48 protein-coding genes (1 of these 48 running past the window's edge) are annotated in these 57,152 nt (G+C 67.7%); 16 read left to right on the forward strand and 32 right to left on the reverse strand.

Annotated features, from left to right (window positions below; all coding sequences use genetic code 11):
• Window positions 1-149: 149 nt before the first annotated feature.
• The 3 genes from ABIC44_RS14935 to ABIC44_RS14945 form a co-directional block, all read right to left on the reverse strand.
• Window positions 150-1,214 carry a choice-of-anchor A family protein gene (locus tag ABIC44_RS14935; RefSeq protein ID WP_354296334.1) on the reverse strand — a complete coding sequence of 355 codons (1,065 nt, stop codon included), beginning with the start codon at window positions 1,212-1,214 and terminating at the stop codon, window positions 150-152.
• Between the two features lie 65 nt (window positions 1,215-1,279).
• A complete protein-coding gene (locus ABIC44_RS14940) occupies window positions 1,280-2,953 on the reverse strand; it encodes an amidohydrolase (RefSeq protein WP_354296335.1) in 1,674 nt (557 codons plus the stop codon).
• A gap of 337 nt (window positions 2,954-3,290) precedes the next feature.
• Window positions 3,291-3,734 carry an Lrp/AsnC family transcriptional regulator gene (locus ABIC44_RS14945; protein WP_307103285.1) on the reverse strand — a complete coding sequence of 148 codons (444 nt, stop codon included), beginning with the start codon at window positions 3,732-3,734 and terminating at the stop codon, window positions 3,291-3,293.
• Window positions 3,735-3,863: 129 nt separating this feature from the next.
• Between ABIC44_RS14945 and ald the strand changes: the two genes are divergently transcribed.
• Both ald and ABIC44_RS14955 read left to right on the forward strand, forming a co-directional pair.
• A complete protein-coding gene (gene ald / locus ABIC44_RS14950; protein ID WP_309698908.1) occupies window positions 3,864-4,970 on the forward strand; it encodes an alanine dehydrogenase in 1,107 nt (368 codons plus the stop codon).
• 309 nt (window positions 4,971-5,279) lie between these two features.
• Window positions 5,280-5,492: a DUF3072 domain-containing protein gene (locus ABIC44_RS14955; protein ID WP_307103283.1), complete on the forward strand. Its 213-nt coding sequence runs from the start codon at window positions 5,280-5,282 to the stop codon at window positions 5,490-5,492.
• Window positions 5,493-5,507: 15 nt separating this feature from the next.
• Here the strand turns inward: ABIC44_RS14955 and ABIC44_RS14960 are convergent, their stop codons facing one another.
• From ABIC44_RS14960 to ccmC, 6 genes are all read right to left on the reverse strand, one after another.
• Window positions 5,508-6,170, reverse strand: coding sequence for a tetratricopeptide repeat protein (locus ABIC44_RS14960; protein WP_354296337.1), 663 nt, complete (start codon window positions 6,168-6,170; stop codon window positions 5,508-5,510).
• Window positions 6,134-6,508, reverse strand: a complete 375-nt coding sequence (locus tag ABIC44_RS14965; protein ID WP_354296339.1) for a cytochrome c-type biogenesis protein — start codon at window positions 6,506-6,508, stop codon at window positions 6,134-6,136. The genes ABIC44_RS14960 and ABIC44_RS14965 overlap by 37 nt, the downstream gene beginning before the upstream one ends.
• Entirely contained in the window at window positions 6,505-7,032 is a 528-nt protein-coding gene (locus ABIC44_RS14970; RefSeq protein ID WP_307103276.1) for a redoxin family protein, read from the reverse strand. The genes ABIC44_RS14965 and ABIC44_RS14970 overlap by 4 nt, the downstream gene beginning before the upstream one ends.
• Entirely contained in the window at window positions 7,029-8,963 is a 1,935-nt protein-coding gene (locus ABIC44_RS14975) for a heme lyase CcmF/NrfE family subunit (RefSeq protein WP_354296340.1), read from the reverse strand. Before ABIC44_RS14975 ends, ABIC44_RS14970 begins: the two co-directional genes overlap by 4 nt.
• The gene (ccmE, locus tag ABIC44_RS14980) at window positions 8,960-9,394 is read right to left on the reverse strand and encodes a cytochrome c maturation protein CcmE (protein ID WP_354296341.1); all 435 of its coding nucleotides are present in this window, start codon (window positions 9,392-9,394) and stop codon (window positions 8,960-8,962) included. Before ccmE ends, ABIC44_RS14975 begins: the two co-directional genes overlap by 4 nt.
• Window positions 9,395-9,491: 97 nt before the next feature.
• Window positions 9,492-10,217: a heme ABC transporter permease CcmC gene (ccmC, locus tag ABIC44_RS14985; RefSeq protein WP_354296343.1), complete on the reverse strand. Its 726-nt coding sequence runs from the start codon at window positions 10,215-10,217 to the stop codon at window positions 9,492-9,494.
• A 268-nt stretch (window positions 10,218-10,485) separates the two neighbouring features.
• Between ccmC and ABIC44_RS14990 the strand changes: the two genes are divergently transcribed.
• Window positions 10,486-12,534 carry a TonB-dependent receptor gene (locus ABIC44_RS14990; protein WP_354296345.1) on the forward strand — a complete coding sequence of 683 codons (2,049 nt, stop codon included), beginning with the start codon at window positions 10,486-10,488 and terminating at the stop codon, window positions 12,532-12,534.
• A 90-nt stretch (window positions 12,535-12,624) separates the two neighbouring features.
• Here the strand turns inward: ABIC44_RS14990 and ABIC44_RS14995 are convergent, their stop codons facing one another.
• Both ABIC44_RS14995 and ABIC44_RS15000 read right to left on the reverse strand, forming a co-directional pair.
• Window positions 12,625-13,074 (reverse strand): MaoC family dehydratase, encoded by a 450-nt coding sequence (locus tag ABIC44_RS14995; RefSeq protein WP_354296346.1) that lies wholly within the window; start codon window positions 13,072-13,074, stop codon window positions 12,625-12,627.
• Window positions 13,071-14,924 carry an acetyl/propionyl/methylcrotonyl-CoA carboxylase subunit alpha gene (locus tag ABIC44_RS15000; protein WP_354296347.1) on the reverse strand — a complete coding sequence of 618 codons (1,854 nt, stop codon included), beginning with the start codon at window positions 14,922-14,924 and terminating at the stop codon, window positions 13,071-13,073. Before ABIC44_RS15000 ends, ABIC44_RS14995 begins: the two co-directional genes overlap by 4 nt.
• Before the next feature lie 69 nt (window positions 14,925-14,993).
• Here ABIC44_RS15000 and ABIC44_RS15005 point away from each other — a divergent pair, with 69 nt between their 5' ends.
• On the forward strand, window positions 14,994-15,410 hold the full coding sequence (locus ABIC44_RS15005; RefSeq protein ID WP_354296349.1) for an endonuclease domain-containing protein: 417 nt from the start codon (window positions 14,994-14,996) through the stop codon (window positions 15,408-15,410).
• Window positions 15,411-15,490: 80 nt separating this feature from the next.
• Here the strand turns inward: ABIC44_RS15005 and ABIC44_RS15010 are convergent, their stop codons facing one another.
• Together ABIC44_RS15010 and ABIC44_RS15015 are read right to left on the reverse strand one after the other, a co-directional pair.
• Complete coding sequence (locus tag ABIC44_RS15010) at window positions 15,491-17,089, reverse strand: carboxyl transferase domain-containing protein (protein WP_502959855.1); 1,599 nt, start codon at window positions 17,087-17,089, stop codon at window positions 15,491-15,493.
• 136 nt (window positions 17,090-17,225) lie between these two features.
• Window positions 17,226-18,392, reverse strand: coding sequence for an acyl-CoA dehydrogenase family protein (locus tag ABIC44_RS15015; protein WP_354296351.1), 1,167 nt, complete (start codon window positions 18,390-18,392; stop codon window positions 17,226-17,228).
• A 180-nt stretch (window positions 18,393-18,572) separates the two neighbouring features.
• On the opposite strand from ABIC44_RS15015, the gene ABIC44_RS15020 reads away from it, so the two are divergent.
• Window positions 18,573-20,726, forward strand: coding sequence for a histidine kinase dimerization/phosphoacceptor domain -containing protein (locus tag ABIC44_RS15020; RefSeq protein WP_354296353.1), 2,154 nt, complete (start codon window positions 18,573-18,575; stop codon window positions 20,724-20,726).
• Between the two features lie 178 nt (window positions 20,727-20,904).
• On the opposite strand, the gene ABIC44_RS15025 is transcribed toward ABIC44_RS15020, so the two are convergent.
• From ABIC44_RS15025 to rpiA, 7 genes are all read right to left on the reverse strand, one after another.
• Entirely contained in the window at window positions 20,905-21,243 is a 339-nt protein-coding gene (locus ABIC44_RS15025) for a biliverdin-producing heme oxygenase (RefSeq protein WP_354296355.1), read from the reverse strand.
• 167 nt (window positions 21,244-21,410) lie between these two features.
• Entirely contained in the window at window positions 21,411-22,157 is a 747-nt protein-coding gene (locus tag ABIC44_RS15030; RefSeq protein WP_354296357.1) for an HAD-IIB family hydrolase, read from the reverse strand.
• Window positions 22,154-22,987, reverse strand: coding sequence for a Cof-type HAD-IIB family hydrolase (locus tag ABIC44_RS15035; protein WP_354296359.1), 834 nt, complete (start codon window positions 22,985-22,987; stop codon window positions 22,154-22,156). Before ABIC44_RS15035 ends, ABIC44_RS15030 begins: the two co-directional genes overlap by 4 nt.
• A complete protein-coding gene (gnd, locus tag ABIC44_RS15040) occupies window positions 22,984-23,967 on the reverse strand; it encodes a phosphogluconate dehydrogenase (NAD(+)-dependent, decarboxylating) (protein ID WP_354296360.1) in 984 nt (327 codons plus the stop codon). The genes ABIC44_RS15035 and gnd overlap by 4 nt, the downstream gene beginning before the upstream one ends.
• Window positions 23,968-24,044: 77 nt before the next feature.
• Window positions 24,045-25,169, reverse strand: a complete 1,125-nt coding sequence (gene tal, locus ABIC44_RS15045) for a transaldolase (protein ID WP_354296362.1) — start codon at window positions 25,167-25,169, stop codon at window positions 24,045-24,047.
• The gene (gene tkt / locus ABIC44_RS15050) at window positions 25,169-27,256 is read right to left on the reverse strand and encodes a transketolase (RefSeq protein ID WP_354296364.1); all 2,088 of its coding nucleotides are present in this window, start codon (window positions 27,254-27,256) and stop codon (window positions 25,169-25,171) included. The genes tal and tkt overlap by 1 nt, the downstream gene beginning before the upstream one ends.
• A 75-nt stretch (window positions 27,257-27,331) precedes the next feature.
• Window positions 27,332-28,003 (reverse strand): ribose-5-phosphate isomerase RpiA, encoded by a 672-nt coding sequence (gene rpiA, locus ABIC44_RS15055; RefSeq protein ID WP_354296365.1) that lies wholly within the window; start codon window positions 28,001-28,003, stop codon window positions 27,332-27,334.
• Window positions 28,004-28,253: 250 nt separating this feature from the next.
• On the opposite strand from rpiA, the gene ABIC44_RS15060 reads away from it, so the two are divergent.
• From ABIC44_RS15060 to ABIC44_RS15070, 3 genes are read left to right on the forward strand one after another with little or no spacing between them, the layout of a single operon-like run.
• Window positions 28,254-29,456, forward strand: coding sequence for an efflux RND transporter periplasmic adaptor subunit (locus tag ABIC44_RS15060; protein ID WP_354296367.1), 1,203 nt, complete (start codon window positions 28,254-28,256; stop codon window positions 29,454-29,456).
• A gap of 7 nt (window positions 29,457-29,463) precedes the next feature.
• Window positions 29,464-32,691 (forward strand): efflux RND transporter permease subunit, encoded by a 3,228-nt coding sequence (locus ABIC44_RS15065; protein WP_309698948.1) that lies wholly within the window; start codon window positions 29,464-29,466, stop codon window positions 32,689-32,691.
• Window positions 32,691-34,268, forward strand: a complete 1,578-nt coding sequence (locus tag ABIC44_RS15070; RefSeq protein WP_354296369.1) for an efflux transporter outer membrane subunit — start codon at window positions 32,691-32,693, stop codon at window positions 34,266-34,268. Before ABIC44_RS15065 ends, ABIC44_RS15070 begins: the two co-directional genes overlap by 1 nt.
• 49 nt (window positions 34,269-34,317) lie before the next feature.
• Here the strand turns inward: ABIC44_RS15070 and ABIC44_RS15075 are convergent, their stop codons facing one another.
• The 6 genes from ABIC44_RS15075 to ABIC44_RS15100 all read right to left on the reverse strand — a co-directional run bounded on the left by ABIC44_RS15075 (window position 34,318) and on the right by ABIC44_RS15100 (window position 37,019).
• Window positions 34,318-34,677, reverse strand: a complete 360-nt coding sequence (locus ABIC44_RS15075; protein ID WP_307103235.1) for a phasin family protein — start codon at window positions 34,675-34,677, stop codon at window positions 34,318-34,320.
• Window positions 34,678-34,754: 77 nt separating this feature from the next.
• The gene (locus tag ABIC44_RS15080) at window positions 34,755-35,213 is read right to left on the reverse strand and encodes a hypothetical protein (protein WP_354296371.1); all 459 of its coding nucleotides are present in this window, start codon (window positions 35,211-35,213) and stop codon (window positions 34,755-34,757) included.
• A complete protein-coding gene (locus ABIC44_RS15085) occupies window positions 35,203-35,673 on the reverse strand; it encodes a hypothetical protein (protein ID WP_354296373.1) in 471 nt (156 codons plus the stop codon). The genes ABIC44_RS15080 and ABIC44_RS15085 overlap by 11 nt, the downstream gene beginning before the upstream one ends.
• 50 nt (window positions 35,674-35,723) lie before the next feature.
• A complete protein-coding gene (locus ABIC44_RS15090) occupies window positions 35,724-36,071 on the reverse strand; it encodes a hypothetical protein (protein ID WP_307103229.1) in 348 nt (115 codons plus the stop codon).
• Between the two features lie 53 nt (window positions 36,072-36,124).
• A complete protein-coding gene (locus tag ABIC44_RS15095; RefSeq protein ID WP_309698954.1) occupies window positions 36,125-36,670 on the reverse strand; it encodes a helix-turn-helix domain-containing protein in 546 nt (181 codons plus the stop codon).
• Between the two features lie 151 nt (window positions 36,671-36,821).
• Window positions 36,822-37,019 carry a hypothetical protein gene (locus tag ABIC44_RS15100; protein WP_307103224.1) on the reverse strand — a complete coding sequence of 66 codons (198 nt, stop codon included), beginning with the start codon at window positions 37,017-37,019 and terminating at the stop codon, window positions 36,822-36,824.
• Window positions 37,020-37,412: 393 nt separating this feature from the next.
• On the opposite strand from ABIC44_RS15100, the gene acnA reads away from it, so the two are divergent.
• Window positions 37,413-40,100 (forward strand): aconitate hydratase AcnA, encoded by a 2,688-nt coding sequence (acnA, locus tag ABIC44_RS15105; RefSeq protein ID WP_354296375.1) that lies wholly within the window; start codon window positions 37,413-37,415, stop codon window positions 40,098-40,100.
• Between the two features lie 335 nt (window positions 40,101-40,435).
• Here acnA and ABIC44_RS15110 read toward each other — a convergent pair whose 3' ends face one another.
• Window positions 40,436-41,095, reverse strand: a complete 660-nt coding sequence (locus ABIC44_RS15110; RefSeq protein WP_354296377.1) for a hypothetical protein — start codon at window positions 41,093-41,095, stop codon at window positions 40,436-40,438.
• Window positions 41,092-42,306: a TIGR04063 family PEP-CTERM/XrtA system glycosyltransferase gene (locus ABIC44_RS15115; protein ID WP_354296378.1), complete on the reverse strand. Its 1,215-nt coding sequence runs from the start codon at window positions 42,304-42,306 to the stop codon at window positions 41,092-41,094. The genes ABIC44_RS15110 and ABIC44_RS15115 overlap by 4 nt, the downstream gene beginning before the upstream one ends.
• 95 nt (window positions 42,307-42,401) lie before the next feature.
• Between ABIC44_RS15115 and ABIC44_RS15120 the strand changes: the two genes are divergently transcribed.
• Together ABIC44_RS15120 and ABIC44_RS15125 are read left to right on the forward strand one after the other, a co-directional pair.
• Entirely contained in the window at window positions 42,402-42,554 is a 153-nt protein-coding gene (locus ABIC44_RS15120; RefSeq protein WP_307103216.1) for a hypothetical protein, read from the forward strand.
• Window positions 42,547-43,905, forward strand: a complete 1,359-nt coding sequence (locus ABIC44_RS15125; protein ID WP_354296380.1) for a putative O-glycosylation ligase, exosortase A system-associated — start codon at window positions 42,547-42,549, stop codon at window positions 43,903-43,905. Before ABIC44_RS15120 ends, ABIC44_RS15125 begins: the two co-directional genes overlap by 8 nt.
• Here the strand turns inward: ABIC44_RS15125 and ABIC44_RS15130 are convergent.
• Together ABIC44_RS15130 and ABIC44_RS15135 are read right to left on the reverse strand one after the other, a co-directional pair.
• Window positions 43,880-44,806, reverse strand: coding sequence for a right-handed parallel beta-helix repeat-containing protein (locus ABIC44_RS15130; RefSeq protein WP_354296382.1), 927 nt, complete (start codon window positions 44,804-44,806; stop codon window positions 43,880-43,882). The two genes, ABIC44_RS15125 and ABIC44_RS15130, sit on opposite strands and share 26 nt — an antisense overlap.
• Before the next feature lie 228 nt (window positions 44,807-45,034).
• A complete protein-coding gene (locus tag ABIC44_RS15135; protein ID WP_309693136.1) occupies window positions 45,035-45,607 on the reverse strand; it encodes a type 1 glutamine amidotransferase domain-containing protein in 573 nt (190 codons plus the stop codon).
• Window positions 45,608-45,728: 121 nt separating this feature from the next.
• On the opposite strand from ABIC44_RS15135, the gene ABIC44_RS15140 reads away from it, so the two are divergent.
• Together ABIC44_RS15140 and ABIC44_RS15145 are read left to right on the forward strand one after the other, a co-directional pair.
• Window positions 45,729-46,730: a DNA topoisomerase IB gene (locus ABIC44_RS15140; RefSeq protein ID WP_354296385.1), complete on the forward strand. Its 1,002-nt coding sequence runs from the start codon at window positions 45,729-45,731 to the stop codon at window positions 46,728-46,730.
• Window positions 46,731-46,755: 25 nt separating this feature from the next.
• Window positions 46,756-47,922 carry a mechanosensitive ion channel family protein gene (locus ABIC44_RS15145; protein WP_354296387.1) on the forward strand — a complete coding sequence of 389 codons (1,167 nt, stop codon included), beginning with the start codon at window positions 46,756-46,758 and terminating at the stop codon, window positions 47,920-47,922.
• Between the two features lie 124 nt (window positions 47,923-48,046).
• Here ABIC44_RS15145 and ABIC44_RS15150 read toward each other — a convergent pair whose 3' ends face one another.
• A complete protein-coding gene (locus ABIC44_RS15150; protein ID WP_354296388.1) occupies window positions 48,047-50,977 on the reverse strand; it encodes an L-glutamate gamma-semialdehyde dehydrogenase in 2,931 nt (976 codons plus the stop codon).
• A gap of 579 nt (window positions 50,978-51,556) precedes the next feature.
• On the opposite strand from ABIC44_RS15150, the gene ABIC44_RS15155 reads away from it, so the two are divergent.
• A complete protein-coding gene (locus tag ABIC44_RS15155; RefSeq protein WP_309704032.1) occupies window positions 51,557-52,036 on the forward strand; it encodes a pyridoxamine 5'-phosphate oxidase family protein in 480 nt (159 codons plus the stop codon).
• 216 nt (window positions 52,037-52,252) lie between these two features.
• Here ABIC44_RS15155 and ABIC44_RS15160 read toward each other — a convergent pair whose 3' ends face one another.
• Window positions 52,253-53,470 carry a polyhydroxyalkanoate depolymerase gene (locus ABIC44_RS15160; RefSeq protein ID WP_354296390.1) on the reverse strand — a complete coding sequence of 406 codons (1,218 nt, stop codon included), beginning with the start codon at window positions 53,468-53,470 and terminating at the stop codon, window positions 52,253-52,255.
• Window positions 53,471-53,698: 228 nt separating this feature from the next.
• On the opposite strand from ABIC44_RS15160, the gene ABIC44_RS15165 reads away from it, so the two are divergent.
• The gene (locus tag ABIC44_RS15165) at window positions 53,699-55,486 is read left to right on the forward strand and encodes an ABC transporter transmembrane domain-containing protein (RefSeq protein WP_354296392.1); all 1,788 of its coding nucleotides are present in this window, start codon (window positions 53,699-53,701) and stop codon (window positions 55,484-55,486) included.
• Window positions 55,487-55,732: 246 nt separating this feature from the next.
• Window positions 55,733-57,152: the 5' portion of a glycoside hydrolase family 84 protein gene (locus ABIC44_RS15170; RefSeq protein WP_354296394.1), read on the forward strand. The gene runs 530 nt beyond the window's last position; only the first 1,420 of its 1,950 coding nucleotides appear in the window; its start codon is at window positions 55,733-55,735; the stop codon falls past the right edge of the window.

The following is a 57,152-nucleotide window of genomic DNA, read 5'->3' on the forward strand; positions in this document are numbered from 1 at the left end:
GCGAGCGCCCACCCCTCACCCAGCTCCGACTAAGCCTTTGCTTTCGCAAAGGCCAAGTCTGCGCAACCCTCTCCCCTCTGCGAGGGGCGAGGGACAGAAAGGCATCGCTGAATGGCGATCGGCCCTAAGGCCACGCGACGCACCCGCCGTCAGGCCGATGCGCGCCGCCGCCGCATCACCATCGCCAACAGGCCCAGCCCTCCGGCCATCAGCAACAGACTGGCGGGCTCGGGCACCGGCGCGGGCGATCCGCCGCTGCTGCCCGTCCCGCCGCCCGAGCTGCTCGGCGGATTGGGTGCGGGCGGCGAATAGGTGCCGATATAGGTGCCCAGATGGAATTCGCCGTTCTGGATCAGGCTACCGAACACGGCCGAGCCCTCGATATAATTGCCCGTCACCGCCGCCGCCTTGGGCGCCAGGACCGAGCCCTTCCACGCGGTCGTCAGCTCCAGGCTGGTCGCCTCGGGGAAGTTCCAGATGACATGCTCGCCCAGCCCCGTCGCACCGCCCAGGAAATTGTCGTCGAGCCGGATCGACGACCCGCTGACATTGACGATCACCGTATCGGCGCCATTGGTGTTGAACGCGATCTCGCCAAAGCGCGACAGGTCGGCGGCGGTCAGGTTGAACACGCCCACGCCATTGGCGCCCACCACCGCGTTGAAGGTCGCGCGATTGCCGCTGATCGCCACCTGCCCGGTCGCCGCCAGCCCGGCATAGCTGTTCGACAAATCGGTCATGCTGCTCGCCAGCAGCGTCTTCTGCTGGTTCAACCCCGCGACGAAGCCGGGATCGCTGGTGCCCAGCCCCGCCTGGACGATATTCTGGTTGATGTTTGTGTTGGACAGGAGGCCGCCGACCTTCACCGTCTGGATGCCGCCGTTCAGGTTGAAGCCGCTCTGGACATTGCCGCCGACCAGCGCCCCCGACCCGTTGTTCAGATTCTTGGTGCCGCCCAGCACGTCGCCGACGACGGTCAGGCCGGGCAGCGCATAGTCGGACGCGGCCACCGTGCGGATCTGATAGTTGGACGAATTGCCGCTGAGATTGCCACCGACAAAGGTCCGCCCCTCCACCTCCGAACTGGAGGTCAGGTCGCCCAGCACGATCAGATTCCACTGCTTGAGCGCATCGATCCCCACGACCGGCGACGCGACCGCAAGCGATGGGAGGGCGGCCAGGGCCAGACCCGCGACGAGCAGACGATGTTTCATGCGCCCAGGATACGACCCGAAGCCCTGCCAAATCATTATCGATCCGCGTCCCGATCCGGGATGGATCAGCGCCGCTCCCACACCTTCTGCCCGCCGATCCACGTCTCCTCGACCTGGGTCGCGCGCAGTTCGCTGGGGTTGGCGTCCAGCGGGTTGCGGTCGACGATCACGAAATCCGCCTGCTGACCCACGCCCAGCCGCCCGAACAGGTCCTCGGCAAAGCCCGCATAGGCGCCGTCCATGGTGAAGGCGCGCCACGCCGCCTCGCGCCCGATGATCTCCTGCGGCTGCCACCCGCCATAGGGCTGGCCGTCCGCCCCCTGCCGGGTGATCGCCGCCGCCCAGCCCGCAAAGGGATCGGGGCTCTCGACCGGATAGTCGGACCCGAAGACCAGGGTCGCGCCGTTCTTCAGCATGGTGTTCCACGCATAGGCCCCCGACAGCCGCGCCGGGCCCAGCCGCGCCTCGGCCATCTGGCGGTCGCTGGTCTCGTGCACCGGCTGCATCGAGGCGATGATGCCGTGGCGGCCGAAGCGCGGCAGGTCGGCGGGATCGACCACCTGCGCATGCTCGATCCGCCAGCGCCGGTCGCCCTTATAGGTCTCGGCCAGCTCGTCGATCGCGTCGAGCACCTGCGCATTGGCCTTGTCGCCGATCGCGTGGACCGCGACCTGATATTTGTCCATCGCCGCGCGGCTCATCAGGTTGCGGATGACGTCGTCGGTCATGAAGCCGAGCCCGGTCTGGCCCGGTGCATCGGCATAGGGCTGTTTCAGCCAGGCGCCGCGCGATCCCAGCGCGCCGTCGCCGTACAGCTTGACCCCGACCAGCCGCAGCCGGTTGTTGTACAGCCACTGGGTCGGCCCGGTGCCGCCGATCCGCACCGTATCCTCGATCCCGCCGCCATAGCTCATGATGCGGACGCGCAGATTGCCCGCATCGCCCATCCGGCGATAGGTCATCCATTCGTCCAGCGTCGTGCCCATGTCGGCGGTGGCCGTGATGCCGTGCGACAGCAGGTCGTTCTGCGCCTTCAGGAAGGCGGCGTTGCGATCCTTGGCGAGCGGCTGCGGCACCACCTTCTGGATCAGCGCCATCGCCGCATCGACGAACACCCCCGATGGCTGCCCGCCGACCTTCTCGATCCGACCGCCGGGGGGGGAGACGGTCTTGGCGGTGATCCCCGCCGCCTTCATCGCCGCGCTGTTGGCCCAGAGCGCATGGCCGTCGGCGCGCTCCATGATGACCGCGCGGTCGGGCACCACCGCGTCGAGATCGGCGGCGGTGGGGAAGCGGCCCAGCCCCCAGGCTTCCTGGTTCCAGCCGCCGCCCATCACCCATTTGCGATCGGGATTGGCCGCCGCATAGGCCGCGATCCGCGCCTTGGCCTCGTCCAGCGACTTGGTGGGGGCGAGATCGAGTTCGAGCAGGCGAAAGCCCAGCCCCATCACATGCCCATGCGAATCGACGAAGCCGGGGATCAGCACCCGCCCCTTCATGTCGGCGCGCCAGTCCAGCTTTTCGGGGCGCTTGTCCTTGGCCGACAACAGCTTCGTCACCTTGCCGTCCGGGCTCATCAGCAGGCCGGTGAAGCGCACCACCTTGCCGTCCTTGCCCAGCGTCAGCCCCGTGACATTGTCGACCAGCCCATCGGCGAACGCGGCGGCGGGGGTCAGCGCGATCGCCACTGTCGCAAGCGCGGCGCGGAGAATGGAGGACGTGAAAGCAAACTGTGCCATGGGCCGATCCCTATCGGGAGATTCGAGGGGTGGGAAGCACGGTTCGATCCTGCCCGGCACGGGGAGGATTTTTAGGGCGGGTCGCCATTCACGATTGCGTCTTCTTCCCCTCTCCCCTGGACAGGGGAGAGGGTTAGCGAAGCTTGCCAGCCTGCTGGCTAGCGCAGCTTGGGTGAGGGGTTGAGCGAGCCTGTAGGCTCGCGCACTCGCGAAGCGAGTGCCCACCCCTCACCCAGCTCCGACTAAGCCTTTGCTCTCGCAAAGACCAAGTCTGCGCAACCCTCTCCCCTCTGCGAGGGGCGAGGGACGGAAAGGCATCGCTGAACGTCGATCGCCCCTAGGACCGCCGCACCACCTCGCGGATCACGAAGTGCGAGGCCAGCCGCGTCACCCCCGGCAATCGCGCCAGCGTCTCGCGATGGATACGCTCATAGCTGTCGTCGCGGCGGACCTCGACCTGGATCATGTAATCCGCCTCGCCGCTCATCAGGAAACATTCGACAATCTCGGGACAGCGCAGGATCTCGCGCTCGAACGCGGCCATGGTATCCTGGCGCTGGTCCTTGAGCGTGACGTTGACCATCACTGTGGAGGGCCGCCCCCGCGCCTCATGGCTCAGGATCGCGCGATAGCCGCAGATCACCCCGCTTTCCCGCAACTGCGCCACCCGGCGATGCGCCGCGCTGGCGGACAGTCCGACCTTCTCCCCCAGCGCAGCGCTGGTCAGGTCGGAATCGCGGGCCAGCTGGGCCAGGATGCGGCGGTCGATCGCGTCGGACATTCCATCCCGCTACACCCGCCCTTTACGCAAGGAAATCCCATTTTATACGATCCTCCGGGACGGCTTTGCACACCTCTCCCGCCTGATCGGCGCTATTATCGGGACAACGCCTTTTCAGGAGAGTTCGTCATGCGCGTCGGTGTCCCCAAGGAAATCAAGAACCACGAATATCGCGTCGGCTTGACCCCGCCCTCGGTCGCCGAGCTGGTCGCGGCCGGTCATGAGGTCATCGTCGAGACGAAGGCCGGCAGCGGCATCGACTTCGAGGACCAGGACTATGTCGACGCGGGCGCGCGCATCGTCGCCACCGCGGCCGAGGTGTTCGACCAGGCCGAGATGATCGTGAAGGTCAAGGAGCCGCAGGCGGTCGAGGTCGCGATGCTGCGCCCGCACCACGTCCTGTTCACCTATCTCCACCTCGCCGCCGACAAGCCGCAGGCCGAGGGGCTGATGAAGTCGGGCGCGACCTGCATCGCCTATGAGACGGTCACCTCCCCGCGCGGCGGCGTGCCGCTCCTGAAGCCGATGTCCGAGGTCGCGGGCCGCATGGCGGTGCAGGTCGGCGCGCATTATCTGGAAAAGCAGCAGGGCGGCCGCGGCATCCTGCTCGGCGGCGTGCCCGGCGTGGCACCCGCCAAGGTCGCGATCCTGGGCGGCGGCGTCTCGGGCGTGAACGCCGCGCAGATGGCGGTCGGCCTGCGCGCCGACGTCACCATCTATGACATCAACAACGACCGTCTGGCCGAACTGGACATGTTCTTCTCCAGCCAGATCAAGACCGCCTATGCCTCCAAGGCGGCGATCGCGGCGGCGGTGAAGAATGCGCACCTCGTCATCGGCGCGGTGCTGGTCCCCGGTGCGGCGGCGCCCAAGCTGGTCACCCGCGACATGCTGAAGACGATGAAGCGCGGATCGGTGATGGTCGACATCGCGATCGACCAGGGCGGCTGCTTCGAGACCAGCCATGCCACCACCCACCAGGACCCGGTGTTCGAGGTCGACGGCGTGATCCATTACTGCGTCGCCAACATGCCGGGTGCAGTCGCCCGCACCTCGACCTTCGCGCTGAACAACGCCACCCTGCCCTTCGCGGTCAAGCTGGCGAACATGGGCGCCGAGGCCGCGATGAAGGCGGACGCGCATCTGGCGGCGGGCCTGAACGTCTCGGGCGGCAAGATCCGCCACGCGGCTGTCGCCGAGGCGCTGGACCTGCCGTTCGAGGCCTGGGCGGGCTAAACCCGACCTCCGTTCGGCCTGAGCGAAGTCGAAGCGCACGCCCCGGACCTGGCCGCAAGGTCGGTCCGTGGCCTTCGACTTCGCTCGGGCTGAACGGAGCGGATGATTCCGGTTCGCGCGGAGACGCGGAGATGGGATATCCAGCCGTAAGGCTGGCCCCCCACCACGACGGCGCGGCGAAATCCTCGGCCGAACGAACACCAGGGGCAGCCCCCATCCTGACGCTCTCTGCGTCTCCGCGCCTCCGCGCGAACCGACAAAGAAACAAAGCCGGAACATGCGAGTTGATCCCGTCGAAAGGATCACGCCATGACCGACAATCCCAAATCCGAACCCTTCTCCAATGCCGAGAAGGACCCCGACGACTGGACCACCGGCGACGAGCCGATGACGGGCGCGCAGGCCAGCTACCTGAAGACCTTGTCCGAGGAAGCAGGCGAAGCGTTCGACGATACGTTGAGCAAGGCCGACGCCTCCAAGCGGATCGACGCGCTGCAGGACAAGACGGGCCGGGGCAAATAAGCCCCTATTGCCCCATCATTGCCCCATCATCGCCATCGCCTGGTCGAGCAGCATGACCCGCTGCGCGATGGCGTCGCGATAGGGTGCATCGGCGGGGGTCAGCGCCAAAGCGCGTCGCCACCGGACACGCGCCTTGGCAAAGTCCCCCGCCCGCATCCAGGCCAGCCCCTCAAAGAAGAAGGGGGCCGGGTCGCCAGGCCCCAGCGTACGCGCGCGGCGGAAGGCGAAGCGTGCGGCGGGCGACATTTGATAGCCGTCATGCGCGAACAGGACATTGCCCAGCTCGGTCCAATAGGGGACGCTGCGCGGGTTCCCCCCCACGGCGGCGAGCATGATCCGCACCGCGGTCCGCTTGTCCCCCGAGCGCGCCAGCGCGTCGGCAGCGGTGAACATCGCAGCCTCGCCGCCATAACGCCCCATCAGCTGGCCGCGCAGCTCAACCAGCGCATCATTGTCGAGCAGCGGGTCGGGCCGGGGCGCGGGTGCGCTCGCCGCCAGCATCGGCCGCCCCTGCCAAGCATAACCCACCCCGCCCAGCGCCAGCGCCGCGCCCAGCATCGTCCACAGCGGCCGGGGCAGCCCCAACCGCCACGCCAGCGCCAGTGCGCCGCCCATCAGCACCAAAAGCGCCAGCCAGCCCATCAGCGCCGCCTCCGAAAACTGCCGCGCGCGATCCACGCCCCGGCGACCAGCAACAGCAGGGGCGTCGCCCACAGAAGCGCGGTCGCCCCGGACAGCGGCGGGTCGTAGCTGACATAATCGCCATACCGCTCGATCAGCCACCGGCGGATCGCCGCCGGGTTTTCGCCCTTCGCGATACGCTGGCGGACCAGGGCGCGCATGTCCGCGGCCATGTCGGCATCACTGTCGGCGATCGACTGGCCCTGACAGACGACGCAGCGCAACTCGCCCATCAGGGCGCGCGCCTGCGCCTCGGCGCGGGGATCGGCCAGCTGCGTGTTGCCGTAATCGACCACAGCCGCGCCGCTCAGCGCCAAGGCGAGGAACAGGCTCATCGCGCCGCCGCCACGTCGCGGACGATCCGGTCGACCTGATCGGCGCGGATATCCCCGATATATTGGCGCACGATCCGGCCCCGCGCGTCGATCAGGAACGTCTCCGGCACGCCCGACGAGCCGAGCGACATCTGCACCCGGCTATGCGCATCGTCGCCGATCGCGGCATAGGGATCGCCGTTGCGCCGCAGGAAGTCGGCGATGGCCGGGCCCTTGTCATGGATCGCGATCGCGTCGATCGGCACGCCCTTCGCCTTCAGCGCCATCAGCTGCGGCGCCTCGGCGATGCAGGGGATGCACCAGCTGGCAAAGACATTGAGCAGGCGCGGCTGCCCCTTGCCGAAGTCGGCGCTCGCCACCCCCGGCTTGCCCGGCACCATCGGGTCGAGACGAAAGTCCGGCAGCGGCTTGTCGACCAGGGTCGAGCGGACGGTGGTGTCGGACGGCCGCATCAGCCCGCTCGCCACCACGACGAACAGGATCGCAAAACCCGCCAGCGGCACCCAGATCAGCCAGCGCTTCATCCCCAGAGCGCCTCGCGCCGCCGCTGCTGCCAGCCCTTGAACCAGCGCCCGAACAGCGCCAGCGCGCCGCCCAGCGCGATCAGCACGCCGCCCAGCCAGATCAGCGTCACGAAGGGCTTCCACCACAGCCGCAGCTGCCAGCGGCCGGTCGCCGCATCCTGCTGCCCCAGCACGGTATAGAGCTGTCCGTCCCAGCGGGTCGCGATCGCGCTCTCGCTGGTGGTGGTCGGCGGGTCGGTAAAGAAACGCTGTTGCGGGCGCAGCGTGGCGCCGTCGCCGTCGCGCGTCGCAGTCAGCCGCGCCTCCAGCGCCGACCAGTTCGGCCCGACATTGGGATAGATGCGGTCCAGCTGTACCCGCCACGGCCCGACGATCGTCGCCTGCCCCGGATAGAGCGCGACCAGCCGCTCGGCGGTGAACGCGCTGTCGCATGCCATGCCGACCATGCTCACCCCCATACCGACATGCGCGACGACCATGCCCCAGATCGGCAAGGGCGTGCGCCGCCAGTTGCGCCGGGTGACCGGCAGGACGCTGGCGACGATCAGCCCGATGCCGAAGGACAGGCCGAGCAGCGACAGGATGCTCATGCTCCCCGCCAGCGTCAGCAGCAGCGCGAAGGTCCCCGCCGCCGCGACCATCGGCCACAACATGCGGATCAGCACCGCCTCGGCCTGGTCCTGCCGCCAGCGCAGGGCAGGCCCGACCGCCATGACGGCGACCAGCGCCAGCGCGATCGGCCCGGCGGCGGCCTGGAAGAAGGGCGGCCCGACCGACAGCCGCACGCCGAACCCGGCCGCGACCAGCGGATAGAGCGTCCCGATCAGCACGACGCCCAGGATCACCGACAGCAACAGGTTGTTGACGACCAGCCCGCCTTCGCGGCTGACAAAGGCGAAGCTGCGGCCCGCGCGCACCTGCCCGATCCGCGCCCCGAACAGCGCCAGCGCCCCGCCGATATAGAGGCCCAGCAAGCCCAGGATGAACGCCCCGCGCCGGGGATCGACGGCAAAGGCATGGACGCTGGTCAAAATACCCGACCGGACCAGGAAGGTGCCGATCATCGACATGGAGAAGGCGACCACCGCCAGCATGACCGTCCAGGCGCGAAGCCCGTCACGCGCCGCCAGCACATTGACCGAGTGAAGCAGCGCCGTCGCCGCCAGCCACGGCATCAGCGAGGCATTCTCGACCGGGTCCCAGAACCACCAACCGCCCCAGCCCAGCTCGTAATAGGCCCAGTAGGACCCCGCGGTGATCCCGATGGTCAGCAGCACCCAGGCGCCCAGCACCCAGGGCCGCATCGCGCGCGCGAAGACCGGCCCGACCTGCCCCGTGACCAGCGCGCCGACCGCAAAGGAAAAGGCGACCGACAGCCCGACATAGCCCGCGTAAAGCGTCGGCGGGTGGAAGGCGAGGCCGGGGTCCTGCAACAGCGGGTTGAGCCCCTGCCCCTCGACCGCCGCGGGGTTCAACCGCGCGAACGGGTTGGAGGCGAACAGCAGGAAGGCATAGAAGCCCAGCGCGATCGCCCCCTGCGCGGCCAGCGTCGCGACATGCGTCGCCCGGTCGAGCGCGCGTTCCTTCCACGCGACCAAGGCACCGCCCGCACCCAGGATCGTGACCCAGAGCAGCATCGAGCCTTCGTGATTGCCCCAGGCGCCGGCGAATTTGTAGATCCAGGGCTTGGCCGAATGGCTGTTCTCGGCGACCAGCTTGACCGACAGGTCGGTGCCGACGAACACCGCGATCAGCGCGGCCATGGCGATGGCGACCAGCGCCCCCTGCACGATCGCGACCGGCCCGATTGCCGCCATGGCCTGCTCGCCCGCCGCGTCCTTGCGTCGCAGCGCGAGGACGCCGAACAGCAACTGCAACCCCGCCAGCATCGCGGCGAGCCATAGCGCGGCAAGGCCGCCTTCCGCGATCACGGCTTCAGGCTCCGGCTCTCGTGCAGCTTGCCCGCCATTTCGGGGGGCATATATTTCTCGTCATGCTTGGCGAGCAAATTGGTCGCGACGAAGCGGCCATCGGGCTGGAACTGCCCCTCGGCCACGACGCCCGATTTCTCGCGGAACAGGTCGGGGGTGATCCCGGCAAAGGTCACGGGCGTCGTCGCCTTGCCGTCGGTCACGACGAAGCGGACCGTCACCCCGTCGGGCGCGCGGTGGACCGAGCCCGCCTCGACCATCCCGCCCAGCCGCACCGCCTTGCCCAGCGGCAGGCCCTGCCTCTGCGCGTCGGAGGGGGTGTAGAAGAACGCCGCCTGGTCCTTCATCGCCGACATGGCGAGCAGCACCGCCGCGACGATCGCGGCCAGCGCCAGCAGCGCCAGCGTGAGACGTTGCGATTTGGGCGTCATTTCTCGGCGCGCTTCATCGCCAGATAGCTGACCAGCGTCAGCGTGCCTGCGCCCCCCAGCATCACCGCATAGGCCGCCGCGACGAATGCCCACTGGCTCATGCGCGCGCCATCCGCCGCATCCGCGCCTCGGCCCTGGCCCGCGCCAGCAGGGTCCGCATCCGCATCAGCACGATGGCCGCGAACAGGAAGGTGAAGCCGCCCAGCGCGATGGGCAGCGGCCAGAGCAATGACCCGTCGATGCTGGACCCCGTCAGCCCGATCGACTGGCCCTGGTGCAGCGTGTTCCACCACACCACCGAATAGCGGATCACCGGCAGCAGCGCGGTGCCCGCCAACCCGTACAGCGCCGGAATCCGCCCGTCCCCGCCGCGATCGGCATCGGCCCGCGCCAATGCGATATAGCCCAGATAGACGAACAGCAGCAGCAGCATAGAGGTCAGCCGCCCGTCCCATTGCCACCACGTCCCCCAGGTCGGCCGCCCCCAGATCGAGCCGGTCGCCAGACACAAGGCGGCAAACACCGCCCCCGGCCAGGCGATGGCACGCGCGGCGACCTGCGCCAGCGGATGCCGCCAGACCAGCAGCGAAAGGCTGGCCACCGCGATCCCGCTCCACCCGCCCATGCCCAGCCAGGCGGCGGGGACATGGATATAGAGGATGCGCACCGTCTCGCCCTGAAGATAATCGGGCGGCGTCACCGCCAGCCCCGCCCAGACCGCGATCGCGATCAGCACGACGCCCAGCCCCAGGAAAATCCCGGTGAGCGGACGGGCGATCTTCAGGAAGCGCGCGGGGTTCGCAAGGGTGTGCAGGGTGGCCACGATGACAGGACTGTAAGCGGGTTTTTCCGGCACGTCATCCGTGTTTCCGGCCAACCCATTCCATCTTAAGCCCCTCCCGCAGGCGGGAGGGGTTTGGGGAGGGCATGGTGCCTCGCAGAGTGCGTCGCCCGTGACCTCCCCTCCCCCATCCCCTCCCGCCTGCGGGAGGGGCGTGAGACTCATGGAAGTCGGGACCTCTTCCCGCCCTGATTCGTCTTCCCATCGCAGCATCCCTATCAAGGGGCGTAAAGGGGACCCTCACTTCACCATGCCCGTTCTTCTGCTCGCCCTCGCGCTCGCCCCCACCACCCTCCCCGCCCAGACCACCGAACCCGACATCATCGTCACCGGCCGGGGCCTGAGCGACCAGCCAGGCGACCGCGCGCTGGATGTGGTGACGATCGACCGCGACCGGATCACGCAGAACGCCTCGCAGCGGCTGGAGAATGTGCTGGCCGATGTCGCGGGGCTCCAGCAGTTCCGCCGATCGGACAGCCGCTCGGCGCATCCGACGTCGCAGGGCATCACGCTGCGCGGATTGGGCGGCAACGCCTCCAGCCGGGCGCTCCTCGTGCTCGACGGGGTGCCGCAGGCCGATCCGTTCGGCGGCTGGGTGGTGTTTCCGGCCTATGCCACCGGGCGGCTGGGGCGCATCCGGGTCACGCGCGGCGGCGGGTCGGGATATTGGGGCCCCGGCGCGCTGGCGGGCACGATCGAGATGGACAGCGCCACCCCCGACCAGCTGTCCCCGCTCGATCTGGCGCTATCCTATGGCAGCCGGGATTCGGTCGATGCGCAAGGGGCGGCGTCGCTGGTGCGGGGCGATGGGTTCCTGACATTATCGGGGGCCTATGCGCGGGGCGACGGCTTCACCCCCATCGTCGAGGGGCAGCGGGGACCCGTCGACCGCCCCGCCCCGTATGAGCAATATTCGGGGGCGGCGCGCGGCGTCGTGGGGATCGCACCCTCGACCGAGCTGCAGATGACGCTGGCGGCGTTTCACGATGCGCGCGATCGGGGCACCGACTTTACCGACAATCGCTCGGACGGGGCGGATGCCAGCGTCCGGCTGGTCGGGCGCGGCGCCTGGGGCTGGTCGGCGCTCGGCTATGTCCAGACGCGGCAATTCGCCTCGCGCTATGCCAGCGTGAACGCCGCGCGGACCACAGCGACGCTGACGCTCGACCAGTATAATGTGCCCGCCACCGGGCTGGGCGGCCGGGTGGAGGTCTCCCCGCCGCTGGGCGAGGCCGTGACGCTGCGGCTGGGCGGGGACATTCGCGATACCAGCGGACGGACGCAGGAGCTTTACACCTATGTCGCGGGCCTCCCTACCCGGCGGCGCGAGGCGGGCGGTGCGACGCGGACCATGGGACTATTCGCCGATGGCAGCGTAGAGGCGGGCACGCTGACCCTGACCGCCGCCGCGCGGGTGGACGATTGGCGCATCCGCAACGGGCGGCTGGACGAGAATGCGCTGGCGACCGGCGCGGTGCTGACCGACACCAATTTTCCCGACCGTTCGGGGCAGGAATTCACCGGGCGGCTGGGCGCGGCGCTGCGGCCGGTCGAGCCCGTGACGCTGCGCGCGGCGGCCTATCGCGGCTGGCGCCTGCCGACGCTCAACGAACTCTACCGGCCGTTCCGGGCGGGCGCCGACGCCACCGCCGCCAATGCCACGCTGAACCCCGAGCATGTCGAGGGTATCGAGGGCGGGTTCGACCTGACGCCACTGGCGGGCGTGCGCCTGTCGGGCACCTATTTCCTCAACCGGCTGACCGATGCGATCGCCAATGTGACGATGGGGCGCGGGCCGGGGACCTTCCCCGGCGTCGGCTTCGTCGCGGCGAATGGCGTGTACCGGATGCGGCAGAATCTCGACGCGATCCGGTCGCAAGGGTTCGAGCTGGAGGCGAGTGCGTCCTCGGGGCCGGTCAGCGCCCGCGCCTCCTGGTCGCATGTCGATGCCAGGGTCGAGGCATCGAGGCTTGCCGCGCCCCTGGATGGCTTGCGTCCGGCCCAGACTCCGCGCGACCAGCTCTCGGCGACGCTGGCGGTCACGCATCGCGGCGCGGCGCTTAGCGGGACGGTGCGGCATGTCGGACGCCAGTTCGAGGACGACCAGAATGTCCGGTCGCTGGCCCCCGCGACGACGCTGGATGCCTATGCGGCGGTGCCGGTCACGCGCGGCTGGCTGATCGAGGCGCGGGCGGAAAACCTGGCCGATGCGCGGGTCGAGGCGGCGTATAGCGGCGCGGGGCTGATCGAGCGGGCGACGCCGCGCACCTTGTGGGTCGGGGTGCGGACGCGGTTGTGAGTTTGGGGGCGTGCACTTCGACTTCGCTCAGTGCGAACGGGGGTTGGTACCAAGTTCCGTTCAGCCTGAGCGAAGTCGAAGGCCACGCCCCTATCCCCGCTTCTTCACCAGGGCGCTCCGCAGGCACCGGCATACCACCTCGCCCCGCTGGTTCAGCGCCTCGTGCCGGAACGTCACCAGCCCCGCGCCCGGCCGCGACTTGCTCTCGCGCAGGGCCGTCACCTCGCTCATCGCGCGAAGCGTGTCGCCCAGGAAGACCGGCGCGGGCATGACCAGTTCGTCATAGCCGAGATTGGCGACCAGCGTCCCCAGCGTCGTCTCCCCCACCGACAGCCCGACCATCAGCGAGAAGGTGAAGGTGCCGTTGACGAGGATCCGCCCGAACTCGCTGGCCCGCGCGGCTTCCGCATCGATGTGCAGTGGTTGCGGATTGTGCGTCATGGTCGAGAAGAGGAGATTGTCCGTCTCGGTCACCGTGCGGCGGATCGGATGGTCGATCCGGTCGCCGATGGCCCAGTCCTCGAAGAAGCGCCCGCTCATGCCGCATCCTCCGCGACGATGCGGACCAGCGCAATGCCCTCCGCCACCTGCCCGCCGGTCCGGGCCTTCAGGTCGGTGACGATGCCGTCGAAGGGCGCGGTCAGGACATGCTCCATCTTCATCGCCTCCAGCGTGACGAGCGGCTGGCCCGCCGTCACTGCCTGTCCCTCGGTCACGGAGACCGCGATGATCCGGCCTGGCATGGGCGACAGAATCGCGCCATCCCCTGCCCCGCCCGCCGCCAGCCCATCGGCGCGCCAGCGGGTGAAGGACCAGCTTTGCCCGCCCTCCGAGATCAGCACCTGATCGGTCGGCGCCGGGGGCACATCGCCCGCCTCGCTGAAATCGACGGTGATCGGCCGCCCGTCGAGCAGGAAGCGCGCGCTCCGCCGGGGCGCGGCATTGAGGCGGAAGCCGGTCAGTTCGTCCTGCCCAATCAGCGCGGCGGCGGCTTCGGCCAGCGCCTCTTCGGACGGCTCGGGCGGCGGCATCAGCGCCTCGCCCTCGCGCGCGATCAGGCCGGTATCGACCCGGCCACCCGCGAAATCGACATGGTCGAGCGTCTGGACCAGAAAGCCCGCATTGGTGCGCACCGGCCAGATGACCGCCTCGTCCAGCGCATCGGCCAGCGCCTCGCGCGCCTCCTCGCGGGTGTCGCCATGCGCGATGACCTTGGCGATCATCGGGTCGTACCAGGGGGTGATCTCCGCGCCTTGCTCGACGCCGGTGTCGATGCGGATCGCCGGGTCGTCGCCCAGGTCGAACACCTCCAGCGTGCCGATCGCGGGCAGGAACCCCTTGGTCGGGTCCTCGGCATAGAGCCGCGCTTCCATGGCATGACCATGGATGGAGAGATCGCCCTGCGTCATCGGCAAGGGCTCGCCCGCCGCGACGCGCAGCTGCCATTCGACCAGATCGACGCCGGTGATCGCCTCGGTGACGGGATGCTCGACCTGGAGGCGGGTGTTCATCTCCATGAACCAGACCCGGTCGGCGCGTAAGCCATCGGAGGCGTCCGCGATGAACTCGATCGTGCCCGCCCCCACATAGTCCACCGCCTGCGCGGCGCGGACCGCGGCGGCGCAGACGGCTTGCCGAGTGGCGTCGTCCATGCCGGGTGCAGGGGCTTCCTCGATCACCTTCTGGTGGCGGCGTTGCAGCGAACAGTCGCGCTCGAACAGATGGACGACCTGCCCGTGGCGGTCGCCAAAGACCTGCACCTCGATATGGCGCGGCGAGAGGATATATTTCTCGATCAGCACCCGGTCGTCGCCGAACGACGCCGCCGCCTCGCGACGGCAGGACGCCAGCGCCTCGGCAAAGGCAGCGGGGTCGTCCACGCGGCGCATCCCCTTGCCACCACCGCCCGCCACCGCCTTGATGAGCACCGGATAGCCGATCGCGTCGGCCTCGGCGGCGAGGCGGTCGGGCGACTGGTCCTCCCCCAGATAGCCGGGGGTGACGGGCACCCCGGCGGCGATCATCCGCGCCTTGGCGGCGTCCTTCAGGCCCATGGCGCGGATGCTGTCGGGATCGGGGCCGACCCAGACCAGGTCGGCGGCGATCACCTTCTCGGCGAACTCGGCATTTTCGGACAGGAAACCGTAACCGGGATGGATCGCCTCCGCCCCGCTCTCGCGCGCGGCGGCGAGGATGCGATCGGCGTCCAGATAGCTTTCGCGCGCCGGGGCCGGGCCGATCGCGACGGCTTCGTCGGCGAGCCGGACGTGCAGCGCCCGTGCATCGGCGTCCGAATAGACCGCGATGGTGCGCAGACCCATGTCGCGCGCCGTGCGGATGATGCGGCAGGCAATCTCGCCGCGATTGGCGATGAGGAGCGAAAAAAACATGGTTTAATCCTCATTCCTCCCCAAACCCTGCTTGGGGAGAGGGACCATGCGGAGCATGGTGGAGGGGCGATGGGAATAGCGACGAAGCCGGGCCGGACGGTGCGACGCGCAAGGGGATTGCGGCGGGACATGACGCTGCCCGAGGTCCTGCTCTGGCGCGTTCTGCGCGAGCGGCCCGAAGGCTTGCGGTTTCGCAGACAGCATCCGGCTGGGGCCTATGTGCTCGACTTCTATTGCCCGGCGGCGCGCTTGGCGGTCGAGGTGGATGGCGAGGCTCATGAGCGGGGGGACCGGCCGGAGCGGGATGCTCGGCGGGATGTTTTTCTCAGCGAGCATGGTGTGGCGGTTCTGCGGATCGCGGCGCGTGACGTGCTTCGGGATCTGGACAGCGTCGTCCGTTACATCGTTGCGCAGGCTCACGATCGCTTGCCCCTCCACCGTCCTTCGGACGGTCCCCCTCCCCAAGTGGAACTTGGGGAGGAATAGGTCGTCGTCTGCAATCCTCCCCATCTCCGATGGGGAGGGGGACCGCCGCGAAGCGGTGGTGGAGGGGCATCCCCGCCCCATCACATCCGGAACACCCCGAACCGGGGCGCCTCCGCGATCGACGCGTTCAGGCACGCCTCCAGCGCCAGTCCCAGCACATCGCGCGTCTGTGCCGGGTCGATGATCCCGTCATCCCACAGCCGCGCGGTCGCGTACCAGGGATTGCCTTCGTCCTCGTAACGCTGGCGGATCGGGACCTTGAACGCCTCCGCCTCGTCCGGCGTCCAGCTGTCGGCATCGCGGTGGACCGTCGCCAGCACGCTCGCCGCCTGTTCGCCGCCCATCACGCTGATCCGCGCATTGGGCCAGGTGAACAGGAAGCGAGGGGAATAGGCCCGCCCGCACATGCCGTAATTCCCCGCGCCGAAGCTGCCGCCGATCAGCACGGTGATCTTGGGCACCTGCGCCGTCGCCACCGCCGTCACCAGCTTGGCGCCATGTTTGGCGATTCCTTCCGCCTCGTAACGGCCGCCGACCATGAAGCCGGAGATATTCTGGAGGAACAGCAAGGGGATACGCCGCTGGCAGGCCAGCTCGATGAAATGCGCGCCCTTCTGCGCACTCTCCGAGAACAGCACGCCATTATTCGCCAGGATGGCGACCGGCTTGCCATGGATATGCGCGAAGCCGCAGACCAAGCTTGCACCGTACAGCGCCTTGAATTCGTGGAAGCGCGATCCGTCGACCAGCCGGGCGATGACCTCATGCACGTCATAGGGCGCGCGAACGTCCTGTGGGATCAGGCCGTATAGCTCGTCCGCCGTATAGAGCGGCGCATCCGGCTCGGCCAGGTTGACGTCGGGCAGCATCTGCGGCGGCAGCGTCGCGACGATGTCGCGGACGATCGACAGGGCATGGTCGTCATCCTGCGCGACATGGTCGACCACGCCGGACTTGCGGCCATGGGTGTCCGCGCCGCCCAGTTCCTCGGCCGAGATGACCTCGCCCGTCGCCGCCTTCACCAGCGGCGGTCCGGCCAGGAAGATCGTCCCCTGCCCGCGCACGATCACGGTCTCGTCCGACATGGCGGGGACATAGGCGCCGCCCGCCGTACAGCTGCCCATGACGCAGGCGATCTGGGGGATGCCCGCCGCCGACATCTGCGCCTGGTTGAAGAAGATGCGGCCGAAATGATCGCGGTCGGGAAACACCTCGGCCTGGTGCGGCAGGTTCGCGCCGCCGCTGTCGACCAGATAGATGCAGGGCAGCCGGTTCTCGAGCGCGATCTCCTGCGCGCGGAGGTGCTTCTTGACGGTCAGCGGATAATAGGTGCCGCCCTTCACCGTCGCGTCATTGGCGACGATCATCACCTGGCGGCTATGGACCCGGCCGATGCCGGCGATCACGCCTGCGCCGGGCACCGCGTCTTCGTACAGGCCGTTGGCGGCGAGCTGGCCGATTTCCAGGAAGGGCGCGCCCGCGTCGAGCAGTTGCTCCACTCGCTCGCGGGGCAGCAGCTTGCCGCGCGCGACATGGCGTTCGCGGGCGGTTTCACTTCCGCCAAGAGCAGCCTTGGCCACATCGGCGCGGAGACGCTCGGCCAGCGCACGGTTATGGTCGGCGTTGGCGCGGAACGCCGTATCATCACGGGCGACCCGTGTGGAAAGAATAGCCCCCATCACATCCTCCCCATCGTCGATGGGGAGGGGGACCGCCGCGAAGCGGTGGTGGAGGGGCGAGGGGCTTGCCCCTCCACCACGCTCTGCGAGCGCGGTCCCCCTCCCCAAGCAAGCTTGGGGAGGAATGCGTCGGCCGTCATTGCGCCACCTTTTCGAGCTTGCCGATCAGTTCGCGGCCGATCAGCATCCGGCGGATTTCGTTGGTCCCCGCCCCGATGTCGAGCAGCTTGGCATCGCGCGCGAAGCGTTCGACCGGCCAGTCCTTGGTATAGCCCGCCCCGCCCAGCGCCTGGATCGCCTCCATCGCCACCTTCACCGCATTTTCGCTGGCGAGCAGGATCGCACCCGCCGCGTCGAACCGCGTCGTCCGTCCGGCATCGCAACTCCGCGCCACCGCATAGACATAGGCCCGCGCCGAATTGAGCGCGACATACATGTCGGCGACCTTGGCCTGGATCAGCTGGAACTCGCCGATCGCCCGGCCGAACTGGCGACGCTCGCGGACATAGGGCACGACCACGTCGAGGCACGCCTGCATGATGCCCAGCTGAATCCCCGCCAGCACCGCGCGTTCATAGTCCAGCCCGCTCATCAGCACGCCGACGCCGCCATTCACCGGCCCCATCACCTGCGCGTCCGACACGAAACAGTCGCTGAAGACCAGCTCGGCGGTCGGACTGCCGCGCATGCCCATCTTGTCGATCTTCTGCCCGATCGCGAAGCCGGGCATGGCCTTTTCGATCAGGAAGGCGGTGATCCCCCGGCTGCCCTCGCCCGTCTTGGCATAGACGACCAAGGTATCGGCATAGGGCGCGTTGGTGATCCAGAATTTGGTGCCGTTCAGCACCCAGCCGCCATCGGCCTTCACGGCCCGCAGCTTCATCGAGACGACGTCGGACCCCGCCGACACTTCCGACATGGCCAGGCTGCCGACATGCTCGCCAGAGATCAGGCCGGGCAGGTATTTCGCCTTCTGCTCGGGGCTGCCCCAGCGGCGGATCTGGTTGACGCACAGATTGGAATGCGCGCCATAGGACAGGCCGAGCGATGCCGAGGCGCGCGACACTTCCTCGATCGCGACGACATGCTCCAGATAGCCCAGACCCAGCCCGCCATCGGCTTCGTCGACGGTGATGCCGTGCAGACCCAGCGCACCCATTTCGGGCCAGATGTCGCGCGGGAACCAGTCCTCCGCGTCCATGCGCGCGGCCAGCGGGGCGATCCGGTCGGTGGCGAAGCGGCGCGTCGCCTCACGAATCATGTCCGCGCTCTCGCCGAGCGCGAAGTCGAAATCGTCGATCATGTCCTCTCCAGCGGATCTGATGTCCGTTGCGTGGCTTTAACCGGATATTACCCGACCGCGCAATGATTGTTCCAAAACGAGATTAGGTGTCGCGATAAGGGATCGATTGTCGTGCTCAACCATTTGCAAAGGGGTCAGTAACCCGGCATGTGGCAGGGAAGAGAGGAAAGCCCGACCCTGATGGCCACCCGTACCATCGCAACCGACCCTGGCCAGGATATTACGGCTTGCGATCGGGAACCCATTCACATTCCAGGCACCATTCAACCCCATGGCCTGTTGCTGGTCGTGGCGGCCGATACGCTGTGCGTCGTCGCCGGAGCCGGTGCGATCGAGGAGCGGCTGGCGCCCGACTGGCTCGGCCAGCCGATCGCCGCGCTGGTCGGGGACGAGGTGGCGCAGATCGTCGGTGCGGTGCCCTCCGTCATAGGATCGGTGTCGGCGGTGCGCCCGGTCCATGGCCTTTCCGAAATTTTCACCGCGGTCGTCCATCGCACGCCCGACCATCTGCTGCTGGTCGAACTGGAGCCGGGGATCGCGGACACCCCCTGGGGCGGCGGCAGTCCGCTGAACTGGCTGGACGCGGCGGCGACCAGTTTCGAGCGGGCGGGTGACCTGCCGATGCTCTACGAGCGGGCGGCGACGCTTTTTCGCACGCTGACCGGGTTCGACCGGGTCATGCTCTATCGCTTCATGGACGAGGATTCGGGGCAGGTCGTGGCGGAGTCCCGCACGCCCGAGCTCCATTCCTTCCTGAACCATCATTTCCCTGCCTCGGACATCCCCAGGCAGGCGCGTGCGCTGTATATCCGCAACCGGACGCGCAGCATCCCCGATGTGGATTATGTCCCCGCCCCGCTGCGCCCCGCCGGGTTCGAGACGGTGGACCTCAGCGATGTCGGCCTGCGCAGCGTGTCGCCCATCCATGTCCGCTATCTGAGGAATATGGGGGTCGCGGCCTCCGCCTCGATCTCGATCGTCAAGGACGGGCTGTTATGGGGGATGATCGCCTGCCACCATCACAGCCCGCGTCGCCTGTCCTGCGAGCTGCGCGCTGCGGCCGCCGCGCTGGCGGGTGGACTGGCCCGCCAGATTCGCGCGCGGGAAGAGGCCGAGCTTTATCGTGAGCGGCTGCGCCTGCGCGCGGACGAGGATGCGATCCTGCCGCGCATCACCGGATTGGGCGAAATTTCGACCGCCATCGCGCGGATGATGCCCGAACTGATGGCGATGCTGGGCGCGACCGGCTTTGCCATGGTCGAGGGCGGCAAGGTGCAGAGCCATGGCGTCTGCCCGCCGCCGCTGGCGATGATCGAGCTGGCGCGCTGGGCGACCGCGCGCACCGGCGGCGAGCTTTATGCGACGCATGAGCTGGGCAACGTGTCGTCCGACGCCAAGGCGCTCGCCGCGACGGCCAGCGGGATGCTGGTGCTGCCGCTGGTCGATGGCGGCGTGACCCTGTTGTGGTTCCGTCCCGAACAGGTCGAGGAGATCGAATGGGCGGGCAATCCGCACAAGTCGGTCGGCCTGTCGCCCGACGAGACGCTGACCCCTCGCGCCTCCTTCGCCAGCTGGAGCGAGACGGTGTGCGGCCGCTCGCGCCGCTGGACGCTGGAGGAGATGGAGGCGGCGCATCGCCTGCGCCGGGCGCTGCACGATGCCTTTCAGAACAACCGGCTGCGCGGGCTGAACGCCGCGCTTCAGCGGACGATGGACGACAAGGACGCGCTCCTGCTCCAGAAGGACGTGCTGATGAAGGAGGTGGATCACCGCGTCCAGAACAGCCTTCAGCTCGTCTCGTCCTTCCTGGCGCTCCAGGCGCGGTCGACCAACGACCCGCAGGTCCGCGAGCAGCTGACCGAGGCGCAGGCCCGGTTGTCGGCGGTCGCGCTGGTCCACCGCAGGCTGTACCGCGACGACCAGATCCAGACGGTCGATCTGGCGCGCTATCTGGAGGAACTGGTCGGCGACATGAAACAGTCGCTGGGGGCCGAATGGGCCTCCATGATGCGTCTCGACCTGGCGCCCGCGCTGATGCCGACCGACCGGGCGGTCAATCTGGGGCTGGTGACGACCGAGCTGATCATCAACGCGACCAAATATGCCTATGGCGGCGCGGCGGGTCCAGTGACGATCACGCTGGAGCAATATGGCAACCGCCTGCGCCTGGTCGTTGCGGACGAAGGGCGCGGACGCAGCCATGGCGACGATGACGGGCGCGGCTTCGGCAGCCGGATGATGACGGCGATGATGCAGCGGCTGTCGGGCACGATCGAATATGCCGACAACCAGCCGGGCCTGCGCGCCATCGTGATCGCTCCGATCGCGGATTGAGGGGGGCAATAATGCCAGCCCCCACCCCCCGTTCAGCCTGAGCGAAGTCGAAGGCCAAGGGAATCCACCCCGCCAGGCAGAATGAGGCGATGGGAGGGGCGTGGCCTTCGACTTCGCTCAGGCTGAACGGAGTTAGGGGATTCAACAGAAGCGGAGGGAACGCCCCGACGGCATCCCCTTAGGCCGCCCGTCGATACAGACCGAACACCTGCTCCGCCGCCGCCACGGCGCGGTCGATCCATGCGGGGTCCACCGCCGCCTCGTCCAGCGCATGCCGAAAGGCCCGCCACTCGCCCGAACCGAACCCCGATTCGAGATAGGCGCAGGGAAATTCCTCCCCCACCTGCCGGGCCAGCATCACGCCGCCCAGCCGTGAACCCTCGGTGACATAGAGCGCGCCCCAGCGGGTCGCCTCGTCCTCGGGCAGATCGAATGGCAGCGGCTGGGGCATTTCCTGCCCCAGTGCCGCAAGGTCCGCCGCCAGCGCCTCGCGCCGCGACCGCCATGGGAACGCCACATCCTGCCCCTGCAACCATGTTTCGACCGCCGGCAAGGCGCGGGCATGGGCGGTCAGAAAGGCCGCGTAGCTGTCCCGGTCGTCCAGCCGATACGCGCCATAAGCCGTATCGACCGCATCATGCGCGGAGGCGGTGCGCGCGCGCAGCGCCTCCGACGCGGTCGTGCTTACTTCAGACAGGCGACGATCCCCGCGATCACCGCCAGCGTCTCTTCGGGATCGCGCACGCGGACGGTATCGAGGCCCAGTTCCTTGGCCGGATAGTCGTTGCCGCCGGGGAAGATCGCGTCGCCGATGAACATCATCGTATCGAGCGGAATCCCGCTGGCGTCGCGCAGCTTCTTCAGGCCATAGGCCTTGTCGACGCCCTCTCGGGTGATGTCGATCGAGGTCGCGCCGCCCATGTTGATCGAGAGGCCGGGCAGCCGCTCCTTCAGGTCGGCCTGGATGACCTTGCGCTTCTCGAACTTGGGGTCCCAATGTTCCTTGGCGTCGATCGGCGCCTGCTGGCCGAGCGCCGAGAAGGTGATCTGGCTGCCGCGATCCTCGATCCGCTCGCCCCAGGTCTGCTCGGGGACGAAGCCGGTCGCCTCCAGCGAGGCGTCGAACGCCTCCAGGATCTTCGCCTTGGTCGCATCGTCGAACAGCTCGGCATAGACCGGGGTCCAGCCGCCGTCCTGATAGGTATAGAGCTTGGTGCCGGTCGTCGGCATCAGCCACAGCTTGGTGCGGTCGGCGCGCTCGGGCAGGCGGCTCGCCACCTGCTTGTCGAATTGCGGCCAGTCCCCGCCCGAGATCACCGCGACATGCGCGACGTCGAGCAGGTCGGCCAGCGCCTCCCCCATCGGCTCGCCCAGTGGCTGTTTGCTTTCGGCCAGCGTACCGTCGAGGTCGAACGCAACCAGTTGCTTCATGAAGACACTCCAATTCTGGGCATGATGAAGGTATCGATGGCATAGGCCACGCCGTCGTCCGCGTTGGAACGGGTGTGTACCGATATCTGTTCCTTAACAGCGTCCGGCGCATTCGCCATCACGATCGGCAACCCGGCGCGTGTCAACATGGGAAGATCATTGGCCTGATCGCCCAATACTGCGACCTGTTCGAGGGGAACTCCAAAGGCCTTGGCGAGTGTCGCGACGCCGTCGCCCTTGTTCGCGGCCAGCGCCGTCACATCGAGATAATAGGTCTGCGACTGGGCAATGGTCGCCTCGGCGCCGTGCGCGGCATTCGCCTTTTCGTGCAGGCCGCGCAGCAGATCGGCGTCGTCGCTGACCAACGTGATCTTGTCGACCTTGTCGACCAGCGCGGCAAAGTCCTGCGTGATCACCGGCTCCTGCGACGAAGCCTTGCGCTCATGCTCGACATGAACGCCCTCATCGCTGCTGGCATACCAGCGATCATCGGCAAAGATCCAGATGGCGACGGGATTGTCCGCCGCCATCGCCAGCACGTCGTTCACGACGGCGACCGGCACCCGGAACTGCGCATCGATGCGGCCGTCGCGGCGGAACACGGTCCCGCCGTTGAACGCGCCGATCGGCGCATCGATCGCCAGCTCGTCGGCCAGCCATCCCAGCCCCGACCGGGGCCGGGCGCTGATGATGGTGAAGCCGACCCCCGCCGCCTCCAGCCGCTTGACGGCGGCGATGGTGGCGGTGCGCAGCTTCTTGTCAGGGTCGACGAGCGTGCCGTCGACATCCGACACGACCAGCCGGATCGGCCCCGAAGCCGGATCGCTCATTGCGGGATTTCGGTATGGCCGCCAAAGCCGAAGCGCATCGCCGACAGCACCTTGTCGCCGTACGTATGATCGACCCGGCTACGATAGCGCGCGAAGAGCGAGGCGGTCAGGACGTTGGCCGGGACCTTCTCCTCCATCGCCGCGTCGATCGTCCACTGGCCCTCGCCCGAATCGGCGACATGGCCCGAGAACTGCTCGAGCATCTCGTCCTTGGCCAACGCGATCGCGGTCAGGTCGAGCAGCCAGGACGAGATCACGCTGCCGCGACGCCAGACCTCGGCGATGTCGGTCAGGTTCAGGTCGAAACGCTCGTCCTCGGGCAGCTTGTCGCTGTTCTTCGACTTCAGAATGTCGAAGCCCTCGGCATAGGCCTGCATCAGCCCATATTCGATGCCGTTGTGGATCATCTTGACGAAGTGACCGGCACCGGCGGGACCGGCATGGATATAGCCCTTCTCGGCGCGCTGATCGACCTTCTCGGCGATGCGGCCCGGCGTGCGGACGATATCGCCCAGCCCCGGCGCCAGCGCGTCGAAGATCGGGTCGAGATGGTCGACCGTTTCCTTGTCGCCGCCGATCATCATGCAATAGCCGCGCTCCAGGCCCCAGACGCCGCCCGAGGTGCCGACATCGACATAATGGATGCCCTGTTCGGCCAGCGACTTGGCGCGGCGAATGTCGTCCTTGTAGAAGCTGTTGCCGCCGTCGATCACCACGTCGCCGTCCTTGGCCAGCTTGGCGATCTCCGCGATCGTGTCCTCGGTCGGGCCGCCTGCGGGCAGCATCACCCACCAGATCGCCTTGTCGGCCAGCTTGGTGGCCATGTCCTCCAGCCCCGTGGCCGCCTCGGCGCCGTCCTTGGCGAGCGTCTGCACCGCCTCGTCGCTGCGATCCCAGGCCACAACCTGATGCCCAGCCTGCATCAGGCGGCGTGCGATATTGCCACCCATGCGGCCAAGGCCGACCAGACCGATCTTCATGCGGAACTCCATTATGTTCTTGATGTCGTTGGAAAGTGAAAGGCCCCCTTCCCGCCCTGGGAAGGGGGCCTGTCGGATCAGGCCGTCGCGGGCTGCTTCTGCCCGATCGCGCCGAGCAGATCGTCGAACGCCTTGACGAAGGAGGCCACCCCCTCCGCGACCAGCGTGCCGGTCACACCGTCCAGGTCCAGGCCCAGCCGCTCGGCCTCGGCCAGAACATGCTTGGCCTCGTCGATATCGGCGGTCAGCGTCTCGGCCACCGTGCCATGGTCGCGGAAGGCGTCCATCGTCTTGGGCGGCATGGTGTTGACCGTGTCCGGCCCGATCAGCGTGTCGATATAGAGCGTGTCGGGGAAGGACGGGTCCTTGGTCCCGGTCGAGGCCCAGAGCAGCCGCTGCGGCTGCGCGCCCTTGGCGGCCAGCGCCTGCCAGCGGTCGGACTTCAGGAAGTCGAGATACCACTGATACGCCAGCTTGGCGTTGGCGATGGCGACCTTGCCGCGCACGGCCTTCAGCGCCTCGGCTTCCGCGTCACCGGCGGCGACGCGCTCGTCGATCTTCTTGTCGATCGCCGAGTCGATGCGGCTGATGAAGAAGCTGGCGACGCTGGCGATCCGGTCGATCGGCTGCCCGGCCTTGACCCGCTCCTCAAGCCCTGCGGCATAAGCCTCGGCCACCTTGATATAGGCGGCCTGCGAGAAGAGCAGCGTGACGTTGACGTTGATCCCCTTGGCGATCGTCGCCGAGATGGCGGGCGCGCCGGCCTCGGTGCCGGGGATCTTGATCATCAGGTTGGGGCGGTCGACCGCGTGCCACAGCTTCTCGGCCTCGGCGATGGTCGCATCGGTGTCGTCGGCGATATAGGGCGACACTTCCAGGCTGACATAGCCATCCTTGGCGTCGAGACGGTCATAGACGGGCTTCAGCGTTTCCGCCGCCGCCTTGATGTCCTGGATCGCCAGATGCTCGTAACGGTCGATGGTCGCCGCGCCGGGATTTTCCTTGTCGAACGCCGCCAGCGTGCCGTCATAGGCATCGCCATGCCCCATCGCCTTTTCGAAGATCGACGGGTTGGAGGTGACGCCGGTCAGCCCGTCCTCGGCGACGAGCTTTTCCAGCCCCTTCGCCTCGAGGAACTTGCGATCGACGAAATCGAGCCAGGGGGCGCAGCCCTTGGCGCCCAGTTCCGACAGCTTGCTCATCACTTGGTCTCCAGCATTTCGCGGGCCACCTTCACGACATTGCCGTGGGTGAAGCCATATTTGTCCTGCAACTTGGCGAGCGGCGCCGATGCGCCGAAGGTCGACATGGTGATCGTGCGACCGTCGAACCCGACATAGCGGTCCCAGCCGATCGACCCGGCCTGCTCGACCGCCAGACGCTTGGTCACGCCCTTCGGCAGGACGCTGTCCTTATAGGCCGCATCCTGCAGCTCGAAGCGATACCAGCTCGGCAGCGAGACGACGCGCGCCTTGATGCCATCGGCCTTCAGCGTCTCATAGGCGTCCGTCACCAGCGACAGTTCCGACCCCGTTGCGATCAGGATGATGTCGGGTGTGCCGTCGCAATCCGCAAGGACATAGCCGCCCTTCTTCACGCCCGAGGCAGGCGCATATTTGCCGCGGTCGAGGGTGGGAAGCGCCTGGCGCGAGAAGATCAGCGCGGTCGGGTGGCTGGCCGACTCGACGGCGCAGCGCCATGCCTCGGCGACTTCGTTCGCATCGCCGGGGCGGATGGTGTCGAGGCCGGGGATCGCACGCAGCGTCGCCAGATGCTCGATCGGCTGGTGGGTCGGACCGTCCTCGCCCACGCCGATCGAATCGTGCGTGAAGACGAACACCGCGCCGATCTCCATGATCGCGGCGAGGCGGATCGGCGCGCGCATATAGTCGGAGAAGACCAGGAAGGTCGCGCCGTAGGAGCGCAGATGCGACAGCGCCATGCCGTCGACGATCGCGCCCATCGAATGCTCGCGCACGCCGAAGTGGAAATTGCGCCCCTCATAGCTGCCCGGCTGGAACGAACCGCCGTCCTTGATGAGCGTCTTGGTCGAGGGCGCGAGGTCGGCCGAGCCGCCGATCAGCCACGGCACCTTGGCGGCGATGGCGTTCTGCACCTTGCCGCCCGAGTCGCGGCTGGCAATGCCTTTGGCATCCGCCTCGAACACCGGGATGTCGCTGTCCCAGCCCTCGGGGAGCTTGTCGGCAAGCATCGCGTCGAGTTCGGCGGCAAGTTCGGGATATTCGGCGCGGTAGCGATCGGTCATCGCGACCCATTCGTCGCGCAGCGGCTTGCCGCGTGCCTCGATCGCGCCCTGGAAGGCTTCGCGCACGCCGTCGGGGACCAGGAACTTGGCGTCCTCGGGCCAGCCATAGGCCTTCTTGGTCGCGCGGATCGCATCCTCGCCCAGCGGCTCGCCATGCGCCTTCTCGCTGCCCGCCTTGGGGCTGCCATAGCCGATCACCGACTTCACGACGATGAAGGTCGGCTTGTCCTCGGTCGCCTTGAAGGTGTCGAGCGCGGCGGTCAGCGCGGCCACGTCGTTCGCGTCGTCGACGTGCAGCACGTTCCAGCCATAGGCCTCGAACCGCTTGCCCACATCCTCGTTGAACGCGATGTCGGTGCCGCCCTCGATCGAGATCTGGTTCGAATCGTAGATCCAGCAGAGGTTGGACAGCTTGAGATGCCCGGCGGTCGAGGCGGCTTCCGACGCCACGCCCTCCATCATGTCGCCGTCGCCGCACACGACATAGACGTCATGGTCGAAGACCGGGAAACCCTCGCGGTTGAAATGCGCGGCCAGCCAGCGCTCGGCGATCGCCATGCCGACCGAGTTGCCGCAGCCCGCGCCCAGCGGGCCGGTCGTCGTCTCGACGCCAGTGGTGTGGCGATATTCGGGATGGCCCGGCGTCCTGGAATTGAGCTGGCGGAAGCCCTTCAGGTCTTCCAGGCTCAGCGCGGGCCTGCCTGACTTGTTGCCGTCCGCGTCGATCTCCTCGATCCCCGCGAGGTGGATCAGCGAGTAGAGCAGCATCGAGGCATGGCCGACCGACAGCACGAAACGGTCGCGATTGGGCCAGTCGGCATGGGCGGGGTCATAGCGCAGGAATTTGGACCAGATGGTATGTCCGACCGGGGCCAGCGCCATCGGCGTGCCGGGGTGGCCCGAATTGGCCTGCTGCACCGCGTCCATCGACAGGGTACGGATCGTGTCGATGGTCAGGCGCTCGATCGACCCATCTTCGTGCAGATGGGTGTCGGCCACGGCGTTGGTGGTGGCATCGGTCATGGAATCTGGCCTCATCCTTCGTATATGTGACCGCACGCGGGCGCGAACGATCCTGGTTGCCATGCGTCACCGGCCTTAGCGCGGGTTCCGCCCCCGTTCCAGCCGGGTAACGATTCCGTCGTCGGCAATATAGGCGGCATCGATTTCGCTGAGGAACAGGCCATGCCCGACGACGCCGGGGATCGCCATCAGCGCGTCCGCCAGCGCATGCGGGGCCGCATCGTCCCAGCCATGGCCGTCGATGACGATATTGCCATTGTCGGTCCGGTAATCCTGACGCTCGACGCAGCGGACGAACAGCTGCGCCAGCCGCGACGTCGCAAAGGCCGCCGCGAAGGGCAGTATCTCGACCGGCAGCGGCGCGCCGCCCAGACGTGCCACGCGTTTCGACCCGTCGGCGATCACGATCATCCGGCCGGCGGACGCCGCCACGACCTTCTCGCGCAGCATCGCGCCACCCGCGCCCTTGACCGCGCGCAGCCGCGCATCGATCGCATCCGCCCCGTCGATCGCCAGGTCGACGCGCGAAACCGTGGCGAAATCGCGCACCCGAATTCCCAGCGACGTCGCCAGCGCGGCGCTCGCCTCGGAGGTGGCGACGGCGTCGATCCTCAGCTTTCGGGCGGCCAGCGCGGCGATGGCATGGGCGGCCGTCGATCCCGTTCCCAATCCGACGAGCATGTTGTCGCAAACCTCATCGACCGCTGTGGCAGCGGCCAGGCGCTTATCGGCATCGCGATCGGTCATGTCGTTTGAAAATGCTTGAGAAACGCAAAGGCTCCCCACCCGGTGCGGTTTTGCCGCAGCGCGACAATTTGCGACAATTAAGGCAGGGGAATTAGGCCATCATCGCTTGCCTTTTAGGACCCGCCGCGTGCAATTTGTTGGCGCTCAGCAACGTTTCGTCCCGGTCGCGCATTTTCGCGCATGCCGGGCGCGCGGCCGGACTTTCAGGCAGGTGGACGAATTGAACTTTGCAGGTTTTCGCGGGCACGGCATGCTCGCCGGTACGGCCATGGCCGTCGCACTGCTGACGCTGTCGGGATGCGGCGGGAAGGAAGCGGGTGGCGCCGCCAAGGGACGCAATGGCGCGCAGGCGACGCCCACCGTCGGCTTCGTGACCGTGCAGCCGACCAACGCCCCGATCGTGACCGAACTGGCCGCGCGGACCAGCGCCTTTGAAAGCTCCGACGTCCGGCCGCAGGTGACCGGCATCATCCGCCGCCGCCTGTTCACCGAGGGCGCGCTCGTCAAGCGCGGCCAGCCGCTCTACGAGATCGATCCGCGCCTCTATCGCGCCGCCGCCAACCAGGCCGCCGCGAACCTGCAAAGCGCGCAGGCCAATGCCGAGGCGACCCGGATCCAGGCCGAACGCTACCGCCCGCTGGCGCAGATCGAGGCGATCTCGAAGCAGGACTATACCAACGCCCAGGCCAGCGCGCGGCAGGCGGCGGCCCAGGTCGCGCAGACCCGCGCCGCGCTGGAGACGGCGCGGGTGAACCTGCAATTCACCACCGTCCCCGCGCCGATCAGCGGGCGGATCGGCCGCTCGCTGTTCACCGTCGGCGCGCTGGTCAGCTCGAACCAGACCGATCCGCTGGCGCAGATCCAGCGGCTCGACCCGATCTTCGTCGATATCCAGCAATCGGCGAGTGACCTGTTGTCGCTGCGGCGCAGCCTGTCGGCGCGCGACGGCCTGATCCCCGCCAGCGCGCAGGTCCGGCTGCGGCTGGAGGACGGCACTGACTACGGGCAGGTCGGCACGGTCGAATTCGCCGAGGCGGTGGTCGATCCGCAGACCGGCACCGTGACGCTGCGCGCGCGCTTCCCCAATCCGCAGGGGCTGCTGCTGCCCGGCATGTTCGTTCGCGCGCGGTTCGCGCAGGCGATCGACACCAGCGCCTATCTGGTCCCCCAGCAGGCGGTGTCGCGCGACGCGAAGGGCAATGCGACGCTGTTCGTCGTCGGACCGAACGACAAGGTGCAGCAGAGGACGGTGAAGGCCGAACGCACGCAGGGCAGCTTCTGGGTGGTCACCGACGGGCTGAAGCCGGGCGACCGCATCATCACCCAGGGCCTGTCCAACCTGCGCGACGGCCAGAGCGTGCGCGCGGTGCCCGCCAACAGCCCGCAAAAGGTCCAGCCCCCCTCGCCCGAACAGATGAAGACGATGCAGGCCGCCAAGGGCAAGGCGGGCTGACCGGACCATGCTCAGCCGCGTCTTCATCGATCGTCCCATCTTCGCCTGGGTCCTTGCCATCATCGTCATGCTGGCGGGCGTCGGCGCGATCATGGGCCTGCCCATCGCGCAATATCCCGACGTCGCCCCGCCCCAGGTGTCGATCCGCGCCACCTTCCCCGGCGCCTCGGCGCAGACGCTGCAAAACTCGGTCACCCAGGTCATCGAACAGCAGCTGACCGGCATCGACGGGCTGCTCTATTTCCAGTCCTCCTCGTCCAGCCGCGGCTCGGTGTCGATCACCGCCACCTTCGCCAAGGGCACCGACCCCGACATCGCGCAGGTCCAGGTCCAGAACCAGGTCCAGCAGGCGGTCGCGCGCCTGCCGCAACAGGTGCAGCAACAGGGGCTGGTCGTCCGCAAGTCGAACCCCGACTTCCTGTTGATCGCGGGCGTCTATGACGAGACGAACCGGATGACGAATCAGGACGTCTCCGACTATCTCGTCTCCAATCTCCAGGACCCGCTGGGCCGTATCCAGGGCGTCGGCGACACCAATGTGTTCGGATCGCAATATGCGATGCGCATCTGGCTGAACCCGGAAAAGCTGGCCTCGTACCAGCTGATGCCCTCGGACGTGACGACCGCGATCCAGAACCAGAATACCGAGGTCGCGGCGGGCGAGGTCGGCGGCACGCCGTCCGCCTCGACCCAGATGCTCAACGCCACCGTGACCTCGCAGTCGCGGCTCCAGACGCCCGAGCAGTTCCGCGAGATCATCGTCAAGACGCTGAACAACGGCGCGACCGTCAAGCTGTCGGACGTGGCGCGGATCGAGCTGGGCGCGGAAAGCTATGCCGCGGTCAGCCGGATCAACCAGCATCCCGGCGCCGGTATCGCCGTCCTGATGGCGCCGGGCGCCGACGCGCTGAAGACCGCCGAGCTGGTCAAGGCCGAGATCACCCGCGTCGCCAAGGGCTTTCCGCCGGGCCTGAAGGTCGCCTATGCCAACGACACCACCGCCTTCATCAAGCTGTCGATCGACGAGGTGGTCAAGACGCTGATCGAGGCGATCATCCTCGTCGTCATCGTCATGTTCGTCTTCCTGCAAAGCTGGCGCGCGACCCTGGTCCCGACGATCGCGGTGCCGGTGGTGCTGCTGGGCACCTTCGCCATCTTCTACATGGCGGGCTTCTCGATCAACACGCTGACCCTGTTCGGGCTGGTGCTGGCGATTGGCCTGCTGGTCGACGACGCGATCGTGGTCGTGGAGAATGTCGAGCGTCTGCTCGAGGAAAATCCCGACATGACCCCGCGCGAGGCGACGATCGAGTCGATGCGCGAGATCACCGTCGCGCTGGTCGCCATCGCGCTGGTCCTGTCGGCGGTGTTCCTGCCGATGGCGTTCTTCGGCGGGTCGACCGGCGTCATCTATCGCCAGTTCTCGATCACCATCGTCTCGGCGATGATCCTGTCGGTGGCGGTGGCGATCATCCTGTCGCCCGCGCTGACCGCGACGCTGCTCAAGCAGAAGGCGAAGGAGGGCGAGGACGGCGCCTGGCTCGACCGCAAATTCCCGCGCGTGGCGCATGGGCTCCAGCGCGCGAAGGACGGGTTCAACCGCCGCTTCGACTGGACGGTCGAGAAATATGTCTCGGCCGTGCGTACCGTGGTCGACCGCAAATGGCTGTTCCTGCTGATCTATGTCGGCGTCGTCGCGCTGCTGGCGATCCTGTTCCTGCGCCTGCCCACCGGCTTCCTGCCGACCGAGGACCAGGGCGCGGCCATCGTCCAGTTCCGCCTGCCCGCCGGTGCGACGCAGAACCGCACCATGGAGATCCAGCGCCGCGTCGAGCAATATTTCGCGCAGCATGAGGGCAAGAACGTCCAGGTGCTGTTCTCGGTCGCGGGCGGCGGCGGTGGCGGCACCAGCGGCCAGAATACCGGCCAGGGCTTCATCAACTTCGTCGACTGGGCCGATCGCAAGGGCAAGGAAAACAGCGCCGATGCGATCACCGGCCGCGCCTCCGCCGCGTTCCGGGGCTTGCGCGACGCGCAGGTCTTCGCGCTGGTCCCTCCCGCCGTGCGCGGCCTGGGCCAGTCGGACGGCTTCACCATGGAGTTGCAGAACACCTCCGGCATGCCGCTGGAGAAGTTCGAGGCGGTGCGCGACGAACTGCTCGCCAAGGCCAATGCCGATCCCAAGCTGGCCTCGGTCCGCCTGACCGAGCTGCCCGACATCGCCACGCTGCGCGTCGACCTCGACCAGCAGAAGCTGTCCGCGCTCGGCCTCTCGCAGCAACAGGTGAACAGCACGCTGTCCACCGCCTGGGGCGGCCAATATGTCAACGACTTCATCGACCGGGGCCGCGTGAAGCGTGTCTATGTCCAGGGCGACGCGCCGTACCGCGCCGAGCCCGAGGACCTGAAGCAATGGTTCGTCCGCGGGTCGAGCGGGCAGATGGCGCCCTTCTCATCCTTCTCGACGATCAACTGGGGCGTGGCGCCGACCACCCTGTCGCGGTTCAACGGCATCCCTTCCTATGAATTTCAAGGATCGGCCGCGCCGGGCTACAGCTCGGGCGACGCGATGCAGCGGATGACCGAACTGGCGGCGGACATTCCCGGCACCTCGGTCGCCTGGGCGGGGCTGTCCTATCAGGAACGGCTGTCGGGCGGGCAGGCGCCGATCCTGTACGGGCTGTCGATCCTGGTCGTCTTCCTGTGCCTGGCCGCGCTCTATGAAAGCTGGTCGATCCCGTTCGCGGTGCTGCTGGTCATCCCGCTGGGCCTGATCGGCGCGGTCGCCTTCGTGACGCTGCGCGGGCTGACCAACGACGTCTATCTCCAGATCGGCCTGCTGACGACGATGGGGCTGGCGGCCAAGAACGCCATCCTGATGATCGAGTTCGCCGAGCAGGCGGAGAAACAGGGCAAGCGGATCATCGACGCCGCGCTGGAGGCGGCCAAGATCCGCCTGCGGCCGATCCTGATGACCAGCTTCGCCTTCATCTTCGGCGTGCTGCCGCTCGCCATCTCGACCGGCGCGGGCGCGAACAGCCGGATCGCGATCGGCACGGCGGTGATCGGGGGCATGCTGACGGCGACCGTGCTCGCGATCTTCTATATCCCGCTCTTCTTCGTGCTGGTCCGCCGGTCGGTGCGCAACGGCCTGGCCCGTCTGCGTGGGCGTCCGACGAGCGAGCATGGCGCGGGGCATCGTCCCGCCGCCACCGAAGGCGCGGAGAAGGCGTGATGCGTATTCCATTCCCCCTGCCCGCGATCCTGCTGGCCGCCACCGCCCTGTCGGGCTGTTCGATGGCGCCCAAATATGTCCAGCCCGCCTTGCCGGTGCCGGCCTCCTGGCCGGTCGGTGATGCCTATCTCCGCCAGTCGGAGGCGGCGCTGCCCAGCGTGCGCTACAGCGACATCTTCCGCGACGCGCGGCTGCAACGGCTGATCGCGCAGGCGCTGGCGAACAATCGCGACCTGCGCGTGGCGGCCGCCAACATCGCCGCGACGCGGGCGCAATATCGCATCCAGCGCGCCAGCCTGTTGCCGCAGGTCGATGCGACCGGCCGCTACAGCTATACCGATCGCGGATCGGGCGGCGCGGCGAGCCAGGCGGTCGGCAATGGCGGCACAGGCACCGGAACCGGCGGAACGGGCACGGGCACGGGCGGTGTCGGCACCGGCGGAACCGGGACGGGTGTGGGAACCGGGGGCACCGGCGGCTCGATCGTCACCGGCTCGGGCGGCAATGGCAGCGCCTGGTCGGTCAATCTGGGCACGACCGCGTTCGAGCTCGACCTGTTCGGGCGCGTGCGGTCGCTGACCGGCGCGGCGCTCGACCGCTATTTCGCGACCGAGGCGGGGGCGCGGGCGACCCGGCTGACACTGGTCGGCGACATCGCCGATGCCTGGCTGAACTATGGCGCGGACCAGAGCCTGCTCGCCATCGCGCAGCAGACCGCCGCCAGTGCCGAGCGTAGCGTCACGCTGACCCGCGCCCGGCTGGAGGGCGGCATCGCACCGCGCACCGACCTGCGGCAGGCCGAACAGGTGCTCGCCACCGCGCAGGCCGATCTCGCGCAGCAGAAGACCGCCGTGGCGCAGGACGTCAACGCGCTGCAACTGCTGGTCGGCGCGCCGATCGAGACCAGCCTGCTGCCTGCGTCGATCGAGGAGGCCGCCCCCACCATCGCCACCCTGCCCGCCGGGCTCGATTCGGGCATCCTGCTGCGCCGCCCCGATGTGGTGCAGGCCGAATATCAGCTGCGCGCGACCAATGGCCAGATCGGCGCGGCGCGCGCGGCGCTGTTCCCGCGTATCTCGCTGACCGGGCTGGTCGGCTTTGCCAGCACGGCGCTGTCCTCGCTCTTCTCGGGCGGCAGCTTCAACTATTCGGTCGCGCCGTCGGTCAGCTATCCGATCTTCCAGGCGGGCGCGGGCGTCGCCGGGGTCCGCTATTCGGAGGCGCAGCGCGATGCCGCACTGGCGACCTATGAAAAGACGATCCAGACCGCGTTCCAGGAAACCGCCGATGCGCTGGCCCGGCAGGGGACCATCGCCGACCAGTTGGGGGCCAATCGCCGCTTCCTGACGGCGGCGGCGGACACCTATCGCCTGACCGAAGCCAGCTATCGCGGCGGGATCACGCCCTTCCTGAACACGCTGGATGCGCAGCGCTCGCTCTATTCGGCGCAGCGCACGGTGATCGCGACCCAGCTGACGGCGGCGAGCAACCGCGTCACCCTCTACCGCGTGCTGGGCGGCGACTCGCTGCTGGAGGCGACGGCCAACGGCCCCGTGCCGGTCAGCCCCGCCGGCTGAGGCGATCCCGCCCGGCCGCCTCTCGCGCCGGGCGGAATGCCGTCAGTATTTAATTGCCGGACCCGCGCGCCGCGCCGACGGCGTCGCGACCGAACTGGACGATCAGCTCGCCAATCTCGCGCGCCTGTGCCATCGAGCGATTGCCCTGTTCGCGCAGGAACTCGGTCTGGATGCGCATCACGTCGCCCAGATCCTTGGCCGAGGCTGCCGAGCGCATCGCGGCAAAAGCCTCGCGCGTGTTGGTTTCGGCCTGTTCCAGCATCTTGAGCGTGACCTGCGATCCGCCCTCGGCCATCTTCTGGCCGGTCGCCTGCATCGCCTCGCCCGCGCCCTTCACCCGGTCGGCAAAGGCGCCGGTGCCCATATCGCCACCGATCGCACCCGCGCCGCCGCCATTATCCTCGGCCATCTCGTCCGTCTCCTTGCCTTTGCCCGTGTCCCTTGAACCCTTGGCCGCGTCAGGAGTTTCACCCCGCCCGATCGCGCTCAGAACCCTGCGAAATACCGGGTCAGCATCGCCTCGGCGGGTGCGCCCAGCGTCAATCCGTCCTCGTGGCGCTCGACCCAGCCGCGCTGGACGAGCAGCGCGATCCAGCGGGGGCCGGTCAAACCCTCCGGTGACAGGCCGATGGCGCTCAGCAGCGCCTCGTCGGACAGCGGCTTGCCCGCCTCGAACAGCGCGATGATGATTTCCCAGGCAAGGTCGCCGAACATGTCGGCACAGGGCCCCGCGATCCGGCGCAGCTCGATCCGCTGGTTCAGGATCATCCGCGCGCATTCCCGCGGGGTCGGCACGCGCGGCGCACGCGGCACCGGCACACCGCCGCCGGGCGTCCCCGAAATGGCCGCGATACGAGTCTGCACGTCCGCCATGACCTCGACGAAATGCTGGAAGCTCGCGCGATCCGCCTCGGGCCAGTGCAGCAGGCGAAATTCAGGCTCCATGCCGCTCGCCGCCCCGCCATGGCAGGGTCCAGTCGGGATCGGTGCCATAGCGCGCCAGCCGGATGCGATGGCGCAGCACCCCCATCCCCAGCAGGACGAGCATGGGATAGGCCAGCTTGCCGCCCGCCGCCGCATACATCCACGGCATCAGCGCCGGGTCGAAGCCCTTGACCCCGTGAATCCCCACCGCCAGCAGGTGGAACGCGGCCAGCCATAGCGGCCAGAACCGGTTGGCCAGCAACGCCACGCCGGTCAGCCCCATCATCAACGCCAGGTCGATGCCCAGCTCCAGCGCCTCGACGCGGTGAAAGCTGGTCGACGGATCGAAGGGCAGGACCACCGTCGCGATCGACGCGCACAGCAGGATCACGGCGGTGGTGCGCTCGGGCCATCCCCCCAGCGTCAGCGCATAGAGGCAGACCAGCCCTTGCAGGAAGTTGAAGACATAGACGTGAGTCACGGCGTGCCCCGCTGCCTGGATGATGGGTCGGACACGCCGTGCCTGTCGGATCAGGCCGCGGCGCGCAGCGGCATCGGCGACACCGTGCCGGTGACTTCGGGCGGCTTGGGACGGTTGTCGCCATATTCGTCGGCGTCGAAGCCGATCGTCTTGCCGACCTTTTCGAGGATGCGGTGGCTCTGCACCGTATGGCCGCGCGCCTGGCCGATCGCCATCATCGCCTGGCCCAGCATCTCGAAGGCGTGCTGGCCGACGACCGCCGACAGCTTCGCTTCGGCCCGTGCCCGCGGCAGGGCCATCGCCAATGCGCCCGCCGTCGCGAAGGCCGCGTCGAGATCGTTTTCCAGCTTCCACAGCAGCTCGGTCACCTGAAGTGCCGATTCATGTTCGGTCATCATCGCTTGCCCCCGATTTCGACCATGCCCGCTCCCGGCGGCATGGCACATTGCCGTCAGCCAAGGTGCGACAGCCGCCCGATGACCCGGGTCATCACATCGAGTCCCGTCGCCAGCATGCCGAAGCCGATGGCGAGCGCGACGGCGATCGTGGGGATCCACAGCAGCCTTTCGGCCATGGTCATGTCGTTGCGGGCCTGGCCCTGACGCCGGACCGGGAGAGACAAGCGGGGCGATGCGTGGACATGGCCGCCCTGCACCGCCCCGCCGACCGTACTCCCATCCGGTGCCATCGGAAGTGGCATGGGCGTCGGTTCGGAAACTAGCCCCGCAGAATCGGGTATGATTTTATGCGGGGTAGGTTCTGCTTCGATTTCAGGGACTTGGTCATTTTCATGGGCCTCGAAATCGGCCAGGGCGATGGCCGCGTCGCGGCGATTGCGCGCGCCCAGCAGGCGAACGGCCTCGGTCAGATAGCTGTCGACGGTGGATTTCCCGAGCCCCAGCTCGGCGGCGATTTCCTTGGACCCTTTCAAGGCCTTCACCCCGCGCAGACATTCGCGATGGCGGCGGGTCAACAGGGCGAAACGTTCGGGGGTCATCACTTTTTCCGGCCACGCCGGGCGGATCGCCCGCGTGCGTTCCACGCCCTAGCCGCGAGAGTGGTGCCTCGCCAAGACACTCCTTGTCCGATTTGGCGTCCGATTTGGCCAGGACACGAATATTTAAGGATTTGATTCGGCTCCCGCCGCCTCACTCGCGCCGGGTGGAGGACGCGATTCCCTCAATCGAGTCGAGCGCCTTCAACAGATCGTCGAACGCCGTATCCTCCTGGACCGGGAAGGACCGCCGGAAACCCGACCCCAGCACGTCCAGGTCACGCTGGGTGAGCAGGCCGACCGCGACGATCGGGTCGGGTCGGCGGGGCGATTGGGGCGTGTCCTTCGCCATCACCGCCATCCACCATCGGTACGCGCGTCGCGGCGTATCGCGGACAATGGCGAACGCGCCGTTACCGCTTCGTGCCCCCTATCCGATACGGGGAATCGTGAAACGATCAGGCCGTGCATTATCCGAACTCCATCCATGACGGCTCAACCCGTCATTCGGCACAGCTGTTCCACGGATTTTCCACGACAGGACCGCCGGTTGCGATCGTTGCGGGAAAGGGCATCGCGGGAAAGGGCGGGACGACGGCGTTTCCGCAACTTGACACCCTTCCCTGTCGGCCCCGCCATTGCTAAGGCCGCTGGCGTCTACCGGATTTATTCCCGGCGCGCCTGCTCGCGGCTGCATGCTGCCGTGTCCCCCGGGCGTGCTCGGCTCGACCAAGAAGGGACGCCCATGACTGCGATAGGCCAGGACAGCCTGAAGACCCGCTCGACGCTGAACGTCGACGGCAAGACCTATGATTATTTCAGCCTCGCCAAGGCATCCGAGCAGCTCGGCGACATCAGCCGCCTGCCCTTCTCGATGAAGGTGCTGCTGGAGAATCTGCTGCGCTTCGAGGACGGCACGACCGTCACGCGCGAGGATATCCAGGCGATCGTCGACTGGCAGAAGACCCAGCGTTCGGACCGCGAGATCCAGTATCGCCCGGCCCGCGTGCTGATGCAGGACTTCACCGGCGTGCCGTGCGTGGTCGACCTGGCCGCGATGCGCGACGCGATCACCAAGCTGGGCGGCGACGCGGCCAAGATCAATCCGCAGGTCCCCGTCCACCTCGTCATCGACCACTCGGTCATGGTGGACGAGTTCGGCACGCCGCAGGCGTTCGAGGACAATGTCGACCTCGAATACCAGCGCAACATGGAACGCTATGAGTTCCTGAAGTGGGGCTCGAAGGCGCTCGACAATTTCTCGGTCGTTCCGCCGGGCACCGGCATCTGCCACCAGGTGAACCTGGAATATATCGGCCAGGCCATCTGGTCCTCGACCGAGACCGGCGAGCATGCGACCGGCTCGGCCGCGATCGCGTACCCGGACACGCTGGTCGGCACCGACAGCCACACCACGATGATCAACGGCCTGGGCGTGCTCGGCTGGGGCGTCGGCGGGATCGAGGCGGAAGCCGCGATGCTCGGCCAGCCCGTGTCGATGCTGATCCCCGAAGTCGTCGGCTTCAAGCTGACCGGCAAGCTCCAGGAAGGCATCACCGCCACCGACCTGGTGCTGACCATCACCCAGATGCTGCGCGCCAAGGGCGTGGTCGGCCGCTTCGTCGAGTTCTACGGCCCCGGCCTGTCGTCGATGACGCTCGCCGACCGTGCGACGATCGCCAACATGGCGCCCGAGTACGGCGCGACCTGCGGCTTCTTCCCTGTGGACGACAAGACGCTCGACTATATGCGCCTGACCGCGCGTTCGGACGAGAATGTCGCCCTGGTCGAGGCTTATGCCAAGGCCAACGGCTTCTGGCGTCATGACGATGCCGCCGACCCCGTCTTCACCGACACGCTGGAGCTGGACATGTCGACGGTCGTGCCGTCGCTGGCCGGTCCGAAGCGTCCGCAGGACAAGGTCATCCTCACCGAAGTCGACGACGTGTTCAACGCCGACCTCGCCAAGGTGTACAAGAAGGGCGCCCCCGCGCGCGTCTCGGTCGACGATCGTGGCCATGACATCGGCGACGGCGACGTCGTGATCGCCGCGATCACCAGCTGCACCAACACCTCGAACCCGAGCGTGCTGGTCGCCGCCGGCCTGGTCGCCCGCAAGGCGAACGCACTGGGCCTGAAGCCCAAGCCCTGGGTCAAGACCTCGCTCGCCCCCGGTAGCCAGGTTGTGACCGATTACCTCGACAAGGCGGGCCTGACCGCCGATCTCGACGCGATCGGCTTCAACCTGGTCGGCTATGGCTGCACCACCTGCATCGGCAATTCGGGTCCGCTGGCCGAGCCGATCTCGAAGGCGATCAACGGCAACGACATCGTCGCCGCCTCGGTGCTGTCGGGCAACCGCAACTTCGAGGGCCGCGTGTCGCCCGACGTGCGCGCCAACTTCCTCGCCTCGCCGCCGCTCGTGGTGGCCTATGCGCTGAAGGGCACCGTCACGCAGGACATGCGCGAGACGCCGATCGGCCAGGGCAAGGACGGCCAGGACGTCTATCTCAAGGACATCTGGCCCTCGAACGACGAAGTCCGCAGCCTGATGGATGCGAACATCGACGACGAGATGTTCCGTTCGCGCTACGGCAATGTCTATGCGGGCGACGCCAAGTGGTCGGCGATCGAGGTGACCGGCTCGGACACCTATGCCTGGCCCGCCGCTTCGACCTATGTCGCCAACCCGCCCTATTTCGAGGGCATGGAGATGACGCCGAAGCCCGTCACCGACATCATCGAGGCCAAGCCGCTCGCCATCCTGGGCGACTCGATCACGACCGACCACATCAGCCCGGCCGGTTCGATCAAGGCCGACAGCCCGGCAGGCATCTTCCTGCAGGAGCATCAGGTCGCCAAGAAAGACTTCAACTCCTATGGCGCGCGTCGCGGCAACCACGACGTGATGATGCGCGGCACCTTCGCCAATATCCGCATCAAGAACGAGATGGTGCCGGGTGTCGAAGGCGGCATGACCCAGTATGACGGCGAAGTGATGCCGATCTATGACGCCGCGATGCGTCACAAGGCCGACGGCACGCCGCTCGTCATCGTCGCGGGCAAGGAATATGGCACCGGCTCGTCGCGCGACTGGGCGGCGAAGGGCACCAACCTGCTCGGCGTCCGCGCGGTCATCACCGAGAGCTTCGAGCGTATCCACCGTTCGAACCTGGTCGGCATGGGCGTCCTGCCGCTGCAGTTCGCCGAGGGCGTGACCCGCGAGACGCTGAAGCTGGACGGCACCGAGAGCTTCACCATCCAGAACGTGGCGGCGATCCGTCCGCGTCAGGATGTCGAGGTGATCCTGACCCGCAAGGACGGCTCGACCGAAACCTTCCTGACCAAGTGCCGCATCGATACCGTCAACGAGCTGGAATATTTCCTGAACGGCGGCATCCTGCAGTACGTTCTGCGCAAGCTGGCGGCCTAATCCGCCCGTCGGGGGCGGGCCGGTGGCCCGCTCCCCTTGCCGATGGCATCAGACGCCCGTCCGGATTCGTCCGGGCGGGCGTTTGGTTTTTCGCGGTGGCCGGGTCCGCGCTTTGCCCGTCATCCGTTCGCGTGAGCGTTGCGCGCCGTGGGGGGAGCCTCAAGGAGAAATGAGGTTCGCGCAGAGGCGCGGAGGACGCAGAGATAGGATCTCGAAAATCGCGCCCTTCCGCCTGTGAAGAGAGGGGCCACGCATCCCCGGCCGGCGACGCCTCTGCGCCCTCCGCGCCTCTGCGCGAACCAAATACTCTTTATTTCGACTCGGCCTGGAGCGACTTATCCCTGCCGGTGCGCCTTGCGCAGCGCGGTTTCGCGCTCCAGCCGTTCCAGCATCGCCTCGATCGACTCGTCCCCGCGAAGCGGCAGCGCGCCGCCGCGTTCCTCGGCAATGGGCTCGCGCATCGGGGGGATCGGCATAGGTTCCGGTTCGCGCGGGACGGCGCGGATCGCGTCCGGATCGAACGCGGCCAGCGGCATGTCGAGATCGGCGGGAAGCGTCCGCTCCATGTCGGGCATGTCCTCGTCCTCCGGCGGGGGCGGCGGTGCGCCCAGTTCGGCGGCGAGCAGCGGGCGACGCGGCGGCGCATCGGGGTGGCGGTCGGAGCGGCGGACGCTGGGGACATAATCCTCGTCCTCGGCATCCTCGGCCTTGGCGCGCCGGGCCAGCAGCCCGCCCGGACCCCAGAGAAGATAGGTCGCGGCCCACAGGACGGCCCCGCCGCCCGCACCGATCCCGAACGCCAGCAACAGCCGCGCCTTGACGCCCAAGGGCGGTTGCGCGGCGGAGAAGATGTCGGCCAGCCCCAGCTGCGCGACCAGCATTTCCAGGCGCCAGACCGGCGCGACGAGCAGGATGAAGGCGAGCAGCACGCCAAACGCCCCGCCGACCAGCGCGGGCATGAAGCGATAGGGGGAAGGCGTCGCGGTGAAGGTCATGATCCGATCGGCGCCTTGCCTAGCAGGTTTCGGTAAACAGGTTCGTAACGGCGGATATTCGAGGCCCAATCGCGTTCGGTTTCAACAAAATATCGCCCCGCATCGCGCCGCGCCTCCCATATCCCGCGATTCGACAGCAGGTCCGCCAGCGCATCGGCCAGCGCGACCGGATCGTCGGGCGGGAACAGCGTTCCCGTCTCGCCGTCGCGGATCAGCTCGCGATGCCCGCCGACATCGGACGCCGCGACCAGCCGCCGCTGCGCCATGGCCTCCAGCGGTTTCAGCGGCGTGACAAGATCGGTCAGCCGCATCTTCTTGCGCGGATAGGCGAGGATATCGACCAGCCCGTAATAGCGCTCGACCGCCTGATGCGGCACGCGCCCGATGAAGCGGATCGCCGACGCCACAGGCGAGGCCTGCGCCTGTGCGCGCAAGGCCGCCTCCATCGGGCCACCGCCGACCAGCAGCAGCCGCGCGCGGGGCCGTGCCGCGACCAGACGGGGCATGGCGGCGATCAGGTCGTCCAGCCCCTCATAATCATAGAAGCTGCCGATGAAGCCGATGACCTCCGCATCGTCCAGCCCCAGCTCGCGCGCCAATGCGTCGTCGCGGGCGGGCGGGCGGCCGAACAGGGTCAGGTCGACGCCATTGGGCGAGACGATGATCTTGTCCGCCGCGATTCCCCGCGCGATCAGGTCGCCGCGCAGCCCTTCGCAGATGACCGCGACCGCATCGGCGCGCGCACAGGCCCAGCCTTCCAGCGCGCGGGTCGCGCGGTAGCGGCGGCTGCCCTCGACACCCGTGCCGTTGCCGACCGCCGCATCCTCCCAGAAGGCGCGGATCTCATAGACCAGCGGCAATTTGCGCCGCCGGGCCACGACCCAGGCGGCCAGCGCATCGAGCACGGGCGAATGGGCATGGAGGATATCGGGCCGGAACGCGTCGACCGCCGCGCCGATCGCCCGGACATGCGCGGCCATCCCCCTCGCCTCGCCGACCAGCCCGTCGGGCGTGCCGGTCGCGCTGGGGGTGCGGTAGAAGGTCAGCCCTTCGAGCATCTCGACCCCGCCTTCGCCCTTGCCCTGACGCGGCCCGGTCACCGCCGCCACCTCATGCCCCTGGGCGACCTGTGCCTTCAGGATCGCGCGCGTCCGGAACGTGTATCCGCTTTGCAGCGGCAGACCGTGGTCGAGGATATGCAGGATACGCATGGCGTTATGCCTGTCATGCCACCCCTTAACGCCGCGTCAACCGTGGGTTTATAAGCGTGGCCGACCGCGCCGTTTTGGAATGGGAAGGAGGGGCGATGATCGACAGTTTCGCCCTGCTGCTGACCCATGGCCTGATGCTGCTGGCGGCGTGGCGCCTGTTGACCCGCCGCGATCTGGACCAGGAGGGCGAGGTCGAGCGTCCGTCGCGAATCAAACGCCCCGGCGAACGGCCACGCGGCGATGCGTGACCTGTTCCTGATCGGCTTTTTGGTCAGCCTGTTCGGCATGGGCCTGCGCCGCCCGTTCCTGCTGGTGCTGACCTATATCTATATCGATATCGTCTCGCCCCAGCGGCTGACCTATTATCTGCTGAACACGGTGCCGATCTCGCTGATCGCGGTGGTCGCGGCGGTCGGGGCCTGGGCGCTGGTCGACGACAAGCGCGACAGCCGGTTCACCGCGCGGCAGGCGGGCATCCTGATGCTGCTGATCTATTGCGGGATCACCACCTATTTCGGGGCCGATTTCCCGATCGAGGCGGCGGACAAATGGGGATGGGTGTGGAAGGCGCTGGCCTTTGCCGTCTTCCTGCCGCTGACCCTGCGCACCCGGCTGCGGATCGAGGCGCTGCTGCTGTTCATGGTCCTGTCGCTGGCGTCGATCGTCATCGTCGGCGGGGTCAAGACGCTGGTCAGCGGCGGCGGTTACGGCGAACTCAACCTGATGGTGAACAACAATACCGGGCTGTACGAGGGCAGCATCATCTCGGCGGTCGCCATCTCGGTCATTCCGACCATATTGTGGCTGATGCGGCACGGCACGATCTTCCCACCCGACTGGCGGGTGCGGGTGTTCGGGCTGGGACTGATCTTCGCCTGTCTGCTGATCCCGGTCGGCACCTCGGCGCGGACCGGGCTGTTGTGCATCGGGCTGCTGGCGATCCTGATGCTGCGCGACGTCAAGCGGCGGCTGCTCTATATCGGCGCGCTGGCGGTCGCCGGGGTGGCGGTCGTGCCGCTGCTGCCCTCCTCCTATACACAGCGGATGAACACCATCCGCACCTATCAGGGGGACGAGTCCGCCTCGACCCGGCTGGCGGTGTGGAAATGGACGCTCGACTATGCGACCTCCAACCCGTTCGGGGGCGGGTTCGAGGCCTATCTGCAGAATTCGGTGCGGTTCGACCTGACCTCGGTCGAGGGCTCGGCGCACGACTCGAAGGTGGAGAAGCGCGTCACCACCGACCGCGCCCGTGCCTATCACTCCAGCTATTTCGAGATGCTGGGCGAACAGGGCTGGCCGGGGCTGTTCCTGTGGCTGGGGATCAACCTGGCGGGAATCCTGCGGATGGAGGCGCTACGCCGCCGTTACCGGGCCGCCAGCGATCCGCTGCACTGGGGCGGGCAGCTGGCGGGTGCGCTCCAGCACGGGCATCTCATCTATCTGCTGGGCGGGGCGTTCGTCGGGATCGCGTTCAACCCCTTCCTCTATCAGCTGATGGCCGCGCAGATCGGGCTCGACACCTATCTGACCCGCAAGACGCGCGAGGCGCGGCAGAAGCCGCTGTTCCGCCCTACCACTTTCGCGCCGTCGACGTGATGCCGGGGCCCAGGATGTTGCCGCGGATCACCAAAGGCTCGCCCGCCCAGTTGCCGACGAACACCGGATTGAAGCCCGCACCGGGTGCCAGCCGCGCGCGGTTATTCTCGACCACCAGCCCCGACGAGTCGTTCTTCGCCCCCTCCGGCGCGACGGTGATCAGCGTCGAGTGATTGTCCTTGTCGCGGCCGAAGACGAACTCGTTGCCCGCGATCCGCCCCTTCGCCCCGTTGGACAGGTCGATCATGTAATTGGTCATATGGCCGTGGCTGTCGTCGAAGCTGCTGTCCAGCACCTCGACATAAGGCGCGCGCGTCTTGACATAATGGCCGCCCTGCCCGCGCTCGAACCGGCAGGCGGTGACGCGCAGCGATCGGTAGCGGCCCATATAGATGCCATGCGCGCCGGTGCCGGTCGGGTCGTGGCCCAGCCCCGAAAAGGTCGAATGATCGACGCTGACCGTGCCGTTGGGATCGTCGGCGGAGAGGATGCCCGACTGGCTGTCGAGGAACATCGCGTTGCTGACCGACAGCGGCCCCTTCTCGATGCGGATGCCCGCGCCATTGCCGTCGCCGACCTCGATATGGCTGAACACGATGCCCTGCACCTGTGCGCCGCGCCCGCGCAGGACCAGCGCCGCCTTCCCCTCGCAGGCGATGCGGGTGAAGATCGTCTTGCCCGGCTCGGCGGCGACATAGGCGACCCGCCCCGCCGTCTGCACCGCGCATTCGCGGTACGTGCCCGGCGCGATGCGGATGGTCCCGTCGCCATCGCCGATTGCCGTCACCGCCTCCTGCAATGTGCCGAAGCCACGCCCGCCGACCGTGAAGGGCGCAGCACTGCCCTGCGCGAGGGCGGCGGCCGACGTCATGCCGAGGAATAGGAGCGGAACCAGGCGCATGGGAGGACATCCTGAAAAAGCGAACGGGCGCCGCATCCTGCCATGCATGGGCAGAGGATGCGACGCCCGGGATCGTCCCGCGAAGGGATGATGCCTATCCTCCCCAAGCTTGCTCGGGGAGGGGGACCACCGCGAAGCGGTGGTGGAGGGGCGACGAACCAGCCATGCCCCTCCACCACGCCCTGCGGGCGCGGTCCCCCTCCCCATCGCAGATGGGGAGGATTGAGTTTACGCCTCTTCGGTCTCTTCCTCGTCGGCCAGTTCGTCCTCCAGCGCGGTCAGGATCGCCTGGTTGAAGGCGGGGATGTCATCCGGCTTGCGGCTGGTGATCAGGTTGCCGTCGACCACGACCTCCTCGTCCACCACATCGGCGCCCGCATTGGACAGGTCGGTGCGGATCGAGGGATAGCTGGTCAGGCGACGTCCATCGATCACGTCCGCCTCGGCCAGCAGCCAGGGGCCGTGGCAGATGGCGGCGACGATCTTGTCGTCCTCCATGAATTCGGTGACGATCTCGACCGCGCGCTCGTTCAGGCGCAGCTTGTCGGGGTTGCAGGTGCCGCCGGGGATGACGAGCGCATCGTAATCGTCGGTATCGACCTCGTCGACGGTCAGGTCGGGGGTCGCGGTCTCCGCCTTGTTGATGTCGCCTTCCATGCCCTGGATCGGGTCGGACTTGAGCGAGGCGAGCGTCACCTTCGCACCGGCGTCTTCCAGCGCCTGGCGGGGCTTGAACAGCTCGACGGTCTCGAATCCGTCGGCGGCGAGCATCAGGACGCGTGCCTGGGAAAGATCGGCCATGATGAAAACTCCTGTCGGGAATGCCTGGGGGGATCGGCCCAGTCAGAACCCGCGACCGCATCGGCCGTTCCGGAACGAAGCGACCAGCGACGCATTTGCAAGGACGACCCGAGAGAGAGCGATGGCCACCCGATTAGTCTTTTGCGACGACAGCAAGCCCGGCATCACCCGGACCAAGGTCCGCGGCCAATGGGCCTATTGGAGCCCGAAGGGCGAGCGGATCACCGATCGCGACGAAATCGACCGGCTGAACCGCATCGGCCTGCCCCCCGCCTATCAGGACGCCTGGTTCTGCCCGCGCGCCAACGGCCATATCCAGGCGGTCGGCTGGGACGAGAAGGGGCGCAAGCAATATCGCTATCACGCCGATTTCCGCGAGGCGCAGGAAGCGGCGAAATATGAACGCTGCGCCGCGTTCGGCCATGCCCTGCCCCGGCTCCGCAAGCGGGTGGAGGCCGACCTGAAGAAGCGCGGCCTGTGCAAGGATCGCGCGGTCGCCGCCGTCGTCCGGCTGCTCGACAACGGCCATATCCGCGTCGGCAACGAAGCCTATGCCGCCACCAACAAGAGTTTCGGCGCGACGACGCTGCGCAAGCGTCACGGGCAGGTGAAGGGCACGACGTTGCGCCTGCGTTACCGGGGAAAGTCGGGCAAGATGCGCGACATGACCCTGACCGACCGCTCGCTCGCCAGCTTCGTGAAGCGGTGCCAGGATCTGGACGAACAGCATCTGTTCGCCTGGGTGGACGAGGATGGCGAGGCCAATCCGGTCACCTCGTCGGACGTGAATGGCTATATCCGCGAAGCCACGGGCTGCGACTTCACCGCCAAGCATTTCCGTACCTGGGCCGCCAGCGTCGCGGCGTTCGAGGCGCTGGCGCTGGCCGAGGCGGACCTCAGCCTGAAGGCGATGCTGGAGCCCGTGGTCGCAAAGCTGGGCAACACCCCCGCCATCGCGCGCAAATCCTATGTCCACCCCTCGCTGATCGCGCTCGTCAAAGAGGGCCAAGCAGCGTTTCGCAAGACCCTGCGCCTGCCGCGTGCGCGTGCGGGGCTGTCCCGCGTCGAGTGCGGGCTCATCGCATTTCTCGAGGCCGGAACCCCGGCCAGCAAGGCGGCCTGACCGCCCCCGTATTCAAGGAGTCCCCATGGCGAAATCCTCGCCCAAGGCGCCGATCTTCGACGGCTCCCGCATTCCCGACCAAGTCAGGGGCATCGTCAACGCGACCTATCAATGGGTGCAGGATTACTGGCTCAAGGTGCTGATCGCGATCGGCATAGGTGCCGTTATCGTACTGGCGCTGCTCTGGGTCCGCAGGCTGGGCGACAAGCTGTGCAGCCGCCCCGGTTTCGCAGGGGGCTGGGGCATAATCCTGGGCCATGCGATCGCGCGGACGAACATGTTCTTCATCGTCACGCTCGCCGCGCAACTGGTCGCGGGCTATGCGGGCGCGCCGGGCGAAGTCGCCAAGACGATCAGCTTCTTCTTCACCATCGCCAGCGCGTTCCAGGCCGCGATCTGGGCGCGCGAACTGATCCTCGGCACGATCGAACATCGCACCCGCTCCGAACATTATTCGGGCGAGGCGTTGTTGTCGGCGATGGGGCTGATCCGCCTCCTCGTGACGGTGGTGCTGTTCGCCATCGCGCTGGTCGTGGTGCTCGACAATCTGGGGGTCAACGTCACCGGCCTGGTCGCGGGTCTGGGCGTCGGCGGTATCGCCATCGGTCTGGCCGCGCAGGGCATCTTCGGCGACCTGTTCGCCGCGCTCGCGATCATCTTCGACCGGCCGTTCCGACGCGGGGACAAGATCAGCTATGACAGCACCAATGGCGTGATCGAGTCGATCGGCCTGAAATCCACCCGCATCCGCGCCTTCACGGGCGAGTTGCGCATCATCTCCAACCGCCAGCTGCTCGACAAGGAAATCCAGAACACGACCGTGCGCGACCATGTCCGGCTGTCGTTCATGATCGGCGTCGCCTATGAAACCCCGCCCGAAACGCTGGCACGCATCCCCGCCCTGCTGACCGAGATCGTCGAGGGCGAAGGCGGCAAGGTCGCCCGCGCCGGGTTCGAGAATTTCGGCGCGTCGAGCCTGGACTTCGCGCTCCAGTTCGACGTGCCCGGCGACGACTGGGCCACCGCGCATGACCTGCGCAACCGGATGCTCGTCACGCTGATGAAGCGGTTCGCGGCGGAGGGGATTTCCATCCCCTATCCCACCCAGACGACCTACACCGCCGCGCCGGACGGGACGCTGGTCATGCCCTATCCGCAGGTCCAGCCGGTCGAGGTGCATCGGGCAAATTAATCCTCCCCTTTAAGGGGAGGTGGCAGTTCGAAGGACTGACGGAGGGGTGTCACGGCCAGCGGGGACACCCCTCCACCATGCTTCGCATGGTCCCCCTCCCCTTGCAGGGGAGGAATAGATCGGATCAGATCCCGCCTTCGTCCAGCGACAACAGCGTGGCGTTGCCGCCCGCCGAGGTCGTGTCGACCGACACCGCCCGCTCCGCGCAGAAGCGGTACAGGTAATGCGGCCCGCCCGCCTTGGGCCCGGTGCCCGACAGACCCTCGCCGCCAAAGGGCTGGCTGCCCACCACCGCGCCGATCATCGAGCGATTGATATAGAGGTTGCCGACCGCCGCCTCGCTCTCGGCGACCTCGCTGGCGCGGGCGATGCGGCTGTGCAGGCCCATGGTCAGGCCATAGCCCTTGGCATTCACCTTCGCGATCGTCTCGGACAGCGTGCCCGCTTCCCAGGTCGCGACATGCAGGATCGGGCCGAACCATTCCTGGGTCAGGTCTTCCACCCGGTCCAACCGGATCAGCGTCGGCGGCACGAACAGCCCGTCGGCGGGCGCGTCGAGCGTCTTGATCGTGCGCGCCGTCATGGCCGCGCGATAGGCCATCAGCTTGTCATAGGCGGCGCGGTCGATCACCGGGCCGACATCGGTCGCCGGCTGGCCCGTGGGGCCGAGCACCAGCGTCTCCATCGCGCCTTTGAGCATCTCGATGACATTGTCCGCGACATCCGCCTGCACCAGCAGCAGCCGGAGCGCCGAGCAACGCTGCCCCGCCGAGCGGAAGGACGAGGTGATGACGTCCGCCACCACCTGTTCGGGCAGCGCGGTCGAATCGACGATCATCGCGTTGATGCCGCCGGTCTCGGCGATCAGCGGCACGATCGGGCGATCGTCATCGGCCACCAGGGTCCGTGCGATCCGCTTGGCGGTGGCGGTCGACCCGGTGAAGGCCACGCCCGCGATCCGGTGATCCTCGGTCAGCGCCTGGCCGACCTCCGGCCCGCCAACCGCCAGCAGCAGCGCGTCGCGCGGCACGCCCGCCCGGTACGCCAGTTCGACTGCGGCTTGCGCGATGGCGGGCGTCTGCGGCGCGGGCTTGGCGACGACGGTGTTGCCGGTGACGAGCGCCGCGACCGTCTGGCCCAGGAAGATCGCCAGCGGGAAGTTCCACGGCGCGACAGTCGCCCAGACGCCGCGCCCTTCGAGGTGCAGCGTGTTGCGCTCGCCGGTCGGCCCGGGCAGTTCGACCGAGCCGAGGCGCGCCCGCGCCTGCTGCGCATAGTAACGACAGAAATCAGCGGCCTCGCGAACCTCACCGATCGCGTCGGGGATGGTTTTGAACGCCTCCTGCACCAGGATCGCCATCAACCGCTCGCGGTCCTGCTCCAGCAGGTCGGCCAGCTTTTCCAGCACGGAAGCGCGGGTGTCGAGCGGCGTCGCGTTCCAGGCCGGGAAAGCCGCATGCGCGCGCGCGACCAACGCGGCGACATCGGCGGTTGCGGCGACCGGCGTCACGGCAGGCGCGTTGACCGCCTTCACCGTGGCGGCGAGCGTCGCGATGTCGCTCAGGTCGATGCCAGTCGAGTTGCGATGGCCCGGCGCGAACAGGTCGACGGGCAGCGGGATGCTCGGGTGCCGCGCGCCACCCACGGCGGCGATCTTGGCGACCGGATCGGCCAGGATCTCCGCCTCGGTCAGCCGCGCATCGGCAAGCTGATGCACGAAGCTCGAATTCGCACCATTTTCCAGCAGACGGCGGACCAGATAGGCCAGCAGGTCGCGATGCCCGCCGACCGGCGCGTAGATACGGCACTTATGGCCATGCTCGCGCACCAGCCGCTCGTACAGGCCGTCGCCCATGCCGTGCAGCCGCTGGAACTCGAAGTCGTGGCTGTTGCCCGCCCATTCCAGGATGGTCGCGACGGTTAGCGCATTGTGGCTGGCAAAGGCGGGGCGGATATTCTCGGCCGCCAGCATGTCCTTGGCGACCGCCAGATAGGACACGTCGGTCGCCGCCTTGCGGGTGAACAGCGGATAGTCGGCCAGGCCCTCGACCTGGGTGCGCTTGATCTCGCTGTCCCAGTACGCGCCCTTGACCAGCCGCACGTTCATGATCCGGTCGAGGCCATTGGCCCAGGCGATGACCGCGCGCGCGCGCTTGCCATAAGCCTGCACCGCCATGCCGAAGCCGTCCCAGCCCTTAAGCGCCGGCATCGCCGCGACACCGCCGATGATGTCGAGGCTCATCTCCAGCCGCTCGGACTCTTCGGCATCGACGGTCAGGGCGATGCCCTTGTCCGCCGCCTGCCGCGCGAGTTGTGCCAGCATGTCGGTCAGCGCGGGCACGCATTCATAGGCGCGCGGCAGCTCGTAACGCGGGTGGAGCGCCGACAGCTTGACCGACACCGAATGCCCCGCCGCCGGGTCGGAGCCGACCGCGTCGATCGCCTTCACATAGGCCTGAAAATAACGCTCGGCATCCTCATGCGTCCGCGCCGCCTCGCCCAGCATGTCGAAGCTGGCGGTGAAGCCCTTATTCTCGGGCTTCTTCATGCGGCGCATCGCCTCTTCGATGGTGCGGCCCATCACGAAGATCTCGCCCATCATCCGCATCGCGGCGCCGACCGCCTGACGCACGAACGGCTCGCCCGCGCGCGACAACAACCGCTTGAGCGGCCCCGCCTCACCCTCGCCCACCAATGCGCGGCCGACGACCAGGCCCCAGGTGGCCGAGTTCACCAGCTTGGACGCCGACCGCCCGGTATGCGCGCGCCAGTCGGCCTCGCCCAGCTTGTCGGCGATCAGCAGGTCGGCGGTCTCGGGATCGGGGACGCGCAGGAACGCCTCGGCGAGGCTCAGCAGCGCCACGCCCTCGGACGAGTTGAGGCGATATTCCTGGAGGAACTGGTTCACCCAACCGCGATTCTGCGCGGCGCGCAGGTCCGCGAGCAGGCCCGAGGCATGGCCCATGATCCGCTCGCGCATCTCCGGCGTCGCGGCGGCGCGGTCGAGCAGCGGCTTCAGGACATCGGGCTCGGGCGCGCGGTACAAGGATTTCATGGTCTTACGGGCGTCGGCGGTAACGGCAGAGGTCATAGGTCTTCAGGTCCGGTCGAGCGACCCAGCGCGCGGTAGAGCACTGGCGGGTCGCATGGCTATGCTGTGATGGACCAGCGCTTAGCGGGAAATGCGGGGGATGGGTATCGTTTGATACGACCATCTCGCCCGAGATCGCCCCGTGTCCAAAATTGAATTTTGAACGATTTCGGACTATATGATTCGCAGGCGAGGACATCCGCCTTTCTGTAGAGCCCCGGTCGCTGCTACGGCCGGGGCTCAAATCCTTTGGGGCTCAGGCTGCTACCCGAGCCCCGCCGGGCACCTTACCTGTTGCGAACATCCACGATCTTCACGACCAAGGTCGCGAAGGCGATGATAACGCCCAGGATCAGGCACAGATCGGCAACGGACATCCGTGGTCCTTTCTGTGAGTGACGGCGGAAGTGCCGTCAGAGGCTTTGTGGCACATCCTATTGAACGGCGTCAGGGGGAAGTCTTGTAGAGAGGCTCTCTACAAGACGCGCAACCATCCCCGCCCCCGCATCGTTCTCCCGACAAACCCATGAAAGGAGAGCCATGATGGCCGACGACAGCCCCCAGGAAATCGCCGCCAAGTTTCTCGACAAGCTGAAGGACAGCCCGTTCGTCATGATCGGCCTGAACGACGGCCAGCATTCCGAACCGATGACCGCGCAGATCGATGACGATCAGCCGAACACGCTGTTCTTCTTCGCTGGCCGCGACAACCGCATCGCGGGCGGGGGCGAGGCGATGGCGCAGTTCGTGGGCAAGGGGCATGACTTCTTCGCCTGCCTCGCCGGCCATGTATCGAAGGACGATGACCGGGCGCAGATCGACAAGCTGTGGAATAATCAGGTCGAGGCCTGGTTCCCACAGGGCAAGTCGGACCCCAATCTGACCCTGCTGCGCTTCGACATCAGCTCGGCCGAGCTGTGGGAAACCGATATCTCGCTGTCGGGCCGGGTGAAGATGCTGTTCGGCGGCACGATCCGTTCGGACGAGTCGTCCAGCCATGCGGTGGTCGGCTCGGTCGCGTAAATACGCGGTTACGGGAATGCGAAACGCCCGGAGGCCATGGTTTCCGGGCGTTTTTCCATTTTCGTGTCCTGCCCCCGTTCAGCCTGAGCGAAGTCGAAGGCCAAGGGAAACGGCTCGCCACACGCTTCTGGCCGAGGCCACCCCGTGGCCTTCGACTTCGCTCAGGCTGAACGGAGGGTGGGGAAACTCAGGCTTAACCGAAGAGGCAGCGGGGGGTCACCCGTTGGCCTTGATCCATTCCTCGACCACCGGCGCGATGCGGTTGCGCCATTTGGAGCCGTTGAAGATACCGTAATGGCCGACCTGCTCGGCCATATAATAGCGCTTCTTCTCGTCCGGCAGGTTCGTCGCCAGCGTCAGTGCGGCGCGGGTCTGGCCCAGGCCGGAAATATCGTCGCGCTCGCCCTCGATCGCCAGGATGCCGATATCGGTGATCGCGCCCGGATCGACGCGCTTGCCATGGTGCAGCATCTCGCCCTTGGGCAGCGCGTGCCGCTGGAATACCAGCTCAACCGTCTGGAGATAGAATTCCGACGTCATGTCGCACACCGCGCGATATTCGTCATAGAAGCGCTTGGTCGCCTCGGCGCTCTCGTCGTCGCCCTGGACCAGATGCTTGAACATCTCCCAGTGCGAGATCATGTGGTTGCCCAGATTCATCGACATGAACCCAGCCAGTTGCAGGAAGCCCGGATAGACCCGCCGCCCCGCCCCCGGATAGGTCATCGGCACGGTGGCGATCGCATTCTGCTCGAACCAGGCATGCGGGCGCTCGGTCGCCAGCAGGTTGACCGCGGTCGGCGTCTCGCGCGTGTCGACCGGGCCGCCCATCAGGGTCAGCGTGCGCGGCGTGCAGGGATGCCTGTCCGCGCTCATCACCGAGGCCGCGACATAGGACGGCACCGAAGGCTGGCACACCGCCAGCATATGGGCGCCCGGCCCGATCTCGGTCAGGAAGTCGATCAGATAGTCGACATAATCGTCGAAATCGAACCGCCCGTCCGCCAGCGGCACCAGCTTCGCGTCGCGCCAGTCGGTGATGTACACCTCGCAGGTCGGCAGCATCCGCTGGACGGTGCCGCGCAGCAGCGTCGCATAATGGCCCGACATCGGCGCGACGATCAGGAGCTTGGGGCTGCCCTCCACGCCCTCGCGGCGGAAGCGCTTGAGCTGGCCGAAGGGCTTGCGCAGCACGATCTCCTCATGGACCGCGACCTCGCGCCCGTCGATCTCGGTCTTGGTCAGGCCGAAGGCGGGCTTGCCGCGCGGCGCGGCGGCATGGGCGAAGACCTCCAGCGCCGACCCCATGATCGCGCCGCCGCCCAGATAGGCGAAGGGATTGGCCGGGTTCTGGAGCAGGCCCGCGCCGAAATTGGCCAGCGCACTCGCACCCGCCAGCATCGAACGCTGCATTTCATAGGCGTCGTACAACATCGTCGATTCCCCTGCGCTCCCCAGCGGGAGCCCTGATTGCCATCGGTCTAGCACGAAACCGTTTGCGCGAGATGACCATAATATGGCCGATCGGTCATGGTGCCGGGTCGATGACAGGATCATGTTCACGATTACACCCGACTGAACGCTTCAAAGCGGCCAAACGATGCCGGAGGGTCGACACCCGGCGTTGAGCCGCCGCCTCCGCGCTGCTAGGCCGCAGCGATCATGGCCAAACCCGCCGCCCCCCGCGACTCCGCCCCCGTTCCGGCCAGCCGCCGCATCAGCAATCTGAAGATGGTCTGGCGGTTCACGCTGCGCTACCCCGCGCATCTCGCCGCCGCCGCGCTGTCGCTGCTGGTCGCGGCCAGCGCGACATTGTTCATCCCGCGCACCTTCCAGAAGGTGATCGACCACGGCTTCGGCAATCTGACCAGGGGGGAGGATATCACCCCCTATTTCCAGGGGCTGCTGGCGGTCGTCGTGGTGCTGGCGCTGGCGACGGCGTTCCGCTTCTATTTCGTGTCGTGGCTCGGCGAGCGGACGGTCGCGGACATCCGCGTCGCGGTGCAGGCCAATCTGCTGCGGCTGGCGCCCCGCTATTTCGAGGAGAATCGCCCCTCCGAGATCGCCAGCCGGCTGACCGCCGACACCGCGATCATCGAACAGGTGGTCGGATCGACCATCTCGATCGCGCTGCGCAATGTCGTCATCGGGATCGGCGGCACCATCTATCTGTTCGCGCTGTCGCCCAAGCTGACCCTGTCGCTGCTGGTCTGCATCCCGCTCGTCGTGCTGCCCATCGTGCTGCTGGGCAGACGCGTGCGCAGCTATTCGCGCGACAGCCAGGACCGGCTGGCCGATATCGGCGCGATCGCGGTCGAGACGCTGGGTGCGATGAAGGTCGTGCAGGCGTTCGGCCAGGAGCGGCGCGAGGCCGAGCGGTTCGAACATGCCGTCAGCAACGGCTTCGCCACCTCGCGCAAGCGCTTCCTGCTGCGCGCGGTGATGACCGCGATGGTGATCGGGCTGTTCTTCGGCGGGCTGACCCTGCTGCTCTGGGAAGCGGTCGCCGATGTCGCCAGCGGGCGGCTGTCGGGCGGGTCGCTGACCGCCTTCGTCGTGACGGGGATGCTGGTCGCGGGTTCGTTCCAGGCGCTGACCGAGGTGTGGGGCGACATATTGCGCGCGTCGGGCGCGGCGCAGCGCCTGGCCGAGCTGCTCGCCGAACAGCCCGAAATCGCCCCGCCTCCCGCCCCCGCCGTCCTGCCGGTCGTGCCGATGGGCGCGTTGCGATTCGAGCATGTCGTGTTCCATTATCCGACCCGGCCCGAGGTCGCCGCGCTCAACGACTTCTCGCTCGACATCCGACCGGGCGAGACGGTGGCGGTGGTCGGCCCTTCGGGCGCGGGCAAGTCGACGCTGTTCCAGCTGGCCGAGCGTTTCTACGACCCGCAGGGCGGCCAAATCTCGCTCGACGGCGTGTCGCTGCGCGATGCCGACCCGGCCGCGATCCGGGCGCGGATCGCGATGGTGCCGCAGGAGACGGTGATCTTCGGTGCCTCGGCGCGCGACAATCTGCGCTATGGCCGGTGGGATGCCGGCGACGATGAGCTTTGGGCCGCGGCGGAGGCCGCCAACGCCGCCGATTTCCTGCGCGCGCTGCCGCAGGGGCTCGACACCTTCCTGGGCGAAGGCGGTGCGCGCCTGTCCGGGGGGCAGCGCCAGCGGATCACCATCGCCCGCGCGCTGCTCCGCGATGCGCCGATCCTGCTGCTGGACGAAGCGACCAGCGCGCTCGACGCCGAGAGCGAGCAGCTGGTGCAACAGGCGCTGGAGCGGTTGATGGCGGACCGGACCACATTGGTCATCGCGCACCGTCTGGCGACGGTCCGGGCGGCCGAGCGGATCGTGGTGATGGACGGCGGCCGGATCGTCGAGCAAGGCCATCATGCCGAACTGATCGCGCATGGTGGGCTCTATGCGCGGCTGGCCAGCCTGCAATTCCACGACTGATAGGGCCGGTTTAGTACCAGTTACCTCTGGAGGGGCGTGACCTTCGACTTCGCTCAGGCGGAACGGGCGTGAGGATTCAGCCCACGTCCCGCCACTGTTCAGCCTGAGCGCAGTCGAAGGCCACGCCCCGCCGCCCCGACAAAATCCCGAAAACTCAAACCATTGCCCCATGGCCTAAACCCGCTTGCGGCCCACGCCCCTCTCCCCTAGTCTCCGACAATACCATTTCAATACCGGAGAATGAGGATGACGCGGCGGGCAAACAGGTGGAACGGCGGCGTCATCGCGGCGGTCGCATTCGCGAGCCTCACGGCCGCCTCGGCACAGGCCGCCACCCCCACCCTTCCCGCCATCTTCCCCGCGCCGACCGCGATGACGCTGGGCGACGGGGCGATCGCGCTGGGCCGCCCGGTCACGCTGGTCGTCGCGCCCGGCACCGAGCCCGCGACCGCCGCGCTGGTCCGCACGCTTCTGGCCAGGGCGGGGATCAGCGAGGTCGCGACCGCCAGCCGCCTGCCCGCCACCCCCGACCGCCCGACGATCGTGATCGGTCCCGACAGCGCCGCGATCGTCCGCGAGGCGCTGGCACGCAGCGGCGCGGCCGCCGACGACCGGACCGAAGGCTATACGCTGGCAACCCGCAGCACGGGCGCGGGGCTGATCACGCTGGCGGGGCATGATGCCGACGGCCTGTTCCATGCGGTGCAGACGCTGCGCCAGCTGCTCGCCCGGCCGACCATCCCCGCGCTGACCATCCGCGATCATCCCGCCATGCCGATCCGCGGCACGATCGAGGGCTTTTACGGCAAGCCCTGGTCGATGACCGACCGCACCAGGCATCTGGACTTCCTGGGGGAGATGAAGGCCAACACCTATGTCTACAGCCCCAAGGACGACCCCTTCGCGCGCGACAAGTGGCGCGAGGCCTATCCGGCGGCCACGCTGAGTGAACTCGGCACGCTGGTCGCGCGGGCGCGGGCGAACCATGTCGATTTCGTCTATGCCATCTCGCCGGGGCCGAGCATCTGCTTCTCCAACCCGGCGGACGAACAGGCGCTGCTGCGCAAATTCGCAGCGCTGCGCGGGATCGGCGTGCACAGCTTCTATGTCGCGCTGGACGACATCGAATATCAGAAGTGGAATTGCGACGCCGACAAGGCGGCGTTCGGCCCCTCGGGCGCGGAGGCGGCGGGCATCGCCCAGTCGAAGCTGCTCAACGCGGTACAGGCCGACCTGCTGCGCCAGGACCCCGCCTCGCGTCCGCTGATCATGGTGCCGACCGAATATTACGACGCCAAGGAAAGCCCCTACAAGGCCGCATTGCGTGCCCATCTGAACCCGCGCATCGTCGTGCAATGGACCGGCACCGATGTCGTGCCGCCCGCCATCTCCATCCCCGATGCCAAGGCGGCAACCAAGGCGTTCGGGCGCAAGACGCTGCTATGGGACAATTATCCGGTCAACGACTATGCCAGCTCGGCCGGGCGGTTGCTGCTCGCCCCCTATGCCAAGCGCGAGGCGGGGCTGTCGTCCGAGCTGACCGGCATCCTGTCCAACCCGATGAACCAGGAAGCGCCCAGCCGGGTCGCGGTGACGGGCGTGCTGGCCTTTGGCTGGAACGACAAGGGCTATGACGCGGACCGCACCTGGCATTATGCCGCGCACG

Origin of the sequence: Sphingomonas sp. 1185 (assembly GCF_040544655.1) — a bacterium.
In the GTDB taxonomy this organism is placed as follows: Bacteria; Pseudomonadota; Alphaproteobacteria; order Sphingomonadales; family Sphingomonadaceae; genus Sphingomonas.

Excerpts from the sequence above, each read along its gene's own strand:
- ABIC44_RS14935 (WP_354296334.1), bottom strand. The coding sequence starts at position 1,214 with ATGAAACATCGTCTGCTCGTCGCGGGTCTGGCCCTGGCCGCCCTCCCA.
- ABIC44_RS14940 (WP_354296335.1), bottom strand. The coding sequence starts at position 2,953 with ATGGCACAGTTTGCTTTCACGTCCTCCATTCTCCGCGCCGCGCTTGCG.
- ABIC44_RS14945 (WP_307103285.1), bottom strand. The coding sequence starts at position 3,734 with ATGTCCGACGCGATCGACCGCCGCATCCTGGCCCAGCTGGCCCGCGAT.
- ald (WP_309698908.1), top strand. The coding sequence starts at position 3,864 with ATGCGCGTCGGTGTCCCCAAGGAAATCAAGAACCACGAATATCGCGTC.
- ABIC44_RS14955 (WP_307103283.1), top strand. The coding sequence starts at position 5,280 with ATGACCGACAATCCCAAATCCGAACCCTTCTCCAATGCCGAGAAGGAC.
- ABIC44_RS14965 (WP_354296339.1), bottom strand. The coding sequence starts at position 6,508 with ATGAGCCTGTTCCTCGCCTTGGCGCTGAGCGGCGCGGCTGTGGTCGAT.
- ABIC44_RS14970 (WP_307103276.1), bottom strand. The coding sequence starts at position 7,032 with ATGAAGCGCTGGCTGATCTGGGTGCCGCTGGCGGGTTTTGCGATCCTG.
- ccmE (WP_354296341.1), bottom strand. The coding sequence starts at position 9,394 with ATGACGCCCAAATCGCAACGTCTCACGCTGGCGCTGCTGGCGCTGGCC.
- ABIC44_RS14990 (WP_354296345.1), top strand. The coding sequence starts at position 10,486 with ATGCCCGTTCTTCTGCTCGCCCTCGCGCTCGCCCCCACCACCCTCCCC.
- ABIC44_RS14995 (WP_354296346.1), bottom strand. The coding sequence starts at position 13,074 with ATGAGCGGGCGCTTCTTCGAGGACTGGGCCATCGGCGACCGGATCGAC.
- ABIC44_RS15000 (WP_354296347.1), bottom strand. The coding sequence starts at position 14,924 with ATGTTTTTTTCGCTCCTCATCGCCAATCGCGGCGAGATTGCCTGCCGC.
- ABIC44_RS15005 (WP_354296349.1), top strand. The coding sequence starts at position 14,994 with ATGGGAATAGCGACGAAGCCGGGCCGGACGGTGCGACGCGCAAGGGGA.
- ABIC44_RS15010 (WP_502959855.1), bottom strand. The coding sequence starts at position 17,089 with ATGGGGGCTATTCTTTCCACACGGGTCGCCCGTGATGATACGGCGTTC.
- ABIC44_RS15015 (WP_354296351.1), bottom strand. The coding sequence starts at position 18,392 with ATGATCGACGATTTCGACTTCGCGCTCGGCGAGAGCGCGGACATGATT.
- ABIC44_RS15020 (WP_354296353.1), top strand. The coding sequence starts at position 18,573 with ATGGCCACCCGTACCATCGCAACCGACCCTGGCCAGGATATTACGGCT.
- ABIC44_RS15030 (WP_354296357.1), bottom strand. The coding sequence starts at position 22,157 with ATGAAGCAACTGGTTGCGTTCGACCTCGACGGTACGCTGGCCGAAAGC.
- ABIC44_RS15035 (WP_354296359.1), bottom strand. The coding sequence starts at position 22,987 with ATGAGCGATCCGGCTTCGGGGCCGATCCGGCTGGTCGTGTCGGATGTC.
- gnd (WP_354296360.1), bottom strand. The coding sequence starts at position 23,967 with ATGAAGATCGGTCTGGTCGGCCTTGGCCGCATGGGTGGCAATATCGCA.
- tal (WP_354296362.1), bottom strand. The coding sequence starts at position 25,169 with ATGAGCAAGCTGTCGGAACTGGGCGCCAAGGGCTGCGCCCCCTGGCTC.
- tkt (WP_354296364.1), bottom strand. The coding sequence starts at position 27,256 with ATGACCGATGCCACCACCAACGCCGTGGCCGACACCCATCTGCACGAA.
- rpiA (WP_354296365.1), bottom strand. The coding sequence starts at position 28,003 with ATGACCGATCGCGATGCCGATAAGCGCCTGGCCGCTGCCACAGCGGTC.
- ABIC44_RS15060 (WP_354296367.1), top strand. The coding sequence starts at position 28,254 with ATGCTCGCCGGTACGGCCATGGCCGTCGCACTGCTGACGCTGTCGGGA.
- ABIC44_RS15065 (WP_309698948.1), top strand. The coding sequence starts at position 29,464 with ATGCTCAGCCGCGTCTTCATCGATCGTCCCATCTTCGCCTGGGTCCTT.
- ABIC44_RS15070 (WP_354296369.1), top strand. The coding sequence starts at position 32,691 with ATGCGTATTCCATTCCCCCTGCCCGCGATCCTGCTGGCCGCCACCGCC.
- ABIC44_RS15075 (WP_307103235.1), bottom strand. The coding sequence starts at position 34,677 with ATGGCCGAGGATAATGGCGGCGGCGCGGGTGCGATCGGTGGCGATATG.
- ABIC44_RS15080 (WP_354296371.1), bottom strand. The coding sequence starts at position 35,213 with ATGGAGCCTGAATTTCGCCTGCTGCACTGGCCCGAGGCGGATCGCGCG.
- ABIC44_RS15090 (WP_307103229.1), bottom strand. The coding sequence starts at position 36,071 with ATGATGACCGAACATGAATCGGCACTTCAGGTGACCGAGCTGCTGTGG.
- ABIC44_RS15095 (WP_309698954.1), bottom strand. The coding sequence starts at position 36,670 with ATGACCCCCGAACGTTTCGCCCTGTTGACCCGCCGCCATCGCGAATGT.
- ABIC44_RS15100 (WP_307103224.1), bottom strand. The coding sequence starts at position 37,019 with ATGGCGAAGGACACGCCCCAATCGCCCCGCCGACCCGACCCGATCGTC.
- acnA (WP_354296375.1), top strand. The coding sequence starts at position 37,413 with ATGACTGCGATAGGCCAGGACAGCCTGAAGACCCGCTCGACGCTGAAC.
- ABIC44_RS15110 (WP_354296377.1), bottom strand. The coding sequence starts at position 41,095 with ATGACCTTCACCGCGACGCCTTCCCCCTATCGCTTCATGCCCGCGCTG.
- ABIC44_RS15115 (WP_354296378.1), bottom strand. The coding sequence starts at position 42,306 with ATGCGTATCCTGCATATCCTCGACCACGGTCTGCCGCTGCAAAGCGGA.
- ABIC44_RS15120 (WP_307103216.1), top strand. The coding sequence starts at position 42,402 with ATGATCGACAGTTTCGCCCTGCTGCTGACCCATGGCCTGATGCTGCTG.
- ABIC44_RS15125 (WP_354296380.1), top strand. The coding sequence starts at position 42,547 with ATGCGTGACCTGTTCCTGATCGGCTTTTTGGTCAGCCTGTTCGGCATG.
- ABIC44_RS15130 (WP_354296382.1), bottom strand. The coding sequence starts at position 44,806 with ATGCGCCTGGTTCCGCTCCTATTCCTCGGCATGACGTCGGCCGCCGCC.
- ABIC44_RS15135 (WP_309693136.1), bottom strand. The coding sequence starts at position 45,607 with ATGGCCGATCTTTCCCAGGCACGCGTCCTGATGCTCGCCGCCGACGGA.
- ABIC44_RS15140 (WP_354296385.1), top strand. The coding sequence starts at position 45,729 with ATGGCCACCCGATTAGTCTTTTGCGACGACAGCAAGCCCGGCATCACC.
- ABIC44_RS15145 (WP_354296387.1), top strand. The coding sequence starts at position 46,756 with ATGGCGAAATCCTCGCCCAAGGCGCCGATCTTCGACGGCTCCCGCATT.
- ABIC44_RS15150 (WP_354296388.1), bottom strand. The coding sequence starts at position 50,977 with ATGAAATCCTTGTACCGCGCGCCCGAGCCCGATGTCCTGAAGCCGCTG.
- ABIC44_RS15155 (WP_309704032.1), top strand. The coding sequence starts at position 51,557 with ATGGCCGACGACAGCCCCCAGGAAATCGCCGCCAAGTTTCTCGACAAG.
- ABIC44_RS15160 (WP_354296390.1), bottom strand. The coding sequence starts at position 53,470 with ATGTTGTACGACGCCTATGAAATGCAGCGTTCGATGCTGGCGGGTGCG.
- ABIC44_RS15165 (WP_354296392.1), top strand. The coding sequence starts at position 53,699 with ATGGCCAAACCCGCCGCCCCCCGCGACTCCGCCCCCGTTCCGGCCAGC.